Here is a 56,468-nt window from a genome sequence, read left to right on the forward strand (position 1 = left end):
CCGTCACCGACCCGGTCGCCGAGCGGTTCGACGCGCTACCCGAGGACGCCGACGAGCAGACCCGGGACTCGGTGGCCCGGGACCTGGCCCCCTTCGTGCGGGCGCTGTACGCGGAGAATCCCGGAGTCGGGATCACGAACGCCGGCACCCGGTACAGCGCGCGCTACGTCCAGCAGGCCGTGGGCAAGGCGTTGGCGGACCTCTACAACCCCGCGCAGCTGGACGTCCTGCGGCGCACCAACCGGCTGCTGTCCGAACCGGACGACCAGTCGACCGTGGCCCGCCCACCGAAGCGGGAGATCCGATGACGGCTCGCCCCGGGTGCTGCTGGATGGACCGACGCCTCCGCGTCCCGGTCACCGGCGAGGAACGGGGAGCGCGGCCCGGCGCAGCGCCGGCTCAGTTGTCGCCCGACGCCTGATCGTGCCGCCGGCCCGGGTCCAGGGCGAGGCGCTGCGAGATCCGAACGTACAACATGCCCATGCAGCCGCTGAGGGTCGCGATGACGATCGCCTTGGTGACCGGACTGCCCGTGGCGATGTCCGCCACGACGAGCAGGGACACCATGAACGCGGCCAAGCCGAGCGCGGCGTAGACCCTGTCCTGCGCCTTCTCCCACCGGCGCATGGTGCGGCTGCGCTGCCGGTCGACGCTGCGGGTCTCGATGAACAGTGCGATCAGCAGGACGGGAACCACCTGTACCGCACCCTCGTAGAGGATCACGTTCGTGCCTTTCCGGGTCGATGGTCGCGACGTCAGGTGACAGGTCGGGGCCCCGCGTCCGGTCGGCTGCCGGCCGCGATGAGGCGTCGGGTGCTGCGCCGGAAGCTCCACACGACGACCAGCGCGGCCAGCACGGTGAGTGGAGTGCCCATGACGATCCGGGCGAGGCCCAGCCCGCCGGTGCTGTCGGTCAGATAGAGCCACTGCTGGATCGCGAATCGCGAGCCGAACACCGACGCCGCGGCCAGGGTCGCCAGATCGTGTGCCGTGCGGACGGCCCCGTCGGATCGCCACGCGTGCGTTCCGCCGTGCAGGACGTTCCAGATGACGCCGGTCAGCGGGCGACGAGCCAGCACCGACCCGAACGTGACGACGAACCCGGCCAGCGAGGCCCAGATCCCGATCACGAAGAAGTCCCGCGCGGAGCCGGTCCAGGCGACGATGCCGGCGGCCACCGCCACGCCGAGCAGGCTGCCGACAGCGGAGACGAGGCGCTCGCCGCGCAGCAGCCGAACGATGAACAACACCAGCCCGGTCGCGACCGCGACACCGGCCGCCACCGCCAGCGGAAGGAACGTGTTCGCCGTGACGAACACGATCACCGGGACCGTCGAGTAGACGAACCCGGCGACGCCGCCCATCTGGTCCAGCACGGTGGTTCTGGCCGGCATCGCGTCTGGTTCCGCCTCGTTCCGCATCCGAGCAATTAGCGGGTGTGCCGTAGCGGCACACTCAAGCCCACACCGCATGGAGTGGCCGAACTCACGAGCGTTCGGCGGCGGGTCGGCACGTCGGGGCAGCCGCAGGATCGCGGCCAGTTCCTCGCGGATCCGTTGCTGGCGCTCGATGCTGGCGGCCGGTTCGGCGTCGAGGGCGCGGAACGTATGTCCCGCGCCCTCGACCGAGCTGCCACCGGGGCACAGTCGACGTCAGCCGCGTTGGCAGTTCCGGTCGCCGGCCGGCATCGCGCCGTCGACCAGGTACGACGTGGTGACGTTGAGCGCGCAGGCGTTGCCGCCGAGCACGTAGACGCCGTGTCCGCTCCCGTCGACGGTGACCAGCCGGGCGCGCTTGTCGAACTTCTCGCGCAGCAGCTTGCCACCGGCGAGCGGGGTGACCGGGTCGTGCCGGTTCTGCAGGATCAACACGTTGCGCCGTCCCTTGTCGTTCACCGCGACGGGCGGCTCGGACGGTTCGTGCGTCCAGTAGGCGCAGGGGAGGATATTGGCGCTGGCCGCGCCGAACAGCGGGAACCGCTTGCGGTCCTGCGCGACGGCCCGCCGGTAGGTGTCCACGTCCTCCGGCCACTCGACGTCGTTGCAGGTGACGGCGAGGAACACGGTGAGCGCGTTGTCCTGCGGGTTGGGTGCCGCTGCCGCCTTCGCCTGCGGTGCCCCACCGGGGTTCAGGTAGGTCTGCCAGAGCCGCGCGAGGTTGGCGTACTGGATCTCGTTGTAGAGGGAGCCGAAAGTGACCTGCCGAAAGAGGGGACCGGTCATCCCGTCGGGGGCGGGTTTCTCGTCGAGCCGTTCGGCGAGGGTGAGGTAGGTCCGGCGGACCTGCTGCGGCGTGCGGCCCAGGCCGTAGGACTCGTGCCGCTTCGCCGCCCACGCCGCGAAGTCGGGGAACGTCTGCTCCATGCCGAGCGCGAACCGGCGCAGTCCGGCACGGTCGAGGTGGGTGTCGCCGACGATGCTGTCCAGCACCACCCGATCGGTGGTGGCCGGGAACATCGAGGTGTACGCGGCGCCGAGTGCCGACCCGTAGGACGCCCCGTAGAAGCTGGCCTTCTCCTCGCCGAGCGCGGCGCGGATCCGGTCCAGGTCGCGGGCCATGTTCGCGGTGCTCAGGTGGCGCAGCCGTCCCTCGGTGTCGTGGGCCGCGCACCGGTCGGCGACGTCCTTGGCGATCTCCGCCTGCCGGGTGACGGCCGCGTCGTCGGGCGCGTACGGCGGGATGTTGGCCCAGTAGGCGTCGTCGGCGGTGAAGCCGCAGCTCACCGGCGACGAGTGGCCGACGCCCCGGGTGTCCATGCCGATCAGGTCGTAGGCGTCGGTGACGCCGGTCGGCAGTCCCTTCGAGACCAGGAAGGCCGGCTGGTCCAGGCCGGTGCCGCCCGGCCCGCCCGGGTTGAACATCAGCACGCCACGTCGCTTCTCCGGCTTCGTGCTGGCGATCCGCGACACCATGATCTCGATCTGGGTGCCGTCCGGGTCGTCGTAGTCCAACGGAACCGGCACCTTCGCGCACCGCACCGGCAGCTGCACCGTCGGCGGCACCACCACGTCCTTCGGGCACGCCGTCCACTGCGGACCCGCCGCGGACCTCGGCACCGCCGACTCCTCGGCCATCGCCGGAATCACCGTGACCAGGGCACCAGCCAACCCCAGCGTCCCCACCAGGGCCACACCACGTCTTCGCACCATCTTCTTCTCCCGTTCCGGCCCGCACTCGGCGGGCTCGCCCCCATCCGAACCCGTGCCCTCGCGGCACAGTCAAACGGGCGCCGGGTCTGCTGCGGATCTTTCTCGAGGACGGTCGGCAGGATCACACGCGCGCGGAGTTGAGTGTGCCGCTACGGCCGGGTGTCTCGTCGAGAACGCAAACATGTGGATCGAATCGGAGACTTCCATGACCTTGTTCGACCCGGGTCCGCCGGTGGACTCGTCCGCCCCGCCCGCTCCCCGGCGCGCCACCGCCCGGGTCGGCGCCGCTGCCGGGGCGGCCGCGGTGCTCGCGCTGGTCACGGCCTGCACCGGCACCCCGAACTCGGCGGAGTCCGAGCCGCAGCCGTCCGCCGCCGGGCTGGAGGTCTTCTACGGGCAGAAGCTGTCGTTCGGCTCGTGTGCGGGCTACGGCACCACGCCCGGGCAGCAGAAGCTCTACGTCGCCCCCTTCGAGTGCGCCCGGCTGACGGTGCCGCTGGACTACCGGAACCCGAAGGGCCGGACCATCCAGGTCGCGGTGCTCCGGCTCCCCGCCCAGGGCGACCCCGGGCAGCGCATCGGATCACTGGTGCTCAACCCGGGCGGCCCGGGCGGCTCGGGCCTGGCCCAGGCGACGAGCTTCAGCGCCGCGCACGCGAAGAGCCCGCTGCGGCAACGCTTCGACGTGGTCGGGTTCGATCCGCGCGGGGTCGGGTCGTCGACGCCCGCGATCAGCTGCTTCACCGACGCCGAACGCGATCGTGGCGAGGACCGGACGACGCTGCTGGCGTCGTCCGGGCAGTGGAGCGAGGAGGACACTCGCCGTCTGGCGGAGCGCTGCGCGAAGGGCTCCGGCGGGGCGGACGTCCTGGCCGCGGTCGGCACCCGCAACACCGCCCGCGACATGGACGTCCTGCGCTCGGCGCTGGGCGACGAGAAGTTGACCTACGCGGGACAGAGCTACGGCACCCGACTCGGCGCGGTCTACGCCGAGATGTTCGGCAGGAACGTACGGGCGCTGGTGCTGGACGGCGTGACGGACCCCACCCTGGAGAACCCGCAGCGGCGGCTCACCCAGCAGGCCGGCTTCCAGCAGAGCTTCGAGAAGCTGGTTGCCTCCTGCGTGCCCAGCAGGGACTGCCCGCTGGGCACCGACCCGGCCCGGGCCACGGAGGTCTTCCAGAAGCTGGTCCGGCCGCTGATCGACAAGCCCGTCCCGGCCGGCGAGGGGCGCACGCTGAACTTCAACCAGGCCACCGGCGGGGTCACCGCCGGCCTCTACTATCCCGAGGCCTGGCCCACGCTCATCAAGGGCCTCGCCCAGCTCAAGCAGGGCGACGGGACGCAGCTCCTGAAGGTCGGCGACGTGTTCGGCGGTCGGGACGCCTCCGGCGTGTGGGACAACTTCCTCGAGGCCAACCTCGCCGTCAACTGCAACGACGAGGTGCGCCGCACGCCCGAGGAGGAAGCCCGGCTGCGCGCCGACATCGCCCGGACCAGCCCGTTCGTCGCCACCGGCAGGAACGTCGACGGCGTCACCCGGGACCCGTGCGAGTCCTGGCCCGGCGAGCCGAGCCTCGGCATCCCCTACGCGCAGGACGTCGAGGGCCTGCCCGACACGCTGATCATCTCCGTCACCGGCGATCCGGCCACCCCGTACGCCGCCGGGAAGGTCCTGGCCGACGAGATCGGCGGCACGGTGCTCACCGTCGAGGGCGCGCGGCACACCGTCGCGCAGGAGCGGGTCAGCCCCTGCGTCGACGCCGCCTTCGTCGCCTACCTCATCGAGGTGAAGGTGCCCGCCGAAGACCGACACTGCCGACTCTGACCCCGCCCGCCGGCGGCGGCCATGCCGGATCGGCATGAACATCGCGACGTCTGTCTTCGACCGTTCGCGGGATCGCTGCCAGGGTCGAGTCATGTCCGTCCGGCGCCGTCCGGCGCCGGCCCGACGCATCACGAGGGAGAGCGATCATGATTCTTGTGGCACGCCGCCTGGTGGCCGCGGTGGCAGTGGCGTCCCTGGCCGCCTGCGGCCCCGCCGAGGCCGCCGGGCAGCCGACGCCCGACCGTGCGGTGCCGGCCATCTCGTCGTCCGCCCCCGACCGGGACCGCGAGTTCCGGCGGCTGGAGCAGGAGTTCGACGCGCGGCTGGGGGTGTACGCCGTCGACACCGGCACCGGCCGGACCATGGGCTACCGGGCCGACGAGCGGTTCGCGTACGCCTCGACGTTCAAGGCCCTCGCCGCCGCGGAGATCCTCGACGAGACCACCGACGCCGAGCTGGACAAGGTGGTGCGGTACTCGGCGGACGACCTGGTGACCTACTCGCCGATCACCGAGCAGCACGTCGACGAGGGCATGACGCTGCGCGCGATCGCCGACGCGGCCGTGCGGTACAGCGACAACACCGCCGGCAACCTGATGTTGCGCCGGCTCGGCGGGCCGCAGAAGTTCGAGAAGGAGCTGCGCGAGGTCGGGGACAAGGTCACCGACCCGGCGCGCTGGGAGACCGACCTCAACGAGGCCCGGCCGGGTGACCGGCGGGACACCAGCACGCCCCGGGCGCTGGCCGGGTCCCTGCGGGCGTACGCCGTCGGTGACGCCCTCGAACCGGCGGACCGCGACGTCCTCAACGGCTGGCTGCGGGGCAACACCACCGGTGCCGAGCTGATCCGCGCCGGCGTCCCCGATGGCTGGGTCGTCGGGGACAAGACCGGCTCCGGCGGGTACGGCACCCGCAACGACATCGCGGTGATCTGGCCGCCGGACCGCGCCCCGATCGTCCTCGCGGTGCTCTCCAGCCGCGACGAGAAGGACGCCGAATACGACAACGCCCTCATCGCCCGGGCGACCGAGGTCGCGCTCGCCGGATGGTGACGCCGGCCCGCTCCCTAGGGCGTGGCACCGCCGACCCGACGAAAGGTACGTGAATCTCCCATGAACGCCGCACGATCCGACGGAGCGCGGGAGCATCCGCCGCCTGCCGTCGATCCCTCCCGCCCGTTCGGCGCTCACCTGCGCATGGCCTGGTGGAAGCCGCTCGTGGTCCTCGCCCTGCCGCCGTTGGTGATGCTGGTCCTGCAGGTGCTGTCCTGGCAGCTCGTGGGCGTCATCGAGGGCAGCGACGACCCGATGTCCCCGACCATGACACCGTTGAAGTCCCTGGGTATCAACCTCAGCATCTTCACGGCGGGTGTCGTGGCGATCCTGCTGCTGGCCCGGATCGCCGGGGTGCCGTGGCGCAGCCTGATCAGCTCGCCCCGGGCCTTCGACGCCCACCGCCTGGGAACCTACCTGGCCGGGGCGGCGCTGCTGGTGGGTGTCGGGATCGGGGTGACCGCGCTGGTCGCGCGCGACTCGACGCCCTGGGTCGGCTTCGGTGTCAGCGGCACGACGATCGGCCTGCTGGTGGTCACCGTGCTGAGCACGCCGCTGCAGTCCGTCGGCGAGGAGCTGTGGTGGCGCAGCGCGGTGCTGCCGGCCACCGGCTCGTGGCTGCGTGCGGTCCGGCCGGCCCTGGCCGTCGGGCTCGTCGTCTCCAGCCTGGGCTTCGCCGTGCTCCACGGCTCGAACGACCCCTGGTTCTTCGGATACTTCGCCTTCATCGGCCTCTGCACCGGCCTGATGGCGATCATCAGCCGCGGCATCGAGGCGCCGGTCGCCTTCCACGTCGCCAACAACATCCTGTTCGGAATCGTCAACACGGTGCTGGCCGACGGCGCGCCCTACGCGATCGACCGGTCCACCGACACCGGTGACGCGTCGCTGCTGATCCTGGCGACCGTCAACGTCGCCATGGTGGCGCTGGTGTGGCTGCGCGAGCGGCGAGCCCGGGCCGCGAGCGCGGACTAGCCCCACCAGGGCAGGGTGCCCGTCCGCAGGTGGTCGTGCAGTGAGCGGGCGACCTGCGCCATCGTCGCCTCGCTGCCGGGTTGGGCGGCGGCGGGCACCCGGGAGGCGGTGAGCGCGGCCACCGCGTACGACTGCCCGTCGGCGTGCTCCACCACCCCCACCTCGTGGCGCAGGTGCAACAGCGTGCCGGTCTTCGACGACCAGCGGGACGCGTCCGAGGTGAAGTCCGGCGCCAGCCGCTGCCGGTGCAGGTTGTCGCCCATCAGGGCGCGTACCCGGGCGGCGGTGACCTGCTGGATCGTCGAGGGCCGCCAGAGGGCGTGCAGCAGGTCGACGAACGCCCGGGCCGACCCGGTGTTGGCGCGGGTGACGTCGAGTTGGGCGACCGGGTGGCCCTGCCCGGGGGTTTCCGCGCCGATGGCGAGGGAGTGGGCCAGGTGCGCGTCGTCGGGGTCGAGGCGTTCGACCGGTGTGTCGGAGAGGTCGCCGGCCCGATGCCGGACGGCGATGCCGTCGATCCGCAGTCGTCGCAGCTCGGCGGTGACGGCGGCCGGCGGGACGAGGTCGAACAGGGCGTCGGCGGCGACCGAGTCGCTGATGCAGGTGCTCAGGTAGAGCAGGTCGTCCACGGCGATCCGGGCGGGGTGGCGGAAGCGGCTCAGCCCGGTCGGGCCCGGCGTGGTGAGCCGGCCGGGCGCGACCTCGACCGGCCTCGTCGGGTCGAGTTCCCCGCGCGCGACCCGTTCTCCCACGGCGACCGCCAGCGGCACCTTCACCAGGGACGCCGACGGGTACGGGATGTCCGCGTCGAAGCCGATCTCCGCACCGGTGTCGAGGTCGCGGACCAGGAAGGCGCCGTGCAGTCCCGCCTCGTCGAGCAGGTCGCGCGCGTTGCGGACGACCGCGGTGGCGCTCATGCCGGCTCTCCTGACGAGGGGCCCACGGTCGGCCCCGGGTGGTCGGGCGCGCCCAGGCATCGCGCCACCTCGGCGTGCAGGACCGTGCCGAGCGGCTCGTGGTCCTCGCGTACGCCGGCGGCGAGGTCGTAGCCCCGCAGGAGGCGCGGGCCGGCGAGGGGGCACCAGTGCAGTCCGAACTCCTCGGCCTGCCGGCGGGAGCAGAGCAGCAGGTCGGGGGTGCCGAGGGCCGTCGCCGCGGCGTCGACCAGGGACACCGCGACGCTCACCTGGGCCGGTGCCAGGCCGGCCGACTGACCGGCCCGGGTCAGTGGGTCCCGCAGGTGCGCGACGTCGTCCTCCGGTTGGATCAGGACTCGCCGGCGTGCCTGCGTGCGCGCCCGGCCGCTGCGCAACGTCTCCAGGTACACCGTCGGCGCCGGAAACGGGGTCCGGGCGGCCAGCCCCAGCGGCACCCGCCAGGCCGCCGCCGCTTCCGGAACGGCCACGATCCCGGCACCGACCTCCAGGGTCCGGCAGAGCCGGACCCGCTCCGCCGGGCCGGCCGGCCGTACCTCCAGGTGGATCCGCTGCCGTCGGGCCGCGACGACCAGGGCGGCGAGGAGGTGCGGCGGACAGATCTCGGGTACGGCGAACCGCAACGGCCGCAACCGGGCCCGCTCGGCGTCGTCGACCATCGCGTCGGCGAGGTCGACCAGCCGCCGCGCCGACGGCAGCATGTCCTGCCCGAACGAGGTCAACCGGACCGCGCGGGACGACCTGTCGACCAACCGCCCCCCGAAATGTTCCTCCAGGGCGGCGACGCGGCGACTGGCGACCGACTGGGGGATGCCCGCGGCGGCGGCGCCGGAGGTGAAGCTGCCGTGGCCGCTGACCGCGACGAAGGCCCGGCAGGCGGCGACCACATCCACCCACCGAACCTATACCCGGGGCGGAGGGACGAAGGGGGTCGGCGGCACGGACGAGGATCACACGGACGTGGGCTTGAGTGTGCCGCTACGGCCGGGTGTGTCATCGACGGCGAACGTGTAGGACGACGTGAAGGACACCATGCGCCACTCCTCAGCACACCCGGTCGTGCGCCCGCTGGGCGCGTTCGAGCACCTCATCGACCTCTACATCAGCCGCAACCCGGTACAGTTCTCGCTCGCCGTCGAACTCGCCTCGCCCGTCTCGGCGTGGCAGCTGGAGCGCGCGCTCGTGCGGTTGCAGCAGACGCACCCGCTGCTCGCCGTCGGCATCGACCGCACCGGTGATCGCCCGACCTTCCGGGAGGCGACCGAACCGATCGAGGTGCGCCCGTTCCACGGGGGCGACTGGCGCGACGCGGCGGCGCTGGAGCAGACGCGCCCCGTCGATCCCGATCGGGGTCCGCTGGCGCGCGCGACGCTCGTGAGCGACGCGCCCGGTGCCGGAGGAACGGTCGTCCTGCTGACGTTCTCCCACCAGATCACCGACGGGCGCGGCGCGCTGCGCGCGGCACACGATCTCCTCGCGATCCTCGACGCGCGGACGCTCCCGTCCCGGCCGGTGCCCCTCGACCAGGAGAGCCTGCTCGCGCGGCTCCCAGAGTCGGAGCGGCCGGCCGATCACGACCCGGGCGCCGCGGCGGAGCCGACCGTGGCCGCCACGATCCGTCCGTTCGACGCCACGGCACCACGCATCGAGGTCGCCGAACTCGACCCCGCGACGACCGACCACCTTCGCACCGCCGCCCGCGCGCACGCGTCGACCGTCCAGGGGGTGCTCTGCGCCGCCGCCGCCCAGGCGCTCTCCGCGCGCACCGGGGCCGAGCGCGTCCGCATCAACGTTCCCATCGACCTCCGCTCCGCGCTGGGTCTCGAGGACGACGTCGTGAACCGCTTCACGGCGACGACCGTGGTGCTGCGGGCACCCGCGGACAGCGCGCTCTGGTCACTCGCGCAGGACGCGACGGCGCAACTGCGCGCGGCGCGCGACGCCGCGCGCGAGGCGGCGCTGATGCTGGCCTCGCTCGACCCCGCCGATGCCGTGGAGGCAGAGGCGGCGATGCTCGCGGCCACCACCGCCGATCTGGAGATCACCAATCTGGGGACGTCCGAGCCCGGCCCGTCGTCCGCGGTCGCGATCTGGGGACCGACGATGACGACGCAGGTCCGCGACGAGCGGATTCTCGGTGTCGTCACGCACGGCGGGGCGCTCCGGATGGTGTTGACGACGCACAGCGCCACGGAGGGTCTTCCCGCTGACATCGCCGGCCGCCTCACCCGACTGCGAGCGTCGGGAGCCGAGGGCTAGGCCGTCCGGCGGTTCTTCGCAGACAGGAGGTTCTCAGGTGGCGTTCGAGGGATTGCGCAACCGCCACGCGGCCTGGCGGGTGCGCCCGGGCAACGGGCAACCGCTGCCGCGCTTCCGCTGGTGGCAGCTGCTGAGCAGGTCGGTGCGCACGCTGACGCTGCGCGCACCGGACGGCACCACGCCGACCTACGCGGTCGACGTCCGCCAGCTGGGTGATCGCGACGACGGCGCGGTACGCGCGCGGCTCTACCTCGACGGCGCGCTGGTCTCGCTCTCGACGATGCCGGCTCGTTTCCCCGTCCCGGGTGGTCACATCGAGGTCGCCGTCGGCGCCTACGGGCTACGACGCTGCCACTACGTGCGGGTCGACGGCACCGCGACGCAGTTGGTGCCCCACCCCGCCTCCGCCGAGGGGCGACGCGCCCGCCTGCACCGCACGCACCCGGGCCTGAGTCGCCTCGTCGGCGCCGTCTCGACACTGCTCGTGCTCGTCGGGATCTGCGTGGCCGTGCCCCAGCTCGCCGAGACGATCTCGCACGCTCCACCCGTGGCGGATGCGCTCGGGACCTTCGATCTCCCGGTGCGCGTCCCGCCCGCGGTGAACCTCGCCGCCGGCCTCGCGGCGGTCGCGGGCAGCGCCGAGCGTGCTCTGCGCCTGCGTTCGAACTGGGTCGACTCCCTCGCGAGCTGACCACGAGAAAGTCACCGCCCTCCCCGGGGCGCCGCCGCGACGCCCGCCGCTAGGTTCCCCATGGCGGTCGAGGGTACGAAACCCGTCGTAGCGTGGCCGGCGCCGGATCGGCTGGGCGGACGCGGCTCCGTCACGGACTCCGTCTCGAAATATGGGAGATCGGCCGACGCTCCGAACGGGAACCACCGTGCTGAGTCCCACCATTCAGGATTCCCATCGGCGGCACTTGTGCGTCCACCAGGGATCCGACCTCGGGTGCTCCACGTCACATTGTTGCGGCCAGGGCCCGCTCGTATCGTCTGCCGGCAAGCTGAGCGACAGCGCACCGTCGCCTGTTGTTCACTGTCGGGCAATGTTGCCATCCGCGAGAGCAACGGGGGCTCACGCATGGGTATCGCTGTCTATTCACTCGATTTCGGACTGGCCACGGTCCACCTGGACTGCCGTCCGTTGGCGGACCACGAGGTGGTCCGCCGGGCGCTCGCCTTCTTCGGCTCCCATGCCACCGTGTCGGCATCCGCCGAGGTGCCGGACCAGCCGGCCGAGGCGGTGCTGCGCTGCGCTGAATGGGAGGCCGTCCCGGCGGGTTGGCGTGCGGCGGCGACCACCGCGGTCACCATCCGGCGCAGCAGTGCCGCCGCGTTCAACCTGCACGGCCTGCGCGGCCACGTCGACGGCGCCGACGTCGTGGTCTGCCAGGACACCACTACCGCTCTGCGGCTGCGCGACGGCGTCCGCTCCGCGGACCTGTACCTCGGCTCGGCGTCGTTCGTCCAGCTGGTCGAGTTCGTCCGGGACATCGTGCTGAAGGCGGCCGAACGTACCGGGGCCGTGCAGGTGCACGCGGCCTGCGCCGCTCGCGACGGAAAGGCCGTCGCGATCGTCGGGGCCAAGGGCGCCGGCAAGAGCACCATGTTGCTCGATCTGGTCGGCCGGCACGGCTTCCGGCTGGTGTCCGGCGACAAGATCCTTGTCGAGCGGACCGACGAAGGCCTGACCGTGCGCGGCTGGCCGGACTTCCCGCACCTGGGCGTGGGCACGATCGTCGGTCATCCGGCACTGGCCGCCGAGGTCGCCGCGCTCGGGCACGACCTCGACGCGGCCGAGCCGCAGCGCAAGCTGTTGCTGGATCCCGAGGTGCTGGAGCGGGCCTTCGGCCTGACCTACCAACCGGGGGCGGTGCCGTTGTCGGCGGTGGTCCTGCCGGAGGTCGCCCGCGGCGGCGCGGGAGAGCTGTCCGTCCTGGCCCACCCGGACCTCGACGAGGTGATGCGCCACGTCGAGCGCACCGCCGACAACCGGTGGATGAGCTGGCACGCCTTCCGCACCTCGGTGCCGGCGGACGTGTCGGGCCGCGCGGAGGCGGCAGTGCGTGCGGGTCTCGCTCGGCTCGACTGGTGGCGGTCGACCGGACGGGCGCCCTATCCGGGCGCGGACAAGCTGGTGTCGGCATGAGGGTCGCGTTCATCGGCCCGACCGGCTCGGGCAAGTCGACCTCGGCCGAGCTGGTCGAGGAGTACGCCGCGGCGCGGGGCCGGACCACGGCGCGGATCAAACTCGCGGACCCGCTCTATCGGCTCCAGCAGCAGGTGTACGCGGCGGCCGGGCGCTCGATCGAGCCCTACGCGCAGGACCAGGTGCTGCTGGAGGCGTTGGCCGGAGAACTGCGCCGGATCAATCCGGTCAGCCTGGCCACCGACCTCCTGCGCCGGTTGGAGCGCACCGACGCCGACATCATCGTCAACGACGACCTGCGTGACCCGCACGTCGACGCGGTGCGGCTGCGGGCGGCGGGGTTCCGGGTGGTGCGGGTGCGCTGCGCCGAGCAGACCCGGCTGCGCCGCCTCGCGCGGCGCGCGGACGTGGCTGCGGTACGGCACTCCGCGACGACCAGCGAGATCGACCTGATCGAGACGGACCACGAGATTCTCAACAACGGCAGCGTCGCCGAGTTGCGCAGCGCTGTCGAGCAGATGTTGGAGGGCCTCGGATGATCCTCACAGGTCAGGAGATCGAACAGCAGGTGGCCCAGGGCCGGGTCGTCATCGACGGGTTCGACCCCGCCCGCATCGAGCCGAACAGCTACGGATTCCGCCTGGCCGACACGCTGCTTCGCTACGACGACGGCGTGCTCGACCCCGCGGTGCCGCCCCGCTACGAGCGGCTGGTCATGGACGACGGCGGGCTGGTGCTGGAGCCGCACCGGTTCTACCTCGGCTCGACGCTGGAGGCGATGGGTAGCGAACACCACGCGGCCACGCTCTACGCCTGCCGGTCGGTGGCGACGCTGGGCATGTGGATCCAGTTCTCCGCGCCCCTGGGGCACAGCGGTGCGATCTTTCCGTGGACGCTGGAGATCACCGTCGCACAGCGGCTTCGGGTGTACCCGGGCATGGTGGTCGGCAAGATCGCGTTCTGGGCGCTCCAGGGCCAGCCGCACCGGTACGCGGGCAAGTACACCGGATCCCGCAGTGTCGTGCCGTCGCGGCTGGCGCAGGAATCCGTGCACGCCGGCCGTGAACTGGTGGTGACCGGGCGATGATCCTCACCGGACCGGAGATCAGCCGGGAGCAGGCCACCGGGCGCATCGTCATCTCGCCGTTCACGCCCGAGCAGGTCAATCCGAACAGCTACAACTTTCGTCTGGGGCGGAGGCTGCGCGTCTACGTGGCCGCCGAACTGGACCCGCGCCGGCCCAACGAGTTCACCGAGATCGACATCCCGGACGAGGGGCACGTGTTGGAGCCTGGCCGGCTCTACCTGGCGCACACCGAGGAGGTGCTGGGTAGCGAGTTCTACGCGCCCACCTTCGCGGCGCGCTCGTCGGTGGCCCGGCTCGGCCTGTTCATCAACCTGTCGGCGTGCCTGGGCGACATCGGCTTCGTCGGCCAGTGGACGTTGCAGCTGTACGCGGTGCACCGGGTGCGGGTGTACCCGGGTATGAACATCGGCCAGATGATGTGGTGGCGCCCGGCCGGTGAGATCGCCCTCTACGACGGCAAGTACCAGAGCTCGGCGGGTCCGCGCTCCAGCGACATCCACCTCGACCTCGACCGGCAGATCGCCCGCGGCCGCTTCCCGGGCCTCCGCACCCGGGTCGAGGCGGGGACGGTCGGCAACAAGTTCGCCCGGCTGGCCTGGGCCAGCAGCCGGGTCCCGGTGCCCGAGGCGTTCGCGGTCCCGGCCACCGAGCTCACCGCCGCCGTGCCCGCCGACGCGATGCGACGGCTCCAGCAGGTCTTCGAGGAGCTGCGCGCGACGATCGGGTCGTCGTTCCTGGAGTCGACGGCGGAACTGGCCGACATCGCGGGCGGCCTACGGATGCCGCCCGCGGCGCGGGAGATGCTGAGGACCAGGCTGACCGACGTGTTCGGCCCGGAGCCGTCCGCGCGCTTCGCGGTGCGCTCGTCCGGGCTGGCCGAGGACTCCGCGCAGGCGAGCTACGCCGGCGCGCACCTCACCACGCTCGGGGTGACCGGCGTCGACGAGGTGATCGAGGCGGTCGAGGCGGGCTGGCGCTCGTACTATGCGGCTCCGGCGGTCAGTGCCCGGGTCCGCGCCGGTGACTTCGACCCGCAGCCGCGGCTGGCGGTCGTGGTGCAGCGGATGGTCGACGCCCGCCTCGCCGGGGTGGCGATGACCGGCCTGACCGGGGACCCCGAGCGGGTGGATGTGGAATACCGCGAAGGGCTGGGTGACGTCCTGGTCGCCGGGGCAGACGCCGCGCTGCGCGGCAACGACCTGGCGGCGGTGCCCACGGCCCACCGGCCGGTACTGGCTCGCGTGCACGAGCTCGTCGGGGCGTTGCGCGCCGAACTGGGGGAGGACGTCGACGTCGAGTGGGCCGCCGACGACGCCGACGTGTACGTGTTGCAGGTCCGCCCGGTCACCGCCACCGTCTCCCGCCGCTCGTCCGCCGGGCCGGCGGTCGAGGTGGTCCGTCTCTACACCGAGGATCCGCCGGCCGGGGCCGACCTGCAGGAGGTGTCCGACGTCTACGCCGGGTACGTCGCCAAACGTGGGCCGGCGTACCGCCTGGCCGCGGCGCAGGAGGTGCCGACGGCGCCCGGCTGGCTGTTCGGGTTCAACGCCGAGGGCCTCGCCGGCGAGGCCGGTGCCATGGCGCTGAAGCAGGCGCTCTCGGTCGGCTCCGCTGCCGAGTGCGTCCTGGACCTGGGCGGGAACCTCCGCCAGATCATCGTCGACAAGGACGAGGTGGCGGCCCGGCTGGCCGAGGTCGCCGAGCCGGGCCACGTGCGCTACGCCGTGGTCCGTGACTTCCTCCGCGGTGACCTGGGCTTCATCTCCCGGTTGAGCGGCGACGGGATGGTCGTGGAGTACACCCCGGAGGGGCTGCTCGCCCTGAACCGAGGCACCGCGGGCGCCCAGCGCGTCGTGGTACGGGACCTGGCGGTCGGGCTGGAGGTCCCCGGTAACGTCGAGGCTCCGGCGCAGGCCGCCGGCCTGGTCCGGCACCTGCCGACGATCGCCCGGATGACATCCGCGATGCAGGAGTGGACCGGGCCGGTGACGGTCGAGTGGGTGTACGCCCTCGGCCAGCCGTACTTCGTCGACTTCTCCGCCCTGCACGGCGACGTGCAGCTGCTGGCGGCCGACGACGAGACGATCTCGGCCGGCGTCGCCCACGGACCGGTGCTGCGGCTCGACGACGCCGCCGACGACGAGTGGCTGCGGCGGCTGTCGATAGGTCCGGCCGTGAGCATCGACCGCAGCCGCGACGTCACCGACCACGAGGGGCTCGCCCGGATCCTCGGCAGGGTGGCGGCGTCACCCGAACCCGCGATCGTCTACGCGCGCCGGCCGTACGCGGTGCTGGCGGTGCTGATCGGGCAGGTGGCCGGGTTCGTCTTCGAGGAGGCGTCCGCGCTCTGTCACCTGGCGATCCTGCTGCGGGAGGCGCGGGTGCCCGCGGCCGTCACCACCGTCCCGCACGCCGCGGCGGCCACCGCTGTGGTGTCCAACGGTTCCGTCACGCTGCGCCGGGTACGAGGCGGTAACGCGTGAACACGGATGAGCGCTGGTTGGCCTTCACCGGTGTGGATCTGCTGGACGGCACGCGGGCGCCGGGCCCGGACGAGGTGGTCCTGCTGGCCCGGCTGCCCCGCGCCGACGCGGCCGGGCCCGTCAACACCGTCGTGCTGGAGTGGGCGGCCCTGCCGGCGGTGCCGGTCGTCGCGGTCACCGCCGACGGCAGACGTACCCGGACGGTCGACGTGCCGGCCGCCGAGCTGATGAGCGGGGTCCGGGTCGGCCCGGCGCTGACCGCGCTGCTGTCCGAGCTCGACCCGGTCGCGGCCCGGCGCACGTACGCGCCGAGCTTCCAACTCGGCCCGGCCGGGACCGGCGCGGTCCACGTCCACAGCCGCATCCGGCTACGCCGCGAGGACTGCTGCCTGATCCGGATCACCGCCCAGCCCGTCCCGACCACCGGTGTGCCGCGGCTGGACTGGCTGCCCCCGGCGGTGGCGGCGCACGCCGCCGAGGCGGTGTTCCTCAACAACCACCACTGCTACTACCGCAAGTGCTTCGCCGACCGTGAGTTGGAGTACAAGTACACGCTCCGTCCGCCGGTCGACATCTGGGCGGCCACCGCCCGGCTCTACGATCGGCTGCGCGCCGGTGGCCTGCCCGGCTACCTGATGGAGTACGCCGACGAGTTCCAGACCTGGGACTATCTCAATCACCTGTTCGAGGTGCCCGCTCCCGCCGACGAGCAGGGCTACGTCTCGTTCATCCCGTCCACCGACGGTCGTCACCTGATGAAACGCAAGTGGTTCGCCGAGGACTCGTTCGAACGGCGTGAGGAACACCGCAAGGGCGTCGTGACCGGCAACGACCTGGGTCGGTTCGTCGCCGAGCAGCTCGGGTTGCGGGCGCGGCGGCTGCCGACGTTCCGGCGGGTGCGTTACGACGTCAACGTCGAGTCGGCCCGTACCGGCCACGTGTACGGCATCTTCTTCGACCATTGCTCGCTGGTGGCCGATCCGACGGTGGTGCTGTCCCAGTGCGAGCTGGAATACCTGCGCACCCGTAGCGTGCTGCCGCCGGACGAGGCCGCGGTGCGGGTGGAGCTGGACGAGATCGCCGCGTGGCTGGAGGCCTTCCTGGCGGAGTCCGGCCTGCCGAACGAGCGGGGTTACTACTCCAAGCTCAGTTTCCTTCGAGACGTCGTCGCGGCTCGGCCCGAACTGGCGGTGGTGCCCGGATGACCCCGACCGCTCTGCTCATCGACATCGAGGGCACTGTCGTCGACGCGTCCGGGCCGATCCCGGGCGCGGTCGAGGCGATCGCGCGGCTGCGCGCGGCCGGCGTACCGATGCGGTTCCTGACCAACATCGACGGTCGCCCGCCCGCCGCGGTGCGGGAGACGCTGCACGGCCACGGCGTCGCGGTCGCGCCGGAGGAACTGTTCACTCCGATCGTGGCGGCCCGCCGGGTCCTGGCCGCGCCGGACACCCGGGCGTACGCGCTGGTGTCGACCGCTGTCGCACCGGCGTTCGCGGATCTCGTCGCGCCGCGGGGCCCGTACACCCACGCGCTCGTCGGCGACTGCGCCGACACGCTCGACTACCGCCGGCTGGACGACGTGTTCCGGGCCGTGCGCGGCGGCGCGCAACTGCTGGCGTTGCAGAAGGGCCGGTACTACAAACGCGCCGACGGCGACCATGTCGACACCGGCGCGGTCGTGGCCGGGATCGAGTACGCCGCCGGCGTCACCGCGCAGGTGCTGGGCAAGCCCTCGCCGCACTTCTTCCAGCTGGCCCTCGATTCCCTCGGGCTGCCCGTCGAGGCGCGGGCGGCGGTGCTGGTCGTCGGCGACGACGCGACGACGGACGTGCGCGGAGCGCGCGACTGCGGTCTCGGCGCGGTCCAGGTGCGCACCGGCAAGTACCCGGAACAGGCGGCCGCCGGGCTGGTGGGGCAGGCCGACCTGACCATCGACTCGCTGGCCGACCTGCCCGCGGTGCTGCGGTGACCGTCTACTGGGTGGTCTGGGACGCGGGCGCCCGGTGGCTGGTCGACGGCCTGGACGCGCGGGGCCGGCTGCCGAACGTGCGCCGGCTCCAAGCGGCCGGGGTACGCGCGGCGGCCCGCCCGGCGCGCCCGAACTGCCAGACGCCTCCGTCGCTGGCGACGCTGTTCACCGGCACCCCCGCGCACGTGCACGGAGTGACCGGGTTCCGGGTGCCGGACCGGCGACGGTTCGGCGCCTCGCGCAGCGGTTTCGACCCGGCGGTCTGCGCGGTGCCACCGATCTGGCGGCGGCTGGGCGTGCGGTCGGCCTTCGTGCACGTCCCCTGGGTGTTCGACCCGGACGGGCAGGTCGGCGCGTACGTCGACGCGGCGGTGGAGGCCTTCAGCGGACGGCTGGCCCGGCACGCGGTGCTGCGCCCGAGCCCGGGCGGCGTGCCGCTGGTCGACGCCCTGCCGGAGGCGGCGATGGTGACGGCGGCGCCCGGTGGGACGGTCGTGACCGGACCGTCCGGGGCGGTCCGGGTCACGGACAGCTGGGTCGAGGTCGATCTGGGCGGCGGGCTGGGCTGCCACGTCCGGCTGGTGTCGCGGCCGGACGGTGGGGTGCTGCTGCGGACCGGGGTGTGGCGGACCCGGTGCGCCGGCGGTGACCCGGCGCTCGTGCGGCTGCTGCGCGGCCTGCCGGCGTTCGCCGGTGAGAGCGCGGGATCGGTCTACCGGTCGGGAGACCTCGGCGTCCGGCTGCCCGAGGGCGGCGACGGCGCCGCCGAGGAGCTGCTGCTGTCGTCGCTGGAGCCGGCGGCGCGAACCTTCGCCGTCGCCGCCGACGTCGTGCTCGACCGGCACCGGGCCGATCTGGTGGTGGTGTACCTGCCGATGACCGACGACATCGGGCACGAGTTGGCCGGCTGGGTCGACGCGTCCGGCCCGGGCTACCGACCTGAGCTGGCCGGGCCCGGCTGGAACCTGCTGGCCCGCGCGTACCGTACCGCGGACGCGATCCTCGGCCGCGTGCTGGACCGGGCCGGTCCGGACGACACGGTCCTGCTCACCGCCGACCACGGCATCGCGGGGACGACCCACGACGTCTACCCGAACGCGGCGCTGGCCGCGGCGGGCCTCGCGACACCCGACGGTCGCGGCGGGGTCGATCCGGAGCGTTCGGCGGTGGTGTTCCACGCCGCGGGCGACGGCTCGCTGTGGGTCAATCCCCGGGTACGCGCGCAGGACCCGGCGCGCCCGTGGCTGCGTGCGGCCGTCGACGTGCTGGCCGCCACGGCCGGCCCGGCCGGGCAACCAGTCCTGGTCGGGCTGGCCGACGGACGCGGCGACCCGGTCGGCGAGCCGGCCGGCCGTGACCACGTGTACTGCCGGTTCGCCGCCGGGCTGATGGCACAGCCGCGCCTGCCGGGCAACGGCACGGCGTACGCCCCGACCCGCAAGTCCGGCGGGCACCTCTCCAGCGACGGCGATCCACGGCTCGACGCCGTCTACGCGGCCGCGGGTCCCGGCCTGCCCACCGGCGTGGACCTGGGCCGCATCGACAACGCCGAGATCGCGGCGGTGGTCGAGGGGGCGCTGTCGGCCGTCCATGTCCGGGCGGGGTCATGAGGGCTGTCGTCCTGGCCGACCTGCACGGCCGGCTCGACGCGCTGCGCGACATCGTCGCCGCTGCCGCCGCGCATCGCCCGGACGCGCTGGTCTGCGCGGGTGACCTGCTGGACTGCCTGATCTCCAAGACCGCCGCCGGACGGCCCGGCCGGCGGCTGCCCGAGGTGGTGGCCGTGGACCACGAGCTGTGGGACGCCGCCGCGAACCTGACCCTGGTGCGCGGCAACCAGGAGGAGCGGATCGCGCGGTTGCTGGCCGGGACACCGGTGCCCGGCAACCTGCGCCTGATCCTGGACCAGCCGCCGGCCCGGACCGTCGGCGTGGCCGAGGTCCGCCACGGCCACGGCTTCACCTGGCAGCGCCGGCCGGACGGGTGGTGGCAGCCCGGCGCCCGTGACCTCGCCAGGCTCCGGGCGCCGGTGACCATCTACGGGCACAACCACCAGAACGCCTGCTACGAGCTGCACGCCGACGGATCGCTGACGCCGCGCCCGATCGTGTTCGGGCAGCCGCTGCCGTTGTCGCCGGCCCACCGCCACCTGGTCAACGTGGACGCGGCCCGCCGCGAACCGCCGTCCTACGTGGTCTACGACGACGACGCCCGGACCGTCACCTATCACCGCCTGGCCGGCCGGAGGGACACCCCATGAACCCGCCCCGGGTGCTCGTCGTCGGAGGCAAGGCCAAGAACCTCGAGGCCGCGCGGCGGGCCGGATGCGACGTCGTGCACGTGCAGCACGTCGCCGCGTTCACCCCCCGCCACGCGCAGGCGTGCGACCAGGCCCTCCTCGTCGACTACACCGACCTGCGGGTGACGCTGCCACTGGTGGAGACGCTGCACCGTCTGGCGCCGCTGGCGTACGCGGTGTCGTTCACCGAAGCCGGGCTGGTGCCGGCCGGTGCGCTGCGCGACGCGCTGGGCCTGCCCGGTCCGTCCGCGGCGGTCAGCGGGCTGTTGCGCGACAAGGCGGCGATGCGCCGCGCGCTGACCGGACACCCGGTCCTGGACCACCCGGCGGCGGTCGCCACGACGGACGCCGACGTGCTCGGCTTCGCCCGGGGCCGTTTCCCGGTGGTGCTCAAGCCGATCGACGGGGCGGGCAGCCGCAGCATCCAGCGGGTCGAGCGGGCGGGCCAGGTGGGCCCGGCGGTGGCGGCCATGCACGCCGCCGGCTACCCGACGTTCCTGGCCGAACGGTTCGCCGCCGGCCCGGAGTACAGCGTGGAGGCGATGTCCCACCGTGGTGAGCACCAGATCCTCGCGATCACCGAGAAGTTCGTCGGTCCCGGCCACGTCGAGGTCGGACACGTGGTGCCCGGGCGGCTGTCCGAGGCCGCCGCGACGGCGGTGCGCGAGGTCGTCGCCTGCTTCCTCGACGCGGTCGGGGTCGGCGACGGACTCTCGCACACCGAGGTGATCGTCACCCCGGTGGGCCCGGTGGTCGTGGAGTCCCACGACCGGGTCGGCGGCGACCGGATCAGCGAACTGGTGAGCCTGGCCACCGGCGTGCATCCGGTGGAGTCGCTGTTCCGGCTGGCCGCGGGCACGGCCGCGTGGCCGCTGCGCGGTGAGCCGGTAGCGCCGGCCTGCGCGATCTGGTTCCTGACCCCCGAGCCCGGCCTGGTCGAGCGGGTCGACGGGGTGGACGAGGCCCGGGCGCTGGCGGGTGTGGTCGAGGTGAGCGTGTCGGTGGCCGCCGGCGACCCGATCGCACCGGTGACGTGCAGCGCCGACCGGTCCGGCTGGGTGGTGGCGACCGGCATCGACGCCGCCGAGGCGGTGGAACGGGCCAGGCGGGCCGCGGCCCGGGTCACCTTCCGGCTGTCCGCGGCCTGAGCGACCGAGGGGGACGTCATGGCGACGAAGCGGCGCCTGCTCGTGCTGAGCGCCCGTCCGGGCGTGCAGCGCTTCTGCGCCCGGGCGGGCATCGACGTGACGGTCGTGTACGACGACCGCTCCGCGGGGTCGCTGGACGGGGCCGTCCCGCCGGGCGAGCAGCGGCTGTACGTGGAGCGGTTCAACGACGCCGAACTGGTGCGCAGCGCGCTGGCCCGCGCCGGCGCCGAGCGCTTCGACGGCGTGTGCACCACGCATGAGAAGGGTGTGGTGCTGGCCAGCCTGCTGGCGGCCGAACTCGCCGTCCACCGGCCGCTGTCCACCACGACCGCGGTCGCCTGTCGCGACAAGCACCACCAGAAGTCGCTGCTGCACGGACTTGTCGACACCGCCCGCAGCACACTCGTGCCGGACATCCGGCGGTGGGACGGCGATGTCCCCGCGGACCTGGTGCCGGGTGTGCTCAAACCGGTGCTCGGCGCCGCGACCCGGCACACCTACCGTCTGGACGGCCCGCTGGACGCAGCCGCGGCGCGGGCGGCGGTGCTCGCCGACCCGTCCTGGCAGGCGCCGCGCACCTTCGTGGTGGAGAGCTTCGTCGACGGCGTCGAGCACAAGGTGGACGGCTGGGTCACCGGCGGACGGGTGCGCTTCTTCGCCGTGTCCCGATACCTGCGGCCGTGCCTGGACATCAAGGACGGCGCGCTGCTGGCATCGGTGGCGCTGAGCCCGGCGGCCGCGCCGGACCTGTACGCGCGCGCCGGGCGGATGCTCGACACGGTCCTGCCCCGGCTCGGGCTGGGCGACGGCGTGTTCCACCTGGAGATGTTCGAGCGGGCCGACGGCACGCTGGTGTTCGGCGAGTGCGCGGCGCGCGTCGGCGGTGGGGTCACCGTCGATGTGCTCCAGGCGATGTTCGGTGCCGATCTGTACGCGGCGGCGGTGCTGATCGCGCTGAACGAGCGGCCGGCCGTGCCGACGGGGGAGGCGGCGTACGGCGCGGTGGGCAGCACGTTCCTGCCGTCACCCGTGCACGACGTGCCCGCGCCGCGGGAACTGGCGGCGTTGCCCGGCGTGCTGGCGGGGCGCTACGAGGTGGCCGGGGGCAAGAGCGTGGACGTGCGCAAGAAGACCAGCGCCCGGGCCGGGTACGCGATCGTGGTCGGGGACGACGCCGAGCAGGTCGAGCGGCGCATCACCGACGTGGTCGGGTGGGCCCGCAGGCGAGTGCTCCGGGGGGATCCCCGGTGACGGCAACGGTCACGCCCGCCCAGCTCAACCCGTTCCGGTTGCCGTCCTACCGCCGCTACCTCGCCGGGACCACGGTCTTCTCGATGGGCAACGGGGCGCAGTTCATCGCCGCGAGCTGGCTCACCCTGAAGCTGGGCGGCGGCGCGGAATCGGTCGCGATGACCCTGGTCTGGACGACCGTGCCGGGCATCCTGCTGGCCCCGTTCATCGGGGTGATCGTCGACCGGGTGAACCGGCGGCGGCTGGCCACCCTGGTGAGCGCCCTGCGGGCGGTCGCGCTGTGCCTCGTCCCGGCCATCGCGGCGACCGGCACGCTGGAGCTGTGGCACGTGTACCTGACGGCCGCGTTGGTCGGACTGGCCGACCGGGTGTACCGGCCGGCGACGCAGGCGCTGCTGGCCGAGGTGGTGCCGGTGGCGGGGCTGCTCCGGGCGAACAGCGCGGCGTCGGTCGGCACGCAGGTCGGCGCGGCGGCCGGTGCGGCGCTCGCGGGGCTGCTCATCACGGTGATCTCTCCGGCCGACGTGATCCTGGTCAACGCCGCCGGGTCGGTGTTGTCCGCGGTCTGTGTCGGTGCGATGAGCGGCGGCGGCGCACACCGAACCGACCGGGGTCGTCGGCGTTACCTGGACGACGTGCGTGACGGCTGGCGCTACATCGTCGAGCACCCGCACATCATCGTGATCAACATGACGGCACTGTCGCTGCTGACCACGCTGCGCACGATCAACGTGCTGCTCGCCCCGTTCGTGGACCGGGTGCTGCACGCCGGGTCGCAGGGCTTCGGCCTGATCGACTCGTCGTACGCGGTGGGCGCGATCGTCGGCGCGAGCCTGCTGCCGTTCGTGGTGGGCCGGGCCGGGCGGCCGAAGGTGATGCTCGGCAGCCTGGCCCTGCTGGCGGCGGCGCTGACGGCGTTCTCGTTCGCCGGGAACGTGCCGACCGCGATGGCCTGCTACACGCTGATCGGACTGGGCTTCGCCACCTACGGGCTGTTCGTGACGATGACGCAGGAGCAGGTGGCGCTGGACTACCAGGGCCGGGTGCAGAGCCTGTTCCAGGTCCTGTTCGGGGTGGTCAGCCTGGCCGTGTACGTGGTGACCGGCAACCTGGCCGAGATGTTCGGCGAGCGGGTGCTCTATCTCAGCCAGGCGGTGATCATGCTGGCGACCACGGCGTACGCCTGCGCCATGATGCACCATCTGACCCTCGTCGCGTCGCGGGAGGACTGACCGATGCTGTCCGATGTGGTCGCCGCGTATGCCGCCGGGCAGCGCGCCGGAGAACTGCCCAAGGATCTGTCCGGTATCCCGGTGTCGACACACTTCCGCCGGGCCCGGCAGGTCGACCCGCTGGCGTCGCGGCCCTTCTTCGTCGACCGGGCCGAGGCCGCGCGTACGGCCGACGCGGTGCGCAGCGTGTTCGGACTGCTCGACGAGCTCACCGGGGTGGTCTTCGGCGGGGACCGGCGCGCCTACGGCCGGATGCTCGGTCTCACCGAACGGCAGATCGACCTGGTCGAGCGCACCCACCGTGGCGGGCCGGCCGTGTTCTGCCGGGCCGACCTCTACCACGACGGCACCTCGTTCCACCTGCTGGAGATGAACGCCAGCAGCGCGCTGGGCGGCATGTACTTCACCGAGCTCAACCGTGGGCTGCTGGGCGACCGCGGGTTCGCCGCGTTCGCCGCCCGGCACGGGTTGGGCTTCGTCGACCCGGTCGCGTCGGTCGCCGCCGCGGTTCGCGGCTACCTCGGCCGTCCGGACGCCCGACTGCGCGTGGGCCTGATCGACTGGCCGTCGAGTTTCGTCGCCTCCGAGCCGAACCTCAGGGCGGTGGCGGCGCTGCTGGCCGAGTCCGGCATCGAGGCGTACGCCGGACACGTCGGCCAGGTCACCGCGGACCCGTCCGGGTTGAGGCTGGCGGGTGTGCGGCTCGACGCCGTCTACCGCTTCTTCACCCTCGGCGAGATCGAGCGGACCCCCGGCGGCTACGACCTGGTGGAGCCGCTGGTGCGGGCGCACGAGGAGGGGACGGTCCCGTTGTTCCTGCCGCTGTCCCAGTCGTTGTACGGCAACAAGCGCAGCCTGGGTCTGCTCTCGGCGGAACTGGACCGGCTCGCACCGGCCCGGACCGCGGCGGTGGCGGACCTGCTGCCCTGGGTCCGCTCGCTCACCGACGGCGAGGTCCGTGTCGGGGGAGCCTGGCGCGACATGCTGGCCTACTGCCGCGAGCACCGGACGGAACTGGTCCTCAAGGGCGCGGCCGGTTACGGCGGCAACGCCGTGCTGCCGGGTTGGAGCACGGGTCGGCGCGAGTGGGAGGCGGCGCTGTCGGCGGCGCTGCGTACCCCGCACGTGGTGCAGCGGCGGGTGCGGCCGGCCCTGCACACGGTCGATGACGCACCCTGGTCCGCCGTGTGGGGGCTGTACGTCGTCGACGGGTACGCCGGTTGTCGCGTGCGGACCCGGCCGCGGGCCGACGCCGACGTCATCGCGCTCGCTTCCTACGGCGCCTGTGTCTTCCACCGCGAGTCGGCGCCTCCGTCGACCGGCGCTACCGGGGGCCCGTCCTGAGCGGCCGCGCCGACGAGGCGTTCGGCCATCGTCCGTGCCGCGCTGAGCAGGTGGTCGTGCCGGTCGACGCCCCGGTGGGCCACCCCGCCCTCCAGCAGCAGGAACAGGTGGTCGGCCGTCGCGTCGGGGTCGTCGACCTCACCCTGGAGGAGTTCCGCGAGCCGTCGGCGTACGGCCTGCTTGTGTGCCCGGACGACGCGGTGGGCCGGATGCCCGACCGGTAGCTCACCCGCCGCGTTGAGGAACGCGCAGCCGCGGTCCGTCGCCAGCGGGTCGCCGAGGTACGCGTCGAAGACCGCCAGGACCCTCGGGGCCCTGGCCTCCGCGATGCGCTGTTCGAGCCGGGCCCACCAGGCCTCGTGCCGAGCCTGGAGGTAGACGGTGACCAGCTTCTCCTTGGAGCCGAACCGGTCGTAGAGCGTGCGTTTGGTGAGGCCCGACTCGGCGGCGATGGTGTCCACCCCCACCGCGTGGATGCCCCGGCGGTAGAACAGCTCCGAGGCGACCTGGAGGATCCGCCGCGCGCCCGGGGTCAGCGTCGGCACCCGCAGGATCTCCTCGCGTGTCAATCGGTGCTCCCTCTCCGACGGGCAACTTCACAGGTCAGTGTACCGTGGTCGGATGGTGGTACACAGATCTGTGAGATTGGCGACGCTCGGGCTGGCCTGGGCGGGCCTGTCGTTGGTCGCGGTCTGCTACGGCCTCGCCCGCTTCGCGTACGGTCTGTTCGTCCCGGTCTTCCGGGCGGAGTTCGGCCTCGACGCCGCCGCCACCGGCGCGATCGCCGCCAGCTCCTACGTCTCCTACTGCCTGGCGATCGTCGTCGCCACGGTCCTCACGCCGCGCCTGGGCGGTCGGGCCCTCGCGGTGCTGGCCGGGTGCGCCGCCACGACCGGCACGCTGCTGATCGCCGTGGCGCCGAACGCCGCCGTGCTCACGGCGGGGGTGATCGTGGCCGGGTCCAGCACCGGGGTGGCGTCGCCGCCGCTGGCGCACGCCGTCGCGCACGCCGTCGCGGCGCCGGTCCGGAACCGGACGCAGACGGTCGTCAACGCCGGAACCGGCGTCGGGGTCGCCGTCGCCGGTCCGATCGCGCTGCTCACGTACGGGCACTGGCGGGCCGGGTGGTTCGTCTTCGCGGTGGTGTGCGCGGCGGTCACCGGGTGGGTGGCCCGGGCCGTGCCCGCCGCGCGATCCGGTGGTGGGCCCGCTTCTCCGCTGCCCCGGCCGTTGCTGCCCGCCGGGAGCGGGCGGCTGGTGGCCGCCGCCGCGCTGACCGGCGTGGCGAGCGCGGCGACCTGGACCTTCGGTCGCGACCTCCTGGTCACCGTCGGCGGGATGGGCCAGCGGCCGGCCACGCTCGCCTGGGTGCTGCTCGGTGCCCTGGGCGTGCTCGGTGCGGTCGCCGGTGACCTGGCCGGGCGGCTCGGCATCGGCGGGGCGTGGCTGCTGACCACGTCGGTCCTGGCGGCGGCCACCGGGCTGCTGGCCGCCGTCCCCGGCGAGCCGGTCGTCGCCGGTGTCGCGGCGGGCGCGTTCGGGGCCGCGTACATCGCGCTCACCGGGCTGCTGCTGATCTGGGGAACGCGCGTCTACCCGCGCACGCCCGCCGCCGGTGTCGGCGTCGCGTTCCTGGTCCTGGCGCTGGGGCAGGCCGCCGGCGCATCCCTGGTCGGCGCCGCGGCGGAGGCGGTCGGCCTGCGGCCGGCCTTCGCGGCCGCGGCGCTGGTGGCCGTGCTCGGTGCCGCCCTGCGCCCGCGTCGGTGGTGAACCCTTCCCCGATTGCGCAGGACGATGCCGAGGGCGGTGGACCGGTCGGGCCGACCGTCCGGGCGGGCCGGCTGAGCCGGTGCTCCGCCCCGACCGGATCATCCGCCGGACGGACTATCGGCAGTTCCTGCCGCTGTTGAGGCAGGCGGCGATGCGCTGCATGGTCCTGGTGGAGTTGACGTTGACGAAGTCGTTGTGATCGGAGAACGGGTTGTGGTTCTCCTCGGGGAAGGAGTCGAGGGCGTACCGGCCACTGAGCTGCACACCGCGCGGGATGTCGTAGGAGACGGTGATGCGCAACTGCGGGATCGCGGTGAAGCCTCGCGGGCAGGCGCCGGTGGCCCGGTCGGCGAAGGCGACGTGGTCCCGGTGGTTGGCGCTGTCGGTGTTCCGGCCGTCCCAGCAGCCGGGGAAGTCCTGGACGCGTTGGACCTGGCGGCCGGCGGGGCAGATCGGGTACTTGTCGGAGAGGCGGTCGCCGAACCCGGAGCAGGTCCAGATGGCGCGGGCGTTCGCCGGGCCGCGGCTGGTGGGCTTGGCGTCGCCGGTCAGCTCGCGCAGGAACCTCGGCATGGGTACGACCTTGCTGACCGGGTTGCCGCGGTACTCGATGACCACCGCCTCCGGGCGGAGGATCCGGCCGGTGTTGTGGGGCAGTTCCAGGTTCGGGCCCTGCGGCTCGGGCAGCGGGCTCGCGCTGCTGGCCGGCGGCGTCGCCGGCTGACCCTTGCCCTGGTCGACGGAGCACCGGGCGAGCGCGTCGAGGCCCTGCGGGCGCGGGCCGTCGCGGCCGATGGCGATGGCGATCCGGTCGAGCACCGCGGTCCGCCTCGCCCGCAGCGGACCGAGGACGGCGTTCTCCACGAAACCGGCACCACCCTCGCCGCGGCTGGTGACCAGCCGCTGGTTGGCCTCGGAGACCTGCCGGTCCAGCTCGGCGAGCGCACGGTCGACCTCGGCGAGAGCCTGCCGCGGCACGCCTGGTAGCCGATCCCGGACGGACGGGCAACTCACCTGCGGGGTCGCCGCGCTCGCGGCTGCGGTGTCCGTGGTGTGCAGGCTGGCGTGGATGCCGTCGTAGCTGACGTCGCAGTCGGTCAGCGAGACCAGGCCGGCCGGTGCCTGCCCGCCCGCCGCCCGGATCGTGTCGCCGAGGCCAGTCAGCGTGGCCGCCCGACGGACGCGAAGCCACTGCAGCACGTCGTTGTTGAGCCGGACGTCGACCCCGCGGGTGCCCAGGATGCGCCGGTCCGCAGCGGCTTCGAGCCGGTCGAGCTCGGCGAGCCGACGGTCCACCGCCGCCCTCGCCGGGACGGGTACGGCGGGCAGACGGTCACGGACCGCGGGGCAGGTCACGGTGCCCGAGGTGGCGGCCAGCGCCGCGCGGACGTCGCCGCCGCCGGAGCGTACCGACCGGTCGATGCGCACCACCGGCCAGAAGTACGAGGACCTGTCCCCGTTCTCGCACGTCGTTCCCGACGCGGCGAGGTCCGCGTCGGAGGAGTTCGCGGTGATGGCGAGATTGCCGACGAAGTCGTGCACGTGCTCGGCGCCGTTCTTCACCCCCGGTTGGGCGACCGGGTTGTCCGGGCTGAACTTGCCGGTGCGGTTGGTCCCGCAGTCGACGGTGAACCGGCCGGTCGACGCCTTCGGGTCCAGCGGCGGACGGGCCACGTTCGGCCGGACCCGCTCGATCGCCACGAACGCCGACAGGCTGGTCGCCGCGTCCGCGGTGCCCCTGCCGCCGCCGGAGACGAACGTGGCCGTCAGCACACCGCTCGCGGCGAGAACCACCGCCACCAGGGCCAACCTCGTGGTGGTGGAGGTCGTAGCAGGTGACAGTCGCCTCGGATAACGCCTTCTCATCTCGTCTTCTCCTCGGTCGCCAGGGCCGGCCCGTCGTTCGGCCGCCATCGCATCCCGGTACGGCGGGACGCGGTCGCGCCGATCGAGGGTCCGCCGACACGTCATGGACAGGTAAGAACTCGACCGGTTGCTCGGTCGGGTCAGCCGGAACCTGTCGGTCGGGTCCCGGACCCGGTGGCCGCTCAGGATGCGACGTCGTTTCCCGCCGGGTTGTCGTCCAGGGCGGACAGGACGCGCCGGCGGAGGAGTTCGTACTGCTGCCGGCACCGCCCGGGCGGTCCCGCCGGACGCCGCTGCACCCGGGCGCCGACCACGACCTCCCGCGGGTGGAACTGGTCGGCGGTGAGGTCGACGTCGCCGCCGTCGGGCAGCCGATTCCAGTAGTGGTGACCGACCTGGGCGTCCCCGACGAAGACCTCGCCGAGAACGAGTTCACCGCCGAGGAGGTCCTGCACGATCAACGCGGTGACCCCGCACTGACCTCGGGCCGGGTTGCCGGGATGCCAGGCGGGCAGGTCGTGCGGGTCACAGGTGTCCGCTCCCCAGCTCGCCCGCAGGATCGGCCGCAGCCGCTCCAGGTCGGTCCTCGGACGGTTTCCTCGCGTGTCACTCTCTCCGGACGTCACCCGCGAAGGATGAACCCCGCACCGGGTCGAGAGTCAAGGAAGGCTGGGACGCCCGCCCGCCCGCCCGCCCGCCCGGACGGTGACGTGGCTCGCGCGAGGTTTCGACCCTGCCGGGAGGGGCATCTTCGGGCCGCGGCCGTACCGGGTCGTTCTCCCGCCGCCCAGATCGGAGCCCGCGATGACCGTCGGCCGCCCAGGATCGTGGCCCGTGCGCGCCGACCAGGCGGACCGGATCGGGCGTCGTGCGGTCCGGCCCGTGACGGAGGCCCGGGGATGACCGCGGGGAACGAGCGAACGGCGGATGCCTTCCGCTCGGCCGTCGTCGGCGGGCGCCTCGACCTGCCGCTGCCCGGCGCCGGGCGTACGGGCGAGCGGTTTCGGCGCTTCGTCGAGCTGGGCCGCGCCGACCTGGCGTTGGCTCGGCTGGCGGAGGGGCACGCCGACGCGCTGGCGATCCTTGCCGAGCTGGGCGCGACGATCGATCCGACGTGGCGCCGCGAGCCGTGGGGCGTGTGGGCCGCCGCACCGGCCTCGCTCACCGCCACCCGCGACGGCGACCGGTGGCGGCTGACCGGCGACCGGCCCTGGTGCTCGGGGGCGGGTCTGCTGTCCCGGGCCCTGGTGACCGCATCCGCCGACGACGGGGTACGCCTGTTCGCGGTCGAGGTCGACGGACCGGGGGTCACCCCGTTGGCCGGCACCTGGCCGGCTGTCGGCATGGCCGCCAGCGACAGCCGGACGGTTCGCCTCGACGGCGTGACCGCCGTACCGGTGGGTGGGCCCGGCTGCTACACCGCCCGGCCGGGCTTCTGGCACGGCGGGGTGGGCGTGGCGGCGTGCTGGTACGGCGGCGCCGCCGGCATCGCCGACACCCTGCACGCCGCGGCTCGGCGCCGCGCGCTGGGCCCGCACGCCCTGGCGCACCTCGGGGCGGTCGACGCGGCCCTGGTCACCGCCCGCGCCGTGGTGTTCGCCGCCGCCGACGAGATCGACGCGCATCCGACCCGGGACGCCGACCGGTTGGCGCACCGGGTGCGGGCCACCGTCGAGGCCACCGCCACCACCGTCGTCGACCGGGTCGGCCGGGCGTTGGGGGCGGGGCCGTTGTGCCAGGACGCCGACCACGCCCGGCGGGTCGCCGACCTGACGGTGTACCTGCGGCAGAGCCACGCCGAGGCGGACCTGGCTCATCTGGGCGAGCTGGTGGCGGCGGTCGGGGACCCCGGATGGTGAGGCCGATCGTCGGCGCGGGCACCGACGAGGAGACGTGGCGCGCGTGGCCGGCGCCGGCCACCTGGCCCGTACTCGATCTGGAGGATCCGGCGCGGACGGCGCCGCCGTTGGTGGTCGCCCCGCACCCCGACGACGAGGTCCTCGGGGTCGGCGGCCTGGTCGCCATGCTCGCCGGCGGTGTCGGCGCGGAGATCGCGGTGGTCACGGACGGCGAGGCCTCGCACCCCGGTTCGACAGTGCACACGCCGGCGGAGCTGGCCGGCATCCGGCGGGCCGAGACGGTCACGGCGTGCGGGCTGCTCGGCGTCGCCCCGCCCGCGATCGTCCACCTCGGGCATCCCGACGGCGGGATCGACGAGTCGGCGCTCACCGACACCCTGACCACCCGGCTGACACCCGGCAGGTGGTGTGTCACGACGTGGCACGGCGACGGCCACCCGGACCACGAGGCGGTCGGCCGGGCGGCTGCGGTCGCCTGCCGGCGCACCGGTGCCACGCTGTTGGAGTTCCCCGTCTGGACGTGGCACTGGGCCGAGCCGGACGATCCCGATGTGCCGTGGCACCGCGCCCGCCGGATCGACCTGACCCGGGCCGCGCGATCGGCCAAGCGGCAGGCGATAGACGCCTTCCGGAGCCAGATCCTGCCGCTCGGACCGGCACCCGTCGACGCCGCGATCCTTCCCCCGCACGTCCTCGCACGCTTCGCGCGTCCCTACGAAACGGTGTTCGTGCCATGACCCCTTCCGGCACCCCCGCCCAGTATTTCGACGAGATGTACGCCCGGGCCGAGGATCCGTGGAGTTTCGAGACCCGATGGTACGAGCGACGCAAGCACGCGCTGACCGTCGCGTGCCTGCCGCGCCGGCGCTACCGGTCGGCGTTCGAGCCGGGCTGCTCGACCGGCATGCTCACCTCCCGGCTCGCGCAGCGGTGCGACCGGCTGCTGGCGGTCGACATCGCCGCCGCCGCCGTGACGAGCACCCGGCGGCGGCTCGCGGACCAGGCGCACGTGCAGGTGGAGCGGATGGCCGTTCCCGACGAGTGGCCGGCGGCCGACGCGCGCTTCGACCTGGTCGTGCTCTCCGAACTCGGTTACTACCTCGACGACGCCGGGCTGGACCTGCTGACCGCCCGGACGCTGGACTCGCTCGAACCGGGCGGCACGCTCGTCGCCGTGCACTGGCGGCCGGCGGTGGCCGAGCACGCACGGGGCGGCGACGACGTGCACCGGCTGCTCGCCGACCTGGACGGGCTGGAGCGGACGGCGCACCACGAGGAGGCGGACTTCCTCCTCGACGTCTTCCTCCGGGTGCCGCCGGCGGCCACCTCCGTCGCGCAGGCCGAGGGCCTGCGGTGAACCGGCTGGCGGTCGTGGTGCCCGCCCACGACGAGCAGGCGCTGTTGCCCGACTGCCTGACCTCGCTCCTCGGCGCGCTCCGCGACCTGCCGGTGCGGTCGGAGGTGATCGTCGTGGCCGACGACTGCCGGGACGAGACGGCCGCCGTCGCCCGACGCCTCGGCGCCGTCGTGGTGACCGTGCAGGCCCGCAACGTCGGCCGGGCGCGTGCCGCCGGCATGGCACACGCGCTGCGCCACGGCCCGCGGGACCTGTGGCTCGCCACCACCGACGCGGACAGCCGGGTGCCCCGACGGTGGGGCGGGTGGCAGCTGCGCCACGCCCGGGCCGGCTCCGACCTGCTGGTCGGCACCGTGCGCGTCCACGACTGGGCGCCCCGCTCCGAGCAGGTCCGCACGCGGTTCGAGATCCGATACCGACAGGGCCTGACCGGTACCGGTCACCGGCACGTGCACGGCGCGAACCTGGGCTGCGCCGCGACCGCCTACGAGCGGCTGGGCGGCTTCGCCGACCTGCGCCACGGCGAGGACCACGACCTGGTCGAGCGCGGCCGTCGACGTGGCCTGCGGGTCGTGGCGGACGCCGCCTGCCCGGTCCGGACCAGCGCCCGGCGACGCGGTCGAGCCCCGCACGGTTTCGCCCACTACCTCGACGCCCTCGACGACCGGTCTCCGGTCGTCGGTGGCCGCACCTGAGGACGTGGCTCCGCCCGGCGGGAAATCGCGTTGCGTCGGCGCCGCGTGGGCGTCATAGTCGACTCATGATCTTCTCTTCACGGAAGGGCGGCGACGCCCGGGCGCGTTGAGCGCCCCCGCGCGGCGCGACGACACCGCCGCACCCCGCCGGGCCGCCGGCAGCGCTGAGCCCCACGACCTGTGGCGGCAGGCCAACCGCATCCGCCAGGAATGGCTCGACCACGCCCTGTGCACGCAGCCGGCCGACCGGGAGACGGCCGAACGTTGCCTGACCGCCGTCTACGCCAGGGCATCACGACCGCGACCCCGCTTCGTCTGGGTCGACTCGCCGGACCAGGCACGGCCCCTGATCACCGGCTGGCCCACCCTCGACCAGCTCCACCAGCGCGTCCGCGACCCCCGGCCGGGTGGTCCGCCACCGCCGGCGAGTGACCTCGCCATGGTCGTCTCCCGGCTGCGCGGCGCGCTGGGCGCGGGCGTCACCCACACCGATCCCGAGCTGTCACCCGCACGCACCGGCAAGACCAGGCAGCCGTGGCCCGAACTGGCGCCGGCGCACGCCCTCGACAGCGGCGTGCCGCTCGCCGTCGTGCTGCACCAGGGGGTACGCACGGCGCTGCACCGGAGTCTGGCGCACGGCTTCTCCCTGCCGGTGCGGGCGGCGCTGGCCGGCGACGGCCCGCTCCCGGTCTGCTGGTACGGCCAACAGGACGCGTCCTGGATCGCCTACTACGACGTGCTGCGCCGGCTCGGCCTCGCCGGTTACCGGCCGGACGACGCCGACCACCTGGACACCTGGGCCGACCTGGCCCGCTCCTGCGGCTGGTGGTGGCCGGGCGAGGACGTCTGCGTGGTGGTGGAACGGCCCCGGGAGATCCGCGTCGAACCGGTCGCCGGGACGGCGCACGACCGGATCCGACTGCGACCGCACGGAGTCCGCTACCGCGACGGCTGGCAACCACGCCTGACCGGATGAGCTGAGCCGAGGGCCGGCCGGACTCGGGCACGGGCCCCGGCCGGCCACGGTGGACGAGCCGCGGTTCAGGGTGGACCCGGCGTCCCGGGATCGGTCTCTCCGGCGCGTACGTGGTCGCCGTCGGCGCTCGAGGTGAGCGCCACCAGAGAACTGCGGACACGGTTCGCGAGCTCCACGTTGCCGAGCCTCTCGTACAGAGCGATCGCCGCCCGGTAGGCCGTGGAGGCGTGCTCCTGACGCCCCTGAGCCGCCGCGACCGCGCCGAGTGCGTGGTGCGCTCCGCCTGCCCCGGCGCCATGCCTGATCCGCGTGAAGATCTCCAGCATGGCACGGAAGTCCTGTTCGGCATCCTGGTGCCGCCCGTCCTCGGCGGCAAGCCACCCCCGTTCCTGGAAGCAGTATCCGCGGAGGAACTCGTCGTCCAGACGGTCGGCGACGGCGAAGGCACGCCTCGTCAGGGCAACCGCCTCGGCCCGACGGCCGGCAATCTTGTGGCCGGCCGCCAGGCCGAGGAACACGTAGCCGTGCTGCGCCGACTCCTCGGCCGTGAGGAGCGCCGCCGCCCGTTTCAGCACGGGGATGCTGCGTTCGGGACGACCGAGGGTGTTATAGAGAATTCCCAGCGCCGAGCGGACCTCGATCTCCTCCTCCACCTCGTGCGACCGCTGGAACAACCGCAGCGCCCGCAGCAGTGAGGTCTCCGCCTCGTCCGGCCGGCCGTTCGCCCGTAGTGCCTCGCCCAGCCGGCGAACGGTCTGTGCCAACTCACGGTTGTCACCGAGCCGCTCGGCGACGGCGACGGCTTCCCGTGCCGTCGCCAGTTCCGGCTCCACCTCACCCGACAACCCGTAGGAGTGCGAGACCCACCGCAACGCGCGCACCCTTCTCCGGTCGTTGCCCGTCGCGGCAGCGGCCTGTTCCGCCGACCGCCACAGATGCAACCGGTAGCTGTGGTCGTCGGGCGCGGTCAGCAGCGGGTGCACCGCTTCCACGAGCGCCCACGCCTGCTCCGTGAGGCCCGCCGCGACCGCTGCCCGCAGCGCTGCCAGGACGTTGTCGCGTTCGACGACGAGACCCTCGCCGGAGCCAACCCTGCCCCGCAGCCAGTCCACCTGCCGGATCAGGCAGGCGGCACGGTCACCGGGTGTCTCCTGGCGCTCCGCCATCTCACCGGCGAACAACCGCAGGAGGTCGTGCAGCCGGTAGCTCGACGGTGTGGGCGCCTCGACCAGGAAGGCGTCCACCAGCCGGTCCAGACTGTCCCGCACCACCGACACGTCGAGCCCGCACCGGTGCGCCGCCGACTCGATCCCGAAGAACACCCCCGGATGCGAGCCGGCCCGTCGAAACACCAGCCGGTCGAGGTCGTTCAGTTCCTCGTACGCGGATTGGAAGGCCGACCTGACAGTCCGGTCGGCCAGCCGTAGCTCGTCGAGCCGGCGGCTCTCGTCCGTCAGCTGGTCGGCCAGGGCGGACGGGGTCCAGCCGGGGCGGGCTCGGAGTCGGGAGCCGACGATATGCAAGGCGAGCGGAAGGCCCGCGCAGACCTCGACCAGCCGGCGGGCGCCCGAGCTGTCCGCGGTGATCCGGTCCGCGCCGACCGTCGCCGTCAACAGTTCGAGTGCCGGACCGGGCAGCAGCGCGTCGAGGGTCAGGACGGCGGACCCCGGCAGGTCGCCGATCAGCCGACGACTCGTGACAATGGTGAGGCAGCCCGCGCCCGCCGCGATCAGCGGTCGGACCTGCGCCGCCTCGTGGGCGTCGTCGAGTACGAGGAGGAGCCGCAGGTCGGCCACCACGGACCGGAAACGTGCCGACAGCTCGTCCAGCGTGCCTCGCCGTTCCTCCACCTCGCCGCCGAGTGCCCGGAGGAACCGGATCAGCACGTCCCGCGCCCCTACCGGAAGGGGACCGGAGCCGCCCAGGGTGACGTACAACTGGCCGTCCGGGAAACGCTCGCGGACCCGGTGGGCGTAGGACACAGCCAGCGCTGACTTTCCCGTCCCCGCCGCTGCGGAGATGACGACGACCGGCACCCGTTGCGCGACCAGTTCCGCCACGGCGGCCAGCTCCGCCTCCCGACCGATGAGGCGTGGCGCGACCGGAAGCTCGCCCGGCGGGGCGACGGTCTCCGCCGGCCGGGAAGCGGGGGCCACGGGGGACCCGTTCGTCTGTCCCAGTCGGTGTTGCCACAGGGCGAGGCCGATCCCGACGACGGTCAGCGCGGCGATCATGGGCCAGGCAAGCCATCCGTATGCCGCGAGCGGCGCCGGCAGCTCACCGCCGGTCGCGACGTTGACCACGACGGCCAGCCCGACCGAGGACAGGCTCGACACGGTCACCAGCAGCAGTGCGGTGGTCCGCCGACGGTGGTTCCCGTCATCCCGGGGCGACCCGGGTGGGTCGTCGCGCCGCCGGCTCGCGATCACTCCACAGCCGCCTCGGCCGCACCCGCGAGGATCACGCTGCCTGGCGCGACCATCGACGACCGGAGATCGCTCGGCATGCGGCTATGATGCCAGTTCCGCCGTTGTCGGGGTGAGCCCTCGGTCCCCGCCTCGGCGGTGACATCGGCGGTCGGCGGTCGGACGCGGTGGCGGGGTTGCCCGGGTTGCGGCCGCACGGCAGGGTTTCGGGCATGCGTTCTGGGCTCGGTGAGCTGTCCCCGGCGGAGCAACGGCTGTGGGACGCCTTTCCACGTGGCGAGACGGTGGCCCCACATGAGGACACCCCGCACGTGGTACGCGCCGCAGTGATTCGGTCGTTGCTCCTGGGCGGCCGCGACGCGGAGCCGGGACACCGGCCGGCGCTGCGCCTGCACGGCGCCGAGGTGGTCGGCGTGCTCGACCTCTACCAGGCGGAGATCGAGCATGCCGTCGAGTTCGTGGGGTGCGTCTTCGACGCGACCCCCCAGCTGTCGTTCGCGCAGCTACGCGGCATGTCCTTCGAAGGCAGCACGCTGCCGGGCCTCGATGCCTTCGGAGCTGTCGTCCAGGGCACACTCAGCCTGGTGAAATGCGTCCTCAGCGATGCTGTGGTGGTGTACGGCCTACAGGTCAGCGGCGACCTGGATCTCGACTGGGCCCGACTGGCGAGCGGGGGTCGCGCGGAGGACGTCTTCGGCGACCGGACCGCCGCGCTGTTCGGTGACGCGCTCCACGTGGGGCGGCACCTGTATCTGCAGGGCACGACCGCCGCCGGGAACGTCGAACTTGCCGGTGTCCGCATCGGTGGCACCCTCCACGCCCAGCGAGGGTGCCGGATCGACGGTGAGCTCCGGCTGCCTGGCGCACAGGTCGCCGGGGAGGTCGACCTTTCGCACGCCGTCCTGGTGAATCCGGGCGGCGTGGCCCTGGACGCACGAGGTCTGCGGGTCGGGCAGTTGACCCTGCTGGCAGAGCGCGTCGAGGGCACCGTGGACCTGAGGCACAGCCAGACGGAGGTGCTTCGTGACGAACCCGATCGCTGGCCGGCCCGGCTGCGGCTCGACGGCGCCAGGTACGCCGCGCTCGAACGCGCCGGAACTTCCCGGGAGCGGTTGTGCTGGCTGAACCGGGATCCGGACGGCTACCGGCCTCAGCCGTACGAGCAGTTGGCAGCTCTGTACCGACAGATCGGGCAGGACTCCGACGCACGCGCCGTGCTGCTCGCGAAGCAGCGCCGCCGCCGGCGGCTGCTCCCCCCGGCAGCGGCCGCATGGGGCCTCGCGCAGGACGGGCTGGTCGGCTACGGATATCGCCCCGGTCGGGCGCTCCTGTGGCTGTCCGTACTGGCTGTCCTGGGCGCCACCGTGTTCAGCGGCTATCCACCCGTAGCCGCGCCCGGGGGAACAGACTTCAACCCGCTGGTCTACACCCTTGACCTGCTCATTCCGATCGTCCAGTTCGGGCAGGAGCAGACGTATCGCACCGAGGGGCCGGCGCAGTGGCTGGCGTACCTGCTGATGGCGATCGGCTGGCTGTTGTTCACCGCCGTCGCGGCGGCGCTGACGCGGACCTTGAACCGCTTCTAGCGCGACCGGTCCGACGCGATGCCTGAGGCGCGTCACGACCTTAGGTCGGCCAACCGCCGCAGGACCAGCGCGGCGGTTCCGGCCGCGGCCACGGTGGCCGCGCCGGCGACGCCGAGCCCGAAGCCGTTGCCGTGCCCGGTCGCCGTGCTGCCGTCGCCGGTGGGCGGCGTGCCCTTCGGCAGCACCTGGAGCGGCCGCATCATCTCGTTGTCCTCGTGCTCCAGGATGTGGCAGTGCCACACGTACCGACCGGGGTTGGCGAACCGCACCAGGATCCGGGTGATCTCGTTCGGGTACGCGAGGATCGTGTCGATGAGCCCGAGTTCCTGGGGTGCCGGCGGCACGGTGCCGTCGGGCCCCCGACCGATCAACCGGAACTGCGTGTCGTGCAGGTGGATGGGGTGCGCGTCGGCGGTCGAGTTGTGGAACTCCCAGATCTCGTTCCGGCCGACGGTAGGGGTCTCGGTGACCGGGTCGTCCCACTGCATGGGGACCGCCCTGCCGTTGGCATCGATGACGCCGAGCAGCACCTTGACCGGCCCCACGTCGGTGAGTTCCTGCTCCAGCAGCGCCAGCTTGCGGGTCCGGACCGCCGGGCTCAGCGCCGCCAACGCGGGCAGGTCCAGGGTCTCCGGTGGGGCGCTGCGGTCGACGCCGGTGCGCGGCCCGACCACGAACTTGAGCACCTGGCCGGTGGTCTGCGGGTCGGCCGGCTCGCCCGGGTCTTCGTAGTCGGCCAGGGGTCCGTCCGGGGCCTCGTTGACGAGATAGAGCGCGGTGCCCTGCGGGACGTCGGTGAAGTCCACGATCACGTCCGCCCGGTAGGCGTTGCCCATCACCAGCTTCTCCACCCGGACCGGGTCCGGCAGCATGCTGTTGCGGGTGCCGATCTGCCAGAGCGGCAGCACCGGTTGGGCCGGCCGGGCAGTCGGGTCTGCGGCGACCGACAGGATCAGCGAGCGGGAGTTGCAGGCGTTGAGCAGCCGCAGCCGGTACCGCCGCTGCTCCACCGGCAACACTGGCCAGGTGGCACCGTTGACCACGATGGTGTCGGCGAAGAACTCGGGGTTCCAGATCGGTGGCACGTCGGTGTACGGGATGTACGGGCCCGGGTAGCCGTCGAAGTAGGCGCGGCTGGCCGGGTAGAAGAGCGATCCGTCCGCCAGGAACGACCGGTCCTCGATCACCAGCGGGATCTCGTACCGGCCCGGGCCGGGCCGTCCGTCGAGCCGACCGGTGGTGGCGGGCAGCGTTCCGGGCGGTAGGTCGGTCGGGCCGCCGCGGAGGAGGTAGCCCCCGGCGAGGCCGGCGTAGGCGTTGAGTCGGGTGAGGCCCAGCGCGTGGTCGTGGAACCAGAGGAACGCGGCGGGTTGCTCGTTCGGGTACTGGTAGGTGGCGCTGCCGGGTTGCCAGCGGACGCCGTACTTGCGGGCGAACAGGGCCCGGTAGCGGTCGTACCAACTCCCGACGCGGGCGTATTTGGCGGGTATGTCGGACGCGTGCGGCAGGTACCAGGCGTCGGTGTAGCCGTCGCTCTCCTCCGGGCTGAGCCCGCCGTGCAGGTGGGTGACCAGCGGCACCGGACCGGTGTACGGACCGGGGGTGCTGGTGAAGGTCGGCGTCGAGTCCCGTCCCCGGATCCCGCCGGGTGGGTTCGCCCAGTGCAGTGTCGGATCCACCGGAAGCAGGTGCGGCAGGTACCGGCCGTGCTTGTCGACGAGTTGGTTGGCCCAGGTCACCCGCACCGGCCGGCCCACCTTCGCCTCGATGGACCGGGCGGGGGAGCGGAACGTGCCGGAGTGCGACGACGAGCCGTATCCCCAGACCGTCGTTCGCGGCATGCCGCTCGGCAGCACCTGCTGGGCGAACTGCCGCGCGGCGATCCGATACTCGTCGATGCCGCCCCGCTGGCCACTGACCGGCATCGGTGGCGACACCGGCAGCTCGGTGACGTACTTCGGGATGGTGATCGGATCCAACGGTGGCGCCTGGCGAGCCTTGCCCGCGAACACCGGTGCGCCGCGGAGCAGGATCGCGGCACCGCCGGCGGCGCCGGCCAGCAGAACTCGTCGACGATCCATGTCCCACCACCTCCGGCGATCTGGGCGTCAGAGGCAGTAGATAGGAGCTTCGGGGCCTGGTGCGAAGATTATCCGCTAATTACCCCGTTCGGCATCGTCGTCGGGGCTGAGACCGGCCAGACCCTGGCCGCTCTCCGGGTCCCACGGGATCGACTCGTGGTCGTGGACGACCACCCAGCGCCCGTCACGCCTGCGGCACACGAGCGTGGCCCGCACCCACATGGACACGTCCGCGCCCGACTTCAGCCTGCCGGTGACGTGGTAGAGGAAGGCGCAGTACCCGAGGTCGCCGTCGGCGTCGACGTGAAGCTCCCGGACCTCGTATCCGGGCCCGTCGGCGTACGCGTCGAACCACGCCTCGGTCTGCGGCGCCACCTCATCGGCACCCCGGAGCCGCAGCGGGGGCAGGACGTTGAAGGCGAGCACGTCGCCGGCCTGCTGCGCGGCGAGCGCACCGGCATCCCGGCGCGCCACGGCCGCCACCCGCGCCTCGATCAGGTCCCGTAGCTCCCGCGCCGCCCCGTCGGTCGTCATGCCCTGCCGGTACCCGCACGTCGGCAGTGCTAACCCGCGCCCCGGAGCGGGCCGCGAACCGACCCCGGCGCCGGGACCACTCGACGAGTCTCACCGGTCGGCGGGATACCAGTCCAGCAGCTCGTTCGACGGCGAGAAGATGCGGCCGGACGTGGCGCCGGCCCGGCGCAACTCCTCGACGACGATCCGGATGTCCGTCCGGGCCATCAACGGCATGACGCCGTCCTTGCAGTCCATCCCGAGCCACGGTCCGGCCACGTCGTCGTGGACGTCGGAGACGTAGTTCGGGGTGTAGAGCCCGTCGTCGTACTCCCCGGTCTCGTCACCGTTCTCGTCGACCAGCGGAAACCGGAGCGCGGCCGCCTCCAGCGCCGTGCGGGCGGCCTCGGCGGGCTCCGCGGACACCTGCACCTCGAAGGCCTGACCGGTGACGTGGCCGGTACCGTGGTAGTCGTAGACGCCGAAGACGCCGGGGTCGACAGTGAACTCGCACCCCGCCCACTCGGCGGTGATGGCCCGCCGCATCCACGTGCGGATCGGCTCCAGCGCGAGCGTGTCGACGTGCTCCTGGGTGATCTGCCACAACAGGTCGGGGCTCGGATCGAGCGTCGTCGCGTACTCGAACCAGCGCCGCGCCTCACCGTCGGCGCCGCTCCGGTCCAGGTGCAGCGCGCCCAGCGCGAACGCCGCACGCGGGTCCCGGCCCTCGACCGCCCGCACGCGCCAGGCCTCCGCCTGCTCTTCACTGACCGTCATGAATACCTGTATCCCACGTCGCACGCCTGTCGTGCCACCCCCGACCGGTGGGGTGAGAGCACCCGCGAAGGGGACCGTTTGTGTGGCGGTGGGCCGGGGCATCAGGCGTGCACACGACGAGAGGGGACGCGATGGCACCGGACCAGTCGGCCCGCGTCGACGAGGGTCGCACCGCCCCGGCGGAGACCCTGTCGACGGCGGACCTCATCAGCCGCGCCACCGAGCAACTGTCGACGCTCGTACGCGACGAGTTGGCGCTGGCCCGGGCGGAGTTGGTCGCCAAGGGCCGGCACGCCGGCCTCGGCGGGGGCCTGTTCGGCGGCGCCGCCGTCCTCGGCCTCTTCGGGCTCGCGTTGCTCGTGGTCCTGGCGGTGGTGCTGCTGGACCTGGTCTGGCCGCTGTGGCTGGCCGTCCTCACCGTCCTGGTCGTCGTGCTCGCCGCGGCCGGGGTGCTGGCGCTGCTCGGCCGTCGGCAGATGCGCGCGATGACACCGCTGGCGCCGCAGGAGGCGGTGTCCGGTGTGACCGCGGACGTGGACGCGGTGAAGACCGCGTTCCGGGAGGGGAGAAGCCATGAGTGAGAGCACGCCCTCGGACCCGCAGCAGTTGCGGGCCGAGATCGCGCAGACCCGCGCCGCCCTCGGTGACACCGTCGAGGCGCTCGCCGCCAAGACGGATGTCAAGGCCCGCGCCAAGGTCGCCGCCGAGGAAGCAGGCGCGCAGGCCAAGGCCACGGTGAACGCGGCGGTCGGGCGCGCCGGGCAGGTCGCCGGCGCGGTCACCGAACGGCTCGCGTCGACATCGGAGTCGATCGAGACGTCAGTGCGCGAGCACGACCTGCCGGAGCGGGTACGTCGACCGCTGCCGGTCGCCGCGATCGGCGCGGTAGCGGTGCTGGCCGTGGTGCTCGTCGTGCTGGCTCGACGACGGCGGGCGTGAACGGGCCGGCCGCCGGTGCGCTCGCGCGTGTGACGCGATCGCAGGGTTGAACCGGTCCCGCCGGGGCACCACGAGATCACGACAAGTCGCTTGAGGAGGCCCAGTGAGCACCGTGACCGAGTCCGTCGATGTTCAGGTACCGATCCGCACCGCCTACGACCAGTGGACGCAGTTCGAGTCGTTCCCGCAGTTCATGGACGGCGTCGAGTCGATCACGCAGATCGATGCGACGCACACCCGCTGGGTGACCAAGGTGGCCGGGGTCACCCGGGAGTTCGACGCGGAGATCACCGAGCAGCACCCGGACGAGCGGGTGGCGTGGAAGAGCACGGGTGGTGACACGAAGCACGCCGGGGTGGTCACGTTCCACCGGCTCTCCGACGACGAGACCCGGGTGACGATCCAGCTCGACTGGGAGCCGCAGGGTCTGGTGGAGAAGGCCGGCAGCGCCGTCGGCGTGGACAGTCACCAGGTCAAGGCCGACGCGAAGCGCTTCAAGGAGTTCATCGAGAACCGGGGGATCGAGACCGGTGCGTGGCGCGGGGACGTCGACCGCCCCGACGCCGGGGTCTGACCGACGATGGTCGTGGGCGGGCCGGTTCGGCCCCCCACGATCCCTCGGCCGGTACGCCGGCAGGACACCCTCCGCGACGTGGGCGGCGTGGGCCCGAACGGCTAGAGGCTGCCCGACCTGGGCCACCGGGACCAGTGCGTGTTGGGTGGCAGGCTGGGCGCGTACCGACGGATGTCGCCGGTCGCCAGTACGTCGGCGATCTGGCGGAACGCCTCGGATTCGCTGGGTCTCTGCCCCTCCGCCGGGTCGGGGTGGTGCCACTGGTCGAGCCGCAGAACCTCCGGTACGTCCGGCGGGATCCGGCGCCGCAACTCCCTCTCGTCCGCCAGGAGTAACCCGCGATGAAGCGGGACCAGCTGGCGCAGCACGTCCACCAGATCGTCGCCCGGCTCGGCCGCCACGGTGATCGACTCACCGCGTACCACGATCGGCCCGCCCCGGTAGATCTCCGGCTCGTCGCAGTCCTCGATCTCGTCCCAGTTGTCGACCCGGTCGTGGAAGTCGCCGTTCTCGTAGCCGGGCTCGCCGCTGGTCAGGCAGTCGCCGAACACGTGGAGCACGTCGACGAGGTTCCCGGCTCGAGGCGAGTAGCCGACGGTCTCGACGACGAGCGCCCACCGTCGCGGGTCGCGGTAGGCGTGGAGTCGGGCATCGACGGCGTAGTGGTAGACGTGCCCGAGGTCCGGGAACAGGTAGTCCTCGTCGGCGGCGTCGAACTGTTCCAGAATCTCGGTGGAGCGCACGATCGGGCAGTCTAGACGGCTCCGCTGCCCGGGGCGGATCCCTGCCCGGCGTGTGTCACGCCGGTCGAATCGGCGTCGAATCCCGCATGCCGAAGCCCGTCCTTGTTTGCCTTATGCATCGACGTCTATGCTTTCATTGTTCTGATCCTCATCGAAAGCATAATCGACCATCGTCGAATAAATTCGACAACAGAGCGTGACGGTCGATTCGGACGGGAGTTACCTGTGAAATCAACTCTGCGGAAGGTGCAGTTCGCCTTCCTCGCCGGCATATTGGCGCTGACCGGCTCCGCGACCCTGCTGACGAAGTCCGCGTCGGCCGACAGCATCAGGCAGTTGAACGCCACGCAGCTCGTCGCGGACATGGGCGCGGGCTGGAACCTGGGAAACACGCTGGAGGCCAACGCCAACGGGATCCCCAGCGAGACGGCGTGGGGAAACCCGGTCGTGACGCAGGCCTTCGTCGACCGGGTCAAGGCGGCGGGGTTCACGACGATCCGCATCCCGGTCTCCTACCTGGGAAACATCGGCTCGGCACCGAACTACACGATCAACGCGGCCTGGCTGAACCGGATTCAGGAAATCGTCGACTACGCCTACGGTCGCGGCCTGTACGTGCTGATCAATATGCACGGTGACGGTTATAAGACCATCGCCGGCTCCTGGCTGATCTGCGACTCGTCGAACCAGACGACGATCCGGGACAAGTACCAGAAGGTGTGGCAGCAGATCGCCACCAGGTTCCAGAGCTACAGCGAGCGCCTGATCCTCGAGTCCATGAACGAGGAGTTCGACGGTCAGTACGGCAACCCCACCCAGCCGTGCTACTCGAACATCAACGCCTACAACCAGATCTTCGTGGACACCGTTCGCCGGACCGGCGGGAACAACACGTCGCGCTGGCTGCTCGTCCCCGGCTGGAATACCAACATCGACTACACAGTGGGCAACTACGGCTTCGTGCTGCCGACGGACCAGTACCGCTCGTCGTCCGTGCCCGCCAACGAGCAGCGGCTCATGATCTCCGTGCACTACTACGACCCCTGGGACTTCGCCGGGGAGGAGAACGGCACCATCACGCAGTGGGGGCCGGCCGCCACCAACCCGGCCCGGAAGTCGACCTGGGGCCAGCAGGACTTCATGGACGCGCAGCTCAAGAAGATGCGGGACACCTTTGTCGCCCGCGGATACCCGGTGTTCGTCGGTGAGTACGGCTCGGTCGACAAGACGTCGGCCGATTCGACGAACAACAGGTATCGGGCCGACTACGCGCGCACCCTGGTGTCCACCGCCAAGAAGTACGGGGCGGCCACCGCCTACTGGGACAACGGCTACAACGGCGCGTACGGGTTCGGGCTGTTCAACCGCGGTTCCGCCACCGTCACCCAGCAGGGCATCATCGACGCCATCATGAGCGCGGTCGGCGGCGGCAACCCGACGACGCCGCCGACCACCACCCCGCCGACGAGCACTCCGCCGACCACCACCCCGCCGACCACTCCGCCACCGTCGGGCGGGCGCTCCTGCACGGCGACGTACACCCTGACCGGCCAGTGGCAGGGCGGGTTCCAGGCCGAGGTGCGGGTCACCGCCGGCGGCTCGGCGATCAGCGGATGGACGGTGACCTGGACGTTCGCCAACGGGCAGCAGGTGACGCAGGCGTGGAACGCGACGGTGACCTCCAGCGGCGCCACGGTGACCGCCCGCAACGTGAGCTACAACGGCGCGCTCGGCGCCGGCGGCAGCGCGACGTTCGGCTTCCTGGGATCCGGCGGTGCCAACGGCGCGCCGACGTTGTCCTGCGCGGCCGGTTGAACCGGCCCTGAGTCGACGGGCCGGGCGTCGCGGACGCCCGGCCCGCGTGCTCACGGCGCCCGCAGCAGCCGCGCGCGCACCCCTTCGGCGTCCGGGTGGCCGAGGCCGTCGAGGATGGCCAGGGCCCGCCGCCAGGTGCGGAGCGCGCCCGCCCGGTCCCCGCTGGAGTGCCGGCTGTCGCCGAGTCGGGTGAGCGTGTCCGCCTCGTCGTACCGGTCGCCGATCCGCTGGTAGAGCGTCAGCGCCCGGCCGTAACACCGGATCGCCCGGCGGTGGTTGCCGAGCCCGTCGTGGATGAAGCCGAGGCTGTCCCAGGTGTTCGCCTCACCGTGCCGGTCGTCGGTCCGGCGCAGCAGGGCCAACGCCTGCTCGCAGTGCCCGCGCGCCGGACCGTAACGGCCCAGCCGGGCGTGTGCCCAGCCCATCGCGTTGCGGGCGCTGGCCTGCCCGGCCGGATGGCCGGTGCGCTCGTAGAGCGCCAGCGCCCGCGCTGCCTGGTGCAGCGACTCCTCGTACCGGCCCAGTGCGTCCAGCATGGCGCCGAACGCGCGGTGGGTGCGGGCCTGCCCGCTGTGGTCGCCGAGTTCCGCGAAGAGCGCGAGCGCGTCGCGGTAGTGGCCGGCGGCCTCCTCCTCCCGGCCCAGCCGGACCAGGGCGCGGGCGAGGTCGCGGTGCGCGTTGGCCTGCCCGGTGCGCTCGCCGGCCCGCCGCGCGGCGGCCAGGGCGGCCCGCTGGGCAGCTGCCAGGTCCGACCAGCGTCCCTGCCGTTGCAGGAAGTCGACCAGGGTCCGGGCCAGCCGCCAGGCATGCCCGTCGCACCGGGCGCGCTCCGCGTCGGCCACCGCCGCCAGGAGTACGCGGTGCTCGGCGGTGAACCAGGCCAGCGCGGACTCCTGGTCGGTGATCTCCTCGGGCACCACGCCCGGCAGGGCGTCGGGCAGGGGAGCCGGATCCCAGCCCGGCTGCAACAGCACCGCGGCGGCGTGTGCGGAGTGCAGGTGGTGGTCAAGGCCACGGCGGACGGCCGCCTGCCGCTGGCCGTCCGGGTCGAGTCGCTCGCTCAGCTCGGCCGCGTACGCGCGCAGCAGGTCGTGCGCGCCGAAGCGGCCGGGCGCGTGTTCGGTGAGCAGGTGCGCGTGGGCCAGTTCGGCCAGCAGCCGGGGCACCTGGTTGCGGGGCAGGCTGGCCAGGCTCGCCGCGGCCGGGATTCCGATCTCGGGCCCGGGGTGGCAGCCGATCAGTCGGAACAGCCGCGCGGCCGCCGGGGTCAGGCTCCGGTACGACCAGGAGAAGACCGCCTGTACGCCGGTGCCGGCGTCGCCGGTGTCGAAGGCGTCCAGCAGCCGGGCCGCGTCGCGCAGTTCGGCGGCGAGGGTGGCCAGCGGGAAGCCGGGGTGCGCCGCGCCCCGGGCGGCGAGCACCGCCAGCGCCAGCGGCAGGTGTGCGCAACGCTCGACCATCTCGTCCACGACCTGCGGCTCGACCGCCAGCCGGTCCGCGCCGAGGCGGCGGGCCAGCAGTTGCCAGGACTCGGCGGTGCTGAGCAGCCCGACGGTGATCGAGCGGGCGCCCTCGGCGGCGATCAGGCCGGCGAGCCGGTTGCGGCTGGTGACCAGGACCTGGCAGCCCGGGCTGCCGGGCAGCAGGGGCCGGAGCTGCTCGACGTCGCGGGCGTTGTCCAGCAGCACCAGGATCCGGCGGTCGGCCAGCAGGCTGCGGTAGAGGCCGACCTGTGCGGACAGGTGCACGGGCATCCGCTCCGGTGCGACCCCCAGTGCTTCGAGGAAGCCGTGGACCGCCTCCGCCGGCGTCACCGCCGTGCCGGTGGAGTCGAATCCCCGCAGGTCCACGTAGAGCTGGCCGTCGGGGAACCGGTCGGCGGCGCGGTGCGCCCAGTGCACCGCCAGGGTCGTCTTGCCCACCCCGGCGGTCCCGGACAGGACCACGATCGACGCAGCGGAGTCGCCGGACGCCGGGCCGCCTCCGGCGTCCAGGCGCGCCAACTGGTCCGCCCGGCCGACGAAGCCGGGCAGCGCCGGGGGGAGTTGGCGTGGCACGGGCAGCCGTGCCGGCCGGGCCCGGGCCCGCCCGCCGCCGGCCCGTACGGCCGAGGTCCCGTCCGGGTCGGGCTGCCGTCGCGCCTCCTCCACCCGGTCCCGCGCGGTGGCCAGCGCCCCCTGCTCGACGGCGGTCGCGCCGAGCAGGCGGATCAGCACGTCGAACCGCTCCGTCGGGGGCAGGATGTTGCCGGCGAAGTACTCCCCGATGACGCCGCGCGACCAGCCGGTCTTCGCGGCCAACTGCCGGTAGGTCAACGGGGTCTCGCCCTGCTGCCGGGCCTCTCGGCGGCGGAGCTGGCGCAGCAGGCCGGCCAGGTCCGGCACGGTCCGCGCGGCGTCGGCGGCGCGGATCACCGGATACCCGGAGCGTTCCGTCCCGGCCGCGCCCCGTGGCGTTCTCCCGGTCCCACGATGCTGCGCCTGGTCGGACATGTGGCCTCCCCCGCCGGCCGCCTCCTCGGCTGCCGAGGGAAGCCGACACCGGGAGGGTAGGGCCGAGGTCGGCGGCATCCATAGACCAACGCTGATCTCCGACAGTTCCACTCCGGACGGACGCGAGGCGGCCGACCGTGTCCGGCCGTGTCCAGCCGGGTCCAGGATGCGCCGCGGACGACCGACGGTCCGTGCCACCGTCCCGGGGCGGGCTCGGCCCGTGCCATGCCACCTGGGGAAAGGGAGCACCTGATGAGTCACCCACAACGGACCGCGCGACGGGCCGGCGGACTGCTGCGGCGCGCCGCCGTCGCGGCGGTCGGCCTGACGCTGCTCGCGACCGGCGTGTCCACCGCGCCGGCCACCGCGGCCGCGCCGGCCGGCAAGGCGCCCACCACCGGGTCGTTCGTCGCCGGCACCCCGGCGCCGGCCGGCTTCGCGTCCTGGGCGGAGCTGTTCACGGTGCAGCAGCGGATGAACACGGCCGCCGCGCGGATCGAACGGGCGGCGCGACGCGGACCGGACTCCGGCTTCGCGGGCGTCGTCGCCGACCCCACCACGCGCCAGTTGCAGGTCTACTGGAAGGGTGCCGCGCCGGCCGGCCTGCTGGCCGCCGCCCGCAGCGTCGTACCGACCCGGGTGCTGCCCGCCGCGTACTCGCAGCGGGAGCTGGCGGTGGCCGCGGCCCGGTTGCGCGCCGCGGCCGGCGACGAGGTCACCACGGTCGGGCCGCGCGCCGACGGCGCCGGCCTGCTCGTCGGTACGCAGCACGGGCTGCTCGGCGCGACGAGCCTCGCCGGCGTCCCGGTGACCGTGCAGACCGGTGTCGCCGCCGCGCCCGCCACCCGGTGGGACGACTCGCCGCCGTGGTGGGGCGGCGCCGCCTGGCGCAACGCCACCACCGGCGGCGGTTGCTCCACCGGCTTCGGGGTCTACCAGGGTGGCGTGTCGCGGGTGCTCTCCGCCGCGCACTGCGGCAACCTCAACAACGTCGCCACCGACCCGACCGGGCAGACGATCGGCATCGTCGGCACCCGCAACGTCGGCACCGACACGCTGCTCCTCGCGGGCAGCGGAGGCGGCCGGGTCTTCAACAACACCACCGACGCGGCCGGCGCGGTGACCAGCGAGTTCAGCAACCAGGTGATCGGCGCGCTCGCGAGTCAGGTCGGCAACTTCGTGTGCACCTCCGGCGCCTACTCCGGCACCCGCTGCTCGATCCAGGTCAAGGCCCGCGACCTGTGCATCAACATCCGCAACTTCGGCACCGTCTGCGGCCAGGTCCAGGCGGAGAGCACCACCCGCACCAACGCGGTCGGCCAGGGCGACAGCGGCGGCCCGGTGGAGATCGTGAACGGGGCGAACACCACCCAGGTGTACGCCACCGGCACCAACTCCGCGATCGACGACACCAACACCGCGACGACCTGCACCGGGTACGTCCCCACCGGCCGGGTCTGCGCCTGGCGGATGTACTACGAGGACATCTTCTCCGGCCTGGCCGGCGTCGGCGCCTCGGGGGTGGTGCTGGGCTGAGCGTCCGCCTCCGATCCGGTCGGCGGGCCGGTACGCGATCGGCGTACCGGCCCGCTCCGGCGGCGTACGGCGCCGCGCTCCAGCCACCACTCGGCGACCAGCAGGTTGACCACCCAGCTCGTCCAGACGCTGGCGCCGGCCGCGGCCCGGATCATCGCGTCCTGGTCGCCGCCGTAGGTCGTGTCGACCTGGGGGAGCAGCAGGACGACGAAGAGGACGACCCAGAGCCGGTTCAGCACGATCGACAGCGTCAACGCGAAGCTGCGCACCATCCACCGGCGATGCTCGGCGAACCGGCGTCGCCGCGCCGTCCGGTAGCCGGCGACCGCGGTGGCCAGCCAGAGGACCGCCAGCACGGTGTTGCCGACCTGGGAGACGAAGCCGGTGCTGCTCAGCGGCGCGACGCCCAGCACGGCGACGCCCGCCGGGAAGACCCCGCCGAAGAGGTACGCCCGGCCCGTCCAGCGGTGGGCGGCCGGCCAGCGGCGGCGGAACCACGGCCACACCTGGAAGCACCCGGCCAGCAGCGCCACCGAGCCGAACACGATGTGCGCCACCAGCAGCGGGTAGTACTGCGGGTGCGCCTCCTGGGCCGGCAGCCGGGACCGGCTCGGGTCCAGCGTCAGGTAGGGCGGCAGCGCGTATCCGACGAACGCGACCGCGAGCAGCAGCAGCGGCACCATCCAGCGCAGCTGCCGGGTCCGCCGCCGGGCCGGCGCGGACGGTGGACTGTCGAGTTGCGTCGGCATGCCGCCTCCTGCGTCAGGCGTGAAGCTGATGCGGAAACGATGCGCCGTCCGGGCCGCCGGGTCAGCGGTGCTGCCTCCCGCGTACCCGTGGTGCTGGCACCACCACGCGCCCGACCGCCGGGGTCAGCCCTCGTCGGCCTCGGCGACCAGGCGCTCCGTCTCCCGCACCAGATAGTGCGGCCGGCGCTTGGTCTCGTAGTAGATCCGGCCGATGTACTCGCCGATCACTCCCAGGAGCATCATCTGGATGCCGCCGAGCCCGATCACGCTGACGATGATCGTGGTGTAGCCGGGAACGTCGATTCCCTTCTCCACCGCGTCCGCGACCACCCAGGCCATGTAGGCCACCGCGATGAGGGTGAGGAACAGGCCGCCGTAGATCGCCAGCCGCAGCGGCCGGTTGTTGAACGACAGCAGGCCGTCGAACGCGTAGTTGAACAGCTTGCCGAACGACCAGCGGCTCCGCCCCGCCTGGCGGAGTTCGTTGTGGTGGGCCACCACCGCGGTCCGGAAGCCGATCCAGGAGAACAGCCCCTTGGAGAACCTGTTGTATTCCGGCATGGCCAGGATCGCGTCCACCGCGAGCCGCGACAGCAGCCGGAAGTCACCGGCCCCGTCCAGCAGGCGCACGTCGATCCACCAGTTGATGGCCCGGTAGAAGGAGCGTGAGGCCATCTTCCGGACGAACCGGTCGCCGCGCCGGTCCCGCCGGGCGATCACCTGATCGAAGCCCTGCCGGTAGAGCGTCACCATCTCCGGCAGGAGCCGCGGCGGGTGCTGCAGGTCGGCGTCCATGATGACGACCGCGTCACCGGTCGCCCGGCGCAGGCCGGCGAGCATCGCCGCCTCCTTGCCGAAGTTGCGGCTCAACGCCAGGTAGCAGACACCCGGGTCGGCGGCGGCGAGGCGGCGCAGCACCGCGAGCGTGCCGTCCTCGCTGCCGTCGTCGACGTACACCACCTCGACGTCCACGTCGGGCAGCGCGGCGAGCGCGGTGCGTACGGTCTCGTGCAACCGCTCGACCGACGCCTCCTCGTTGAAGCAGGGCACCACCACGGACAGCCGCACCGTCGTCACCTCGCCCGGCCGAGGTCAGAGGTGGTAGACCAGCGCGCCATCGCGTTCCTCCCGGGTGATGCCCAGCCCGTCGACGGGCCGTGCCTCGATGCCTTCCCACGGCGTTCCCGCGGCGCGGCTCGGGACGGCCACGACCGACCGCACGCCGATCTCGCGCAGGTATGCCACGCTGCCCAGGTCGGGGAAGGACGCGATCGCCGCCCGGGTGCGCGCCTGGCTGGCCGGCTCGAATCCGCCGAGCCCGTTGGTCACCCGGGGGAACCCGTCGGTCGTCCACAGCATGTACGTCAGGTCGCCGACGCCACCGGCGGGCAGCACCAGGATCGGATCCGGCGCGGCCCGCAGCGCCGCCGGGGGCCGGGGCACGGCCGGGTGCGGGGTCCGGTTGACGCCCTCCACGGTGACCAGGGCCAGCGGCACCAGCAGGACCAGCGACGTGAGGATCCGGGCCCGGCGGCGGTTCGAGGGCCGGCCCGACGACTCGGCCAGCGCCGTCACCAGCCCGGCGGCCAGCATCGCGAGCAGCAGGCTGGTCCAGTGCATCAGCCGGCCCGGCGTGCGCAGCGCGTCCCAGCCGGGCAGGTGCGTGGACAACGTCAGGTAGCCCGGATCGCCGTCCCCGCCGAGCGTGGCGCCCAGGCCCAGCAGCACCGTGCCGAGCACGCCCAGCCCCAGCGCGACCCGGCGCCGAGGCGGGTACGCCGAGACGAAGAGCCCGGCCGCGGCCAGCCCGAGCAGCGTCATCCCCGGCAACAACGCCATCTCCGGCGGCCAGCTCAACTGCTCGCGCGCCGCGGCGTGCCGTTCGCCCCACACCCACGAGTCGGCCGGGGCGGTGAGGAACCCCATCAGCGGCGGGGAGAACATCTTCGTCCAGTCCAGCGTCCGTTGCGCCTGCGGGTTGAGGTCGACCACGCGCAGGTAGACCAGGCCGAGCAGCACCGTCACCGCGCCGAACGCGGCGCCACCGGCCAGGTCGGCGAGCAGCAGCCGCCGGTCGAACGGCGGGCGCACCCGCCGGCGCCACCACGACCAGCCGTAGCAGCCGGCCGCCACCAGCACGGCGGCCAGCAGGAAGTAGACCAGTGGCAGCCCGATGCCGAAACCGAGGCTCACCTGCCAGGCGGCGGTCAGCCACCCGGCCAGGGCCCACCCGGGCCGTCGTCGCTCCGGCCGGTAGCCGTGCCGCAGCGACCAGCCGTGGCCGCGGGCCAGCATCGCCAGCGCCAGCGCGATCCCCCCGCTGGACAGGATGTTCAGGTGGCCGGCGTGCGCCAGCCGCCACGGCGCGTACGCCCAGGCGATGCCGGCGACCGCCCCGCCCCACCGGTTCGCCCCGAGTTGCCGGGCCAGCGCGTACGCCCCGAGGAACGCCAGCGCGTGCAGGAGCACGTACAGCACGTTGTAGCGGACCACGGCCGCCTCGAAGCCCGAGCCGAGCATCCCGATCGGCGCGTATCCGAGCAGCGTGTCGCTGTAGGCGTACGTGTACCTCTCGGGATAGAACGTGTTCGAGTGCCAGAGGCCGAGCGGGTTGCTGAGCAGGGCGTGCCCCGACCACGCGACCTGCCAGGCCTGCAACGTCGGGTCGCCCAGGTCGCCGGGGATCGTGGTCGCCGGGTGGCGCAGCGTCGGCCAGGTCAACCCGACCGCCAGCAGCAGGCTGGCCAGGGTCGCGAGGATCCATTCCAGGCGGGGTCGCCGGCTCCGCCCGACCGGGGGCGGATCACCGGACGTCTGGTCGGGGCTCGCGCTCTCGGCAGGGGGGCGAGCGCCGACGGACCGGGCATCCATGAGATAGATGTTGTCCGATGTGGATCGCGATGTCGATCGACTGCCCGAGATGTGGATCGAATGGGCTAGGGTCACCGACCATGCAGTGCTTCGCCGCCGGGCGCACCCGCTTCTGAGGGACGGCTCGATCCGAGCCGTGAGTCGCCCGACCTGTCGATCAGGTCGGGTCGTTCGACATGTCCTTCAGACGAGAGGCACCGACATGAACCTGCGCCCGTTCCGGTCGTCCGACCGGGAACCACTGCTCGCACTGACCATCGCCACCTTCGGGCCGTTCTACGAGGAGTCGTTCCGGTCGATCGTGGGCGACGCGATCATGGCCAACCAGCACGGCGCCTGGCGCGCGGACTACCGTGACATGTGGCGGGGGCTGCACGACCCGCGCAACCACAGGCACGTCGTCGTCGCCGAGGACGGCGACGCGCTCCTCGGATTCGCCGCGTGGCGGACGGACCCCGACAGACGCAGCGGCGAGATCGACATCATCGCCGTGGCGGTGGCCCGACGCCGGCGCCATGTCGGCACGGCGCTCTGCGCGCACGCCTTCGCCGCGATGCGGCAGGCGGGTGCCGAGGTGGTCTCGATCGGCACCGGCGGTGACCCGTTCCACGAACCCGCCAGGGCGTTCTACGACCGTCTCGGCATGACCGCCCTGCCCCTGGTCCGCTACTACAGATCGCTCTGACGGCGCACACCGGTCGGCCGTCGGGGACGACCGGCCGGTGTCCCACATGTCGGTAGGGGCGGCGGGGCGACCGGCAGGAACCGGGTGATGTCGATCGTTGTCCGGGAGGAGTCCGTGAAGGACTGCGGAGGCGCGAGCGCGCCTGCCCGAAACGGAGGAATCGCATGCTCAGTACGTCTCGCTCCCGGATCCGGGCGCTCGCCGCCGTCGGCATGGCCGGCGTCCTGGCGGCGATCGGTGGGGTGACCTTCCCGGCGTCCGCGACCGAGGTCGCCGTGCCGGCCGCCGTGGGCGCCGACGCCCGTCGGGTCGCGATCCCCGGCATCGCCCCGGCGATCCGGCCACCGGCCGGATCCCGTCCGGTCGGCGCGTCCGTCGTCACGAGCGGAACGCAGACCTACACGTGCGCCGGTGGGGTGTTCACCGGCGGGTCCGTGCCGGAGGCCCGGCTGATCGGCACCGGCGGCCGGGTGCACCACTTCAAGGGCCCGAGCTGGCAGTCCGAGCGCGACAACTCGCTGATCACGGCGAAGAAGACCGCGGAGTCCCCGCGCGCGGGGACGATCCCGGAGCTGCTGCTGACGGTGGACACCCACACCGGCGCCGGCACGTTCGCCGACGTCGCGTACGTCAACCGGCTGCTGACCAACGGCGGTGTCGCCCCGACCGGTCCCTGCACCGACGGCGCGACGGCAGCCGTGCCGTACGGCGCGGTCTACGTCTTCTGGGCTGCGCAGAGGTAGCGGCCTCGCCCCGGTGCCCGCCGGCTCCCCGGCGGGCACCGGACGGCGACCCCGGTCAGTCGCCGCTCGGCGGCGCGGTCGGCGGCACCCCCTCCGCTTCAGCCGTCGACGAGCGCGGCGAAACGTTCACCGTCTCGGAGCCGGTCGACGAGGTCGCGCACGGCCTGCCGCCCGCCGTGCGCGTCGACCCAGCGGCTCACCCGGCAGACGGCCCTGGCGTACACCTGCTCGTCCGCGCTTGCCGCGCGCAGCCACGCGTCGAGCGTCTCCGGCAGCGGTCCCGGGGCCGCGTCCCGGCAGCGGTCCGGTGCGGTGGGCGGCGCGAGGTAACGCCGGTCGTCGGCGACCAGGACCGCGAGTCCCTCGTCGAACCACTGCGGAACCTCCGCGTGCCGGGAACCGAGCCGCGCACGGAACTCGACGTGGGAGAGTTCGTGCGCGGCGATCGTCGTGGAGATGCCGCGGGGGGAGAGCATCAGCGCCCAGTCGCGGACCGCGACCCCCCGCTCGCCGCCGCCACCGATCCGCTGGTAGCAGTCGGTGGTGAGGCAGGCGAGGACCGTCGGGTCGCTCCGCCGCCCCTGGTAGAACTCGTCGACCTGCCGGTTCGCCTCGCGGTACACCTCGACGAGCCGTTGCCGGTCGGCGTCCGACAGGCCGGGCTCGGCGTAGAGCCGGCCCTGCACCGGCACCAGGCCGTAGCAGCGGGGACAGGTGGTCGCGGCGACCGAGGGGTACGCCAGAGCCACCGACGCGACAGTGGCCAGCGCCAGCACGACCAGCCCGGCCACCAGCCAGACCCGGCGTCGCCGCCGAGGGAATCGGATGCCCACTTCGCCTCCCAGCCGGCGAGGTCGGTCGCCGTGCCCATTCTGCGGTGCCGACCGGCGACCGTGCAGCCCCAGGTCAGTGCGGGGTGTAACGGCGGTGTAACCGCAGGTCTCCTAACGTCCTGTTCCGGCGGCGCGCGCCGTGACCTGCCCCGTCTACGACAGGATTTCCTCCCATGCGACGTACGTTCTTGCGCGTACTCATGATCTTCGGACTCATGGCCGGCGGGCTCGGCCTCGGCGCGGGGGCCGCGCCGACGGCGGCGCTGGCGGCCTACGGCGCGGTCAAGTGGCCGGCGACCGGGGTGATCACCGGCAAGGTGGACGACCGGTGCCCCGGCTACGACAACCACGACGGCTACGACATCGCCGGCAACTACCGGTCGGTGGTCTCCGCCGCCTACAGCGGGTCGGTCAGCTACGTCGGCTGGGACGCCGGCGGCTACGGCAACTTCGTGATCATCTCGCACGCGAGCGGATGGAGCACCCTCTACGGCCACCTCGACGGTTACGTCTCCCGGATGCGGGTGGGCGAGTACTTCAACCGTGGTGACGGGATCGGCTACATGGGCTACACCGGCGGCGTCTCGCCGCCCGGCGTCGGCGGCACGCACCTGCACTTCGAGATGCTGCGGTACGACTCGCCGCAGGTCTGGAACTCGGCCGGCAGCTGCGGCCAGAGCGTGACCCGCGGGGGTGCCGTTCCGTTCGACTTCGCCGGTCTGAACTGACCGCCGGCTGATCCACCGACGGCGGCGAGCGGGTCATCCGCTCGCCGCCGTCGCCAGTTGTCGGGCATCACCCCGGCTGCCCACGGCCAGGTAGATCCTCCGGGCACGGGCCGGGTCGCCGGTCAGTACCGCGTCCGCCGCCGACAGCCAGGGCGAATCGGCGGGAGCGTGCCGGGTGAGCGTCCGGCCGTCCACCCCGGACTCCCGCAACGCGAGCGGCAGGTCGACGCCGAAGCTGCTGGTCAGTGCCCGCCCGGCCACGCAGTCCAGCAGCTCCTCCACGACCGGGGCGACGCGTGTGCGAGGCCGGCGCAGGGCGACCGCCACCCGGAGTCGCTGCACCAGCGCGGGACCCAGCAGTGCCGCTCCGCCGTCGCGCCGGGCCACCACCTCCGCCTCGGACGAGTGGCGGTGCGCGCCGGGCAGATCGTGTCGGTGCAGGGCCAGGCGTGCCAGCACGACATGCACCTCGGAGGCCATCCGATGGTCACGATCGTCACCCCGCAGGTAGCGGTCGCCCGCCGCCCGGGCCTCGGCCCACCTGCCCCGGTGGAACGCCTCCCGCACCTGCTCGGCGACCAGCCAGGGGACGTCGGCGGTGGCCGCCGTGCCGCGCACCCGACCGAGGGCCCGCTCCCGGTAGGCCGCCGCCGCACCCAGCCGCCCCCGCCGGTCCTCGGCGTCCGCCAGCGCC

Annotated in this window: 52 protein-coding genes (2 of these 52 cut by a window edge); 33 read left to right on the plus strand and 19 right to left on the minus strand. The window is 73.2% G+C overall.

Annotation, left to right across the window (positions count from 1 at the left end; genetic code table 11):
* Positions 1–308 carry the end of a MerR family transcriptional regulator gene (locus GA0070213_RS22265; protein ID WP_091068046.1) on the plus strand. Its footprint begins 463 nt before the window's first position, so the window shows 308 of its 771 coding nt (coding positions 464–771); its start codon lies off the left edge, out of view; the stop codon is at positions 306–308.
* Positions 309–399: 91 nt separating this feature from the next.
* On the opposite strand, the gene GA0070213_RS22270 is transcribed toward GA0070213_RS22265, so the two are convergent.
* The 3 genes from GA0070213_RS22270 to GA0070213_RS22280 form a co-directional block, all read right to left on the minus strand.
* Positions 400–723, minus strand: a complete 324-nt coding sequence (locus GA0070213_RS22270) for a hypothetical protein (protein ID WP_091068050.1) — start codon at positions 721–723, stop codon at positions 400–402.
* 32 nt (positions 724–755) lie between these two features.
* The gene (locus tag GA0070213_RS22275) at positions 756–1,394 is read right to left on the minus strand and encodes a DUF3159 domain-containing protein (protein ID WP_245716505.1); all 639 of its coding nucleotides are present in this window, start codon (positions 1,392–1,394) and stop codon (positions 756–758) included.
* Positions 1,395–1,652: 258 nt separating this feature from the next.
* Positions 1,653–3,149, minus strand: coding sequence for an alpha/beta hydrolase (locus GA0070213_RS22280; RefSeq protein WP_091068057.1), 1,497 nt, complete (start codon positions 3,147–3,149; stop codon positions 1,653–1,655).
* Between the two features lie 205 nt (positions 3,150–3,354).
* Between GA0070213_RS22280 and GA0070213_RS22285 the strand changes: the two genes are divergently transcribed.
* The 3 genes from GA0070213_RS22285 (at position 3,355) to GA0070213_RS22295 (ending at position 7,004) form a co-directional block, all read left to right on the plus strand.
* Positions 3,355–4,977, plus strand: coding sequence for an alpha/beta hydrolase (locus GA0070213_RS22285; RefSeq protein ID WP_091068061.1), 1,623 nt, complete (start codon positions 3,355–3,357; stop codon positions 4,975–4,977).
* A gap of 143 nt (positions 4,978–5,120) precedes the next feature.
* Positions 5,121–6,029 carry a class A beta-lactamase gene (bla, locus tag GA0070213_RS22290; RefSeq protein WP_425412857.1) on the plus strand — a complete coding sequence of 303 codons (909 nt, stop codon included), beginning with the start codon at positions 5,121–5,123 and terminating at the stop codon, positions 6,027–6,029.
* A gap of 60 nt (positions 6,030–6,089) precedes the next feature.
* Entirely contained in the window at positions 6,090–7,004 is a 915-nt protein-coding gene (locus GA0070213_RS22295; RefSeq protein ID WP_091068068.1) for a CPBP family intramembrane glutamic endopeptidase, read from the plus strand.
* On the opposite strand, the gene GA0070213_RS22300 is transcribed toward GA0070213_RS22295, so the two are convergent.
* Positions 7,001–7,921 (minus strand): serine hydrolase, encoded by a 921-nt coding sequence (locus GA0070213_RS22300; RefSeq protein WP_091068071.1) that lies wholly within the window; start codon positions 7,919–7,921, stop codon positions 7,001–7,003. The genes GA0070213_RS22295 and GA0070213_RS22300 overlap by 4 nt on opposite strands.
* Positions 7,918–8,832, minus strand: a complete 915-nt coding sequence (locus GA0070213_RS22305; RefSeq protein WP_091068074.1) for a LysR family transcriptional regulator — start codon at positions 8,830–8,832, stop codon at positions 7,918–7,920. The genes GA0070213_RS22300 and GA0070213_RS22305 overlap by 4 nt, the downstream gene beginning before the upstream one ends.
* A gap of 127 nt (positions 8,833–8,959) precedes the next feature.
* Here GA0070213_RS22305 and GA0070213_RS22310 point away from each other — a divergent pair, with 127 nt between their 5' ends.
* The 14 genes from GA0070213_RS22310 to GA0070213_RS22375 all read left to right on the plus strand — a co-directional run bounded on the left by GA0070213_RS22310 (position 8,960) and on the right by GA0070213_RS22375 (position 25,160).
* Positions 8,960–10,198: a phthiocerol/phthiodiolone dimycocerosyl transferase family protein gene (locus GA0070213_RS22310; RefSeq protein ID WP_139128712.1), complete on the plus strand. Its 1,239-nt coding sequence runs from the start codon at positions 8,960–8,962 to the stop codon at positions 10,196–10,198.
* A gap of 37 nt (positions 10,199–10,235) precedes the next feature.
* Positions 10,236–10,889 carry a hypothetical protein gene (locus GA0070213_RS22315; RefSeq protein WP_217628644.1) on the plus strand — a complete coding sequence of 218 codons (654 nt, stop codon included), beginning with the start codon at positions 10,236–10,238 and terminating at the stop codon, positions 10,887–10,889.
* A gap of 450 nt (positions 10,890–11,339) precedes the next feature.
* Positions 11,340–12,344: a hypothetical protein gene (locus tag GA0070213_RS22320; RefSeq protein WP_091068082.1), complete on the plus strand. Its 1,005-nt coding sequence runs from the start codon at positions 11,340–11,342 to the stop codon at positions 12,342–12,344.
* Positions 12,341–12,883 carry a hypothetical protein gene (locus tag GA0070213_RS22325; RefSeq protein ID WP_091068086.1) on the plus strand — a complete coding sequence of 181 codons (543 nt, stop codon included), beginning with the start codon at positions 12,341–12,343 and terminating at the stop codon, positions 12,881–12,883. The genes GA0070213_RS22320 and GA0070213_RS22325 overlap by 4 nt, the downstream gene beginning before the upstream one ends.
* Positions 12,880–13,431 carry a dCTP deaminase gene (locus GA0070213_RS22330; protein WP_091068090.1) on the plus strand — a complete coding sequence of 184 codons (552 nt, stop codon included), beginning with the start codon at positions 12,880–12,882 and terminating at the stop codon, positions 13,429–13,431. The genes GA0070213_RS22325 and GA0070213_RS22330 overlap by 4 nt, the downstream gene beginning before the upstream one ends.
* The gene (locus GA0070213_RS22335; RefSeq protein ID WP_091068096.1) at positions 13,428–15,914 is read left to right on the plus strand and encodes a dCTP deaminase domain-containing protein; all 2,487 of its coding nucleotides are present in this window, start codon (positions 13,428–13,430) and stop codon (positions 15,912–15,914) included. The genes GA0070213_RS22330 and GA0070213_RS22335 overlap by 4 nt, the downstream gene beginning before the upstream one ends.
* Positions 15,911–17,119 (plus strand): hypothetical protein, encoded by a 1,209-nt coding sequence (locus GA0070213_RS22340; protein ID WP_091068099.1) that lies wholly within the window; start codon positions 15,911–15,913, stop codon positions 17,117–17,119. The genes GA0070213_RS22335 and GA0070213_RS22340 overlap by 4 nt, the downstream gene beginning before the upstream one ends.
* Positions 17,116–17,886, plus strand: a complete 771-nt coding sequence (locus GA0070213_RS22345; protein WP_091068103.1) for an HAD hydrolase-like protein — start codon at positions 17,116–17,118, stop codon at positions 17,884–17,886. Before GA0070213_RS22340 ends, GA0070213_RS22345 begins: the two co-directional genes overlap by 4 nt.
* Positions 17,883–19,496, plus strand: coding sequence for an alkaline phosphatase family protein (locus GA0070213_RS22350; protein WP_091068107.1), 1,614 nt, complete (start codon positions 17,883–17,885; stop codon positions 19,494–19,496). Before GA0070213_RS22345 ends, GA0070213_RS22350 begins: the two co-directional genes overlap by 4 nt.
* Positions 19,493–20,146 carry a metallophosphoesterase family protein gene (locus GA0070213_RS22355; protein WP_091068112.1) on the plus strand — a complete coding sequence of 218 codons (654 nt, stop codon included), beginning with the start codon at positions 19,493–19,495 and terminating at the stop codon, positions 20,144–20,146. Before GA0070213_RS22350 ends, GA0070213_RS22355 begins: the two co-directional genes overlap by 4 nt.
* Positions 20,143–21,333, plus strand: coding sequence for an ATP-grasp domain-containing protein (locus tag GA0070213_RS22360; protein WP_091068117.1), 1,191 nt, complete (start codon positions 20,143–20,145; stop codon positions 21,331–21,333). The genes GA0070213_RS22355 and GA0070213_RS22360 overlap by 4 nt, the downstream gene beginning before the upstream one ends.
* 18 nt (positions 21,334–21,351) lie before the next feature.
* The gene (locus GA0070213_RS22365) at positions 21,352–22,584 is read left to right on the plus strand and encodes an ATP-grasp domain-containing protein (protein ID WP_091068120.1); all 1,233 of its coding nucleotides are present in this window, start codon (positions 21,352–21,354) and stop codon (positions 22,582–22,584) included.
* Positions 22,581–23,816, plus strand: a complete 1,236-nt coding sequence (locus GA0070213_RS22370) for an MFS transporter (RefSeq protein WP_175441436.1) — start codon at positions 22,581–22,583, stop codon at positions 23,814–23,816. Before GA0070213_RS22365 ends, GA0070213_RS22370 begins: the two co-directional genes overlap by 4 nt.
* A 3-nt stretch (positions 23,817–23,819) precedes the next feature.
* Positions 23,820–25,160: a hypothetical protein gene (locus GA0070213_RS22375; RefSeq protein WP_091068130.1), complete on the plus strand. Its 1,341-nt coding sequence runs from the start codon at positions 23,820–23,822 to the stop codon at positions 25,158–25,160.
* Here the strand turns inward: GA0070213_RS22375 and GA0070213_RS22380 are convergent.
* Entirely contained in the window at positions 25,091–25,729 is a 639-nt protein-coding gene (locus GA0070213_RS22380; RefSeq protein WP_217628645.1) for a TetR/AcrR family transcriptional regulator, read from the minus strand. The two genes, GA0070213_RS22375 and GA0070213_RS22380, sit on opposite strands and share 70 nt — an antisense overlap.
* A gap of 70 nt (positions 25,730–25,799) precedes the next feature.
* Between GA0070213_RS22380 and GA0070213_RS22385 the strand changes: the two genes are divergently transcribed.
* The gene (locus GA0070213_RS22385; protein WP_217628646.1) at positions 25,800–26,930 is read left to right on the plus strand and encodes an MFS transporter; all 1,131 of its coding nucleotides are present in this window, start codon (positions 25,800–25,802) and stop codon (positions 26,928–26,930) included.
* Positions 26,931–27,044: 114 nt separating this feature from the next.
* On the opposite strand, the gene GA0070213_RS22390 is transcribed toward GA0070213_RS22385, so the two are convergent.
* Positions 27,045–28,730: a DUF1996 domain-containing protein gene (locus GA0070213_RS22390; protein ID WP_245716506.1), complete on the minus strand. Its 1,686-nt coding sequence runs from the start codon at positions 28,728–28,730 to the stop codon at positions 27,045–27,047.
* A gap of 248 nt (positions 28,731–28,978) precedes the next feature.
* Positions 28,979–29,422 (minus strand): YunG family protein, encoded by a 444-nt coding sequence (locus tag GA0070213_RS22395; RefSeq protein ID WP_091068140.1) that lies wholly within the window; start codon positions 29,420–29,422, stop codon positions 28,979–28,981.
* A gap of 273 nt (positions 29,423–29,695) precedes the next feature.
* Here GA0070213_RS22395 and GA0070213_RS22400 point away from each other — a divergent pair, with 273 nt between their 5' ends.
* The 5 genes from GA0070213_RS22400 (at position 29,696) to GA0070213_RS22420 (ending at position 33,683) form a co-directional block, all read left to right on the plus strand.
* Positions 29,696–30,655, plus strand: a complete 960-nt coding sequence (locus GA0070213_RS22400; RefSeq protein ID WP_091068144.1) for an acyl-CoA dehydrogenase family protein — start codon at positions 29,696–29,698, stop codon at positions 30,653–30,655.
* Positions 30,649–31,392: a PIG-L deacetylase family protein gene (locus GA0070213_RS22405; protein WP_091068148.1), complete on the plus strand. Its 744-nt coding sequence runs from the start codon at positions 30,649–30,651 to the stop codon at positions 31,390–31,392. Before GA0070213_RS22400 ends, GA0070213_RS22405 begins: the two co-directional genes overlap by 7 nt.
* Entirely contained in the window at positions 31,389–32,012 is a 624-nt protein-coding gene (locus GA0070213_RS22410; RefSeq protein ID WP_091068150.1) for a class I SAM-dependent DNA methyltransferase, read from the plus strand. The genes GA0070213_RS22405 and GA0070213_RS22410 overlap by 4 nt, the downstream gene beginning before the upstream one ends.
* Positions 32,009–32,707, plus strand: a complete 699-nt coding sequence (locus tag GA0070213_RS22415; protein WP_091068155.1) for a glycosyltransferase family 2 protein — start codon at positions 32,009–32,011, stop codon at positions 32,705–32,707. Before GA0070213_RS22410 ends, GA0070213_RS22415 begins: the two co-directional genes overlap by 4 nt.
* A gap of 106 nt (positions 32,708–32,813) precedes the next feature.
* Positions 32,814–33,683: a DUF6745 domain-containing protein gene (locus GA0070213_RS22420; protein WP_245716507.1), complete on the plus strand. Its 870-nt coding sequence runs from the start codon at positions 32,814–32,816 to the stop codon at positions 33,681–33,683.
* 65 nt (positions 33,684–33,748) lie between these two features.
* Here GA0070213_RS22420 and GA0070213_RS22425 read toward each other — a convergent pair whose 3' ends face one another.
* A complete protein-coding gene (locus GA0070213_RS22425; RefSeq protein WP_245716517.1) occupies positions 33,749–35,917 on the minus strand; it encodes a tetratricopeptide repeat protein in 2,169 nt (722 codons plus the stop codon).
* Positions 35,918–36,321: 404 nt separating this feature from the next.
* On the opposite strand from GA0070213_RS22425, the gene GA0070213_RS22430 reads away from it, so the two are divergent.
* Entirely contained in the window at positions 36,322–37,695 is a 1,374-nt protein-coding gene (locus GA0070213_RS22430; protein ID WP_139128714.1) for a bactofilin family protein, read from the plus strand.
* 32 nt (positions 37,696–37,727) lie between these two features.
* Here GA0070213_RS22430 and GA0070213_RS22435 read toward each other — a convergent pair whose 3' ends face one another.
* The 3 genes from GA0070213_RS22435 to GA0070213_RS22445 form a co-directional block, all read right to left on the minus strand.
* Complete coding sequence (locus GA0070213_RS22435; RefSeq protein WP_091068167.1) at positions 37,728–39,776, minus strand: multicopper oxidase family protein; 2,049 nt, start codon at positions 39,774–39,776, stop codon at positions 37,728–37,730.
* A 75-nt stretch (positions 39,777–39,851) separates the two neighbouring features.
* Positions 39,852–40,310, minus strand: a complete 459-nt coding sequence (locus tag GA0070213_RS22440; RefSeq protein WP_091068172.1) for a YybH family protein — start codon at positions 40,308–40,310, stop codon at positions 39,852–39,854.
* 90 nt (positions 40,311–40,400) lie between these two features.
* Positions 40,401–41,066 (minus strand): hypothetical protein, encoded by a 666-nt coding sequence (locus GA0070213_RS22445; RefSeq protein WP_091068176.1) that lies wholly within the window; start codon positions 41,064–41,066, stop codon positions 40,401–40,403.
* A 131-nt stretch (positions 41,067–41,197) separates the two neighbouring features.
* On the opposite strand from GA0070213_RS22445, the gene GA0070213_RS22450 reads away from it, so the two are divergent.
* From GA0070213_RS22450 to GA0070213_RS22460, 3 genes are all read left to right on the plus strand, one after another.
* Positions 41,198–41,647 carry a phage holin family protein gene (locus GA0070213_RS22450; RefSeq protein ID WP_091068179.1) on the plus strand — a complete coding sequence of 150 codons (450 nt, stop codon included), beginning with the start codon at positions 41,198–41,200 and terminating at the stop codon, positions 41,645–41,647.
* Positions 41,640–42,005 (plus strand): DUF3618 domain-containing protein, encoded by a 366-nt coding sequence (locus GA0070213_RS22455; RefSeq protein WP_091068181.1) that lies wholly within the window; start codon positions 41,640–41,642, stop codon positions 42,003–42,005. Before GA0070213_RS22450 ends, GA0070213_RS22455 begins: the two co-directional genes overlap by 8 nt.
* Before the next feature lie 103 nt (positions 42,006–42,108).
* Positions 42,109–42,579, plus strand: a complete 471-nt coding sequence (locus tag GA0070213_RS22460) for an SRPBCC family protein (RefSeq protein ID WP_091068182.1) — start codon at positions 42,109–42,111, stop codon at positions 42,577–42,579.
* A gap of 101 nt (positions 42,580–42,680) precedes the next feature.
* Here the strand turns inward: GA0070213_RS22460 and GA0070213_RS22465 are convergent, their stop codons facing one another.
* The gene (locus tag GA0070213_RS22465) at positions 42,681–43,322 is read right to left on the minus strand and encodes a DUF7003 family protein (RefSeq protein ID WP_091068185.1); all 642 of its coding nucleotides are present in this window, start codon (positions 43,320–43,322) and stop codon (positions 42,681–42,683) included.
* Positions 43,323–43,547: 225 nt separating this feature from the next.
* Between GA0070213_RS22465 and GA0070213_RS22470 the strand changes: the two genes are divergently transcribed.
* Positions 43,548–45,137, plus strand: a complete 1,590-nt coding sequence (locus GA0070213_RS22470; RefSeq protein WP_091068190.1) for a cellulase family glycosylhydrolase — start codon at positions 43,548–43,550, stop codon at positions 45,135–45,137.
* Between the two features lie 50 nt (positions 45,138–45,187).
* On the opposite strand, the gene GA0070213_RS22475 is transcribed toward GA0070213_RS22470, so the two are convergent.
* Positions 45,188–47,629: an ATP-binding protein gene (locus tag GA0070213_RS22475; protein WP_091068193.1), complete on the minus strand. Its 2,442-nt coding sequence runs from the start codon at positions 47,627–47,629 to the stop codon at positions 45,188–45,190.
* Between the two features lie 252 nt (positions 47,630–47,881).
* On the opposite strand from GA0070213_RS22475, the gene GA0070213_RS22480 reads away from it, so the two are divergent.
* Positions 47,882–49,165, plus strand: a complete 1,284-nt coding sequence (locus tag GA0070213_RS22480; protein WP_091068197.1) for a chymotrypsin family serine protease — start codon at positions 47,882–47,884, stop codon at positions 49,163–49,165.
* Here the strand turns inward: GA0070213_RS22480 and GA0070213_RS22485 are convergent.
* The 3 genes from GA0070213_RS22485 to GA0070213_RS22495 form a co-directional block, all read right to left on the minus strand.
* A complete protein-coding gene (locus GA0070213_RS22485) occupies positions 49,105–49,914 on the minus strand; it encodes a DUF2306 domain-containing protein (RefSeq protein ID WP_217628647.1) in 810 nt (269 codons plus the stop codon). The two genes, GA0070213_RS22480 and GA0070213_RS22485, sit on opposite strands and share 61 nt — an antisense overlap.
* A 123-nt stretch (positions 49,915–50,037) precedes the next feature.
* Positions 50,038–50,991 carry a glycosyltransferase gene (locus GA0070213_RS22490; protein WP_091068202.1) on the minus strand — a complete coding sequence of 318 codons (954 nt, stop codon included), beginning with the start codon at positions 50,989–50,991 and terminating at the stop codon, positions 50,038–50,040.
* 15 nt (positions 50,992–51,006) lie between these two features.
* Positions 51,007–52,785 (minus strand): hypothetical protein, encoded by a 1,779-nt coding sequence (locus GA0070213_RS22495; protein ID WP_091068207.1) that lies wholly within the window; start codon positions 52,783–52,785, stop codon positions 51,007–51,009.
* 202 nt (positions 52,786–52,987) lie between these two features.
* Between GA0070213_RS22495 and GA0070213_RS22500 the strand changes: the two genes are divergently transcribed.
* Positions 52,988–53,470 (plus strand): GNAT family N-acetyltransferase, encoded by a 483-nt coding sequence (locus GA0070213_RS22500; RefSeq protein WP_091068212.1) that lies wholly within the window; start codon positions 52,988–52,990, stop codon positions 53,468–53,470.
* A 164-nt stretch (positions 53,471–53,634) separates the two neighbouring features.
* Positions 53,635–54,213 carry a DUF3455 domain-containing protein gene (locus GA0070213_RS22505; protein WP_091068216.1) on the plus strand — a complete coding sequence of 193 codons (579 nt, stop codon included), beginning with the start codon at positions 53,635–53,637 and terminating at the stop codon, positions 54,211–54,213.
* A gap of 98 nt (positions 54,214–54,311) precedes the next feature.
* Here GA0070213_RS22505 and GA0070213_RS22510 read toward each other — a convergent pair whose 3' ends face one another.
* On the minus strand, positions 54,312–55,046 hold the full coding sequence (locus GA0070213_RS22510) for a hypothetical protein (RefSeq protein WP_217628648.1): 735 nt from the start codon (positions 55,044–55,046) through the stop codon (positions 54,312–54,314).
* A gap of 173 nt (positions 55,047–55,219) precedes the next feature.
* Here GA0070213_RS22510 and GA0070213_RS22515 point away from each other — a divergent pair, with 173 nt between their 5' ends.
* Positions 55,220–55,774, plus strand: a complete 555-nt coding sequence (locus GA0070213_RS22515) for a murein hydrolase activator EnvC family protein (RefSeq protein WP_091068224.1) — start codon at positions 55,220–55,222, stop codon at positions 55,772–55,774.
* 33 nt (positions 55,775–55,807) lie between these two features.
* Here GA0070213_RS22515 and GA0070213_RS22520 read toward each other — a convergent pair whose 3' ends face one another.
* Positions 55,808–56,468, minus strand: partial view of an AfsR/SARP family transcriptional regulator gene (locus tag GA0070213_RS22520; RefSeq protein ID WP_091068227.1) — the end only. The gene runs 1,427 nt beyond the window's last position; the window shows 661 of its 2,088 coding nt (coding positions 1,428–2,088); its start codon lies off the right edge, out of view; the stop codon is at positions 55,808–55,810.

Origin of the sequence: Micromonospora humi (assembly GCF_900090105.1) — a bacterium.
GTDB lineage: Bacteria > Actinomycetota > Actinomycetes > Mycobacteriales > Micromonosporaceae > Micromonospora > Micromonospora humi.

Bases quoted from the DNA above. Each gene is read 5' to 3' on its own strand.
- GA0070213_RS22275 (WP_245716505.1), bottom strand. From the start codon at position 1,394: ATGCCGGCCAGAACCACCGTGCTGGACCAGATGGGCGGCGTCGCCGGG.
- GA0070213_RS22280 (WP_091068057.1), bottom strand. From the start codon at position 3,149: ATGGTGCGAAGACGTGGTGTGGCCCTGGTGGGGACGCTGGGGTTGGCT.
- GA0070213_RS22285 (WP_091068061.1), top strand. From the start codon at position 3,355: ATGACCTTGTTCGACCCGGGTCCGCCGGTGGACTCGTCCGCCCCGCCC.
- GA0070213_RS22295 (WP_091068068.1), top strand. From the start codon at position 6,090: ATGAACGCCGCACGATCCGACGGAGCGCGGGAGCATCCGCCGCCTGCC.
- GA0070213_RS22300 (WP_091068071.1), bottom strand. From the start codon at position 7,921: ATGAGCGCCACCGCGGTCGTCCGCAACGCGCGCGACCTGCTCGACGAG.
- GA0070213_RS22325 (WP_091068086.1), top strand. From the start codon at position 12,341: ATGAGGGTCGCGTTCATCGGCCCGACCGGCTCGGGCAAGTCGACCTCG.
- GA0070213_RS22330 (WP_091068090.1), top strand. From the start codon at position 12,880: ATGATCCTCACAGGTCAGGAGATCGAACAGCAGGTGGCCCAGGGCCGG.
- GA0070213_RS22335 (WP_091068096.1), top strand. From the start codon at position 13,428: ATGATCCTCACCGGACCGGAGATCAGCCGGGAGCAGGCCACCGGGCGC.
- GA0070213_RS22345 (WP_091068103.1), top strand. From the start codon at position 17,116: ATGACCCCGACCGCTCTGCTCATCGACATCGAGGGCACTGTCGTCGAC.
- GA0070213_RS22355 (WP_091068112.1), top strand. From the start codon at position 19,493: ATGAGGGCTGTCGTCCTGGCCGACCTGCACGGCCGGCTCGACGCGCTG.
- GA0070213_RS22360 (WP_091068117.1), top strand. From the start codon at position 20,143: ATGAACCCGCCCCGGGTGCTCGTCGTCGGAGGCAAGGCCAAGAACCTC.
- GA0070213_RS22365 (WP_091068120.1), top strand. From the start codon at position 21,352: ATGGCGACGAAGCGGCGCCTGCTCGTGCTGAGCGCCCGTCCGGGCGTG.
- GA0070213_RS22375 (WP_091068130.1), top strand. From the start codon at position 23,820: ATGCTGTCCGATGTGGTCGCCGCGTATGCCGCCGGGCAGCGCGCCGGA.
- GA0070213_RS22400 (WP_091068144.1), top strand. From the start codon at position 29,696: ATGACCGCGGGGAACGAGCGAACGGCGGATGCCTTCCGCTCGGCCGTC.
- GA0070213_RS22405 (WP_091068148.1), top strand. From the start codon at position 30,649: ATGGTGAGGCCGATCGTCGGCGCGGGCACCGACGAGGAGACGTGGCGC.
- GA0070213_RS22410 (WP_091068150.1), top strand. From the start codon at position 31,389: ATGACCCCTTCCGGCACCCCCGCCCAGTATTTCGACGAGATGTACGCC.
- GA0070213_RS22425 (WP_245716517.1), bottom strand. From the start codon at position 35,917: ATGATCGCCGCGCTGACCGTCGTCGGGATCGGCCTCGCCCTGTGGCAA.
- GA0070213_RS22430 (WP_139128714.1), top strand. From the start codon at position 36,322: ATGCGTTCTGGGCTCGGTGAGCTGTCCCCGGCGGAGCAACGGCTGTGG.
- GA0070213_RS22435 (WP_091068167.1), bottom strand. From the start codon at position 39,776: ATGGATCGTCGACGAGTTCTGCTGGCCGGCGCCGCCGGCGGTGCCGCG.
- GA0070213_RS22440 (WP_091068172.1), bottom strand. From the start codon at position 40,310: ATGACGACCGACGGGGCGGCGCGGGAGCTACGGGACCTGATCGAGGCG.
- GA0070213_RS22445 (WP_091068176.1), bottom strand. From the start codon at position 41,066: ATGACGGTCAGTGAAGAGCAGGCGGAGGCCTGGCGCGTGCGGGCGGTC.
- GA0070213_RS22450 (WP_091068179.1), top strand. From the start codon at position 41,198: ATGGCACCGGACCAGTCGGCCCGCGTCGACGAGGGTCGCACCGCCCCG.
- GA0070213_RS22455 (WP_091068181.1), top strand. From the start codon at position 41,640: ATGAGTGAGAGCACGCCCTCGGACCCGCAGCAGTTGCGGGCCGAGATC.
- GA0070213_RS22475 (WP_091068193.1), bottom strand. From the start codon at position 47,629: ATGTCCGACCAGGCGCAGCATCGTGGGACCGGGAGAACGCCACGGGGC.
- GA0070213_RS22480 (WP_091068197.1), top strand. From the start codon at position 47,882: ATGAGTCACCCACAACGGACCGCGCGACGGGCCGGCGGACTGCTGCGG.
- GA0070213_RS22485 (WP_217628647.1), bottom strand. From the start codon at position 49,914: ATGCCGACGCAACTCGACAGTCCACCGTCCGCGCCGGCCCGGCGGCGG.
- GA0070213_RS22495 (WP_091068207.1), bottom strand. From the start codon at position 52,785: ATGGATGCCCGGTCCGTCGGCGCTCGCCCCCCTGCCGAGAGCGCGAGC.
- GA0070213_RS22500 (WP_091068212.1), top strand. From the start codon at position 52,988: ATGAACCTGCGCCCGTTCCGGTCGTCCGACCGGGAACCACTGCTCGCA.
- GA0070213_RS22505 (WP_091068216.1), top strand. From the start codon at position 53,635: ATGCTCAGTACGTCTCGCTCCCGGATCCGGGCGCTCGCCGCCGTCGGC.
- GA0070213_RS22515 (WP_091068224.1), top strand. From the start codon at position 55,220: ATGCGACGTACGTTCTTGCGCGTACTCATGATCTTCGGACTCATGGCC.